Source organism: Chryseobacterium shigense (assembly GCF_900156575.1).
GTDB lineage: Bacteria > Bacteroidota > Bacteroidia > Flavobacteriales > Weeksellaceae > Chryseobacterium > Chryseobacterium shigense.
Map to the genome: position 1 here is coordinate 1,095,759 of NZ_FTNY01000001.1, position 57,671 is coordinate 1,153,429.

General features: G+C 37.6%; 55 protein-coding genes (2 of these 55 cut by a window edge). 30 read left to right on the plus strand and 25 right to left on the minus strand.

Annotated elements, in window-relative coordinates:
* Window positions 1–182, minus strand: partial view of a hypothetical protein gene (locus tag BW964_RS04860; RefSeq protein WP_076505144.1) — the start only. 325 nt of this gene lie to the left of the window's left edge; 182 of the gene's 507 nt are visible here — the first part of the coding sequence; its start codon is at window positions 180–182; its stop codon lies beyond the left edge, outside the window.
* A 142-nt stretch (window positions 183–324) separates the two neighbouring features.
* Here BW964_RS04860 and pruA point away from each other — a divergent pair, with 142 nt between their 5' ends.
* From pruA to BW964_RS04880, 3 genes are all read left to right on the plus strand, one after another.
* A complete protein-coding gene (gene pruA, locus BW964_RS04865) occupies window positions 325–1,950 on the plus strand; it encodes an L-glutamate gamma-semialdehyde dehydrogenase (RefSeq protein WP_076505145.1) in 1,626 nt (541 codons plus the stop codon).
* A 284-nt stretch (window positions 1,951–2,234) separates the two neighbouring features.
* Window positions 2,235–2,444: a hypothetical protein gene (locus tag BW964_RS04870; RefSeq protein WP_076505147.1), complete on the plus strand. Its 210-nt coding sequence runs from the start codon at window positions 2,235–2,237 to the stop codon at window positions 2,442–2,444.
* Between the two features lie 237 nt (window positions 2,445–2,681).
* Window positions 2,682–2,891 carry a hypothetical protein gene (locus BW964_RS04880; protein ID WP_076505150.1) on the plus strand — a complete coding sequence of 70 codons (210 nt, stop codon included), beginning with the start codon at window positions 2,682–2,684 and terminating at the stop codon, window positions 2,889–2,891.
* Window positions 2,892–2,996: 105 nt separating this feature from the next.
* On the opposite strand, the gene BW964_RS04885 is transcribed toward BW964_RS04880, so the two are convergent.
* Both BW964_RS04885 and BW964_RS04890 read right to left on the minus strand, forming a co-directional pair.
* Window positions 2,997–3,890 carry a hypothetical protein gene (locus tag BW964_RS04885; RefSeq protein ID WP_076505152.1) on the minus strand — a complete coding sequence of 298 codons (894 nt, stop codon included), beginning with the start codon at window positions 3,888–3,890 and terminating at the stop codon, window positions 2,997–2,999.
* A gap of 264 nt (window positions 3,891–4,154) precedes the next feature.
* Window positions 4,155–5,783 carry a helix-turn-helix domain-containing protein gene (locus BW964_RS04890; protein WP_084175623.1) on the minus strand — a complete coding sequence of 543 codons (1,629 nt, stop codon included), beginning with the start codon at window positions 5,781–5,783 and terminating at the stop codon, window positions 4,155–4,157.
* Between the two features lie 290 nt (window positions 5,784–6,073).
* On the opposite strand from BW964_RS04890, the gene BW964_RS04895 reads away from it, so the two are divergent.
* Entirely contained in the window at window positions 6,074–7,234 is a 1,161-nt protein-coding gene (locus tag BW964_RS04895) for a thioredoxin family protein (protein ID WP_076505156.1), read from the plus strand.
* Between the two features lie 75 nt (window positions 7,235–7,309).
* On the opposite strand, the gene BW964_RS04900 is transcribed toward BW964_RS04895, so the two are convergent.
* From BW964_RS04900 to BW964_RS04915, 4 genes are all read right to left on the minus strand, one after another.
* On the minus strand, window positions 7,310–8,047 hold the full coding sequence (locus tag BW964_RS04900) for a hypothetical protein (RefSeq protein WP_123912028.1): 738 nt from the start codon (window positions 8,045–8,047) through the stop codon (window positions 7,310–7,312).
* 104 nt (window positions 8,048–8,151) lie between these two features.
* Window positions 8,152–8,886 carry a hypothetical protein gene (locus BW964_RS04905; RefSeq protein ID WP_123912027.1) on the minus strand — a complete coding sequence of 245 codons (735 nt, stop codon included), beginning with the start codon at window positions 8,884–8,886 and terminating at the stop codon, window positions 8,152–8,154.
* A gap of 105 nt (window positions 8,887–8,991) precedes the next feature.
* On the minus strand, window positions 8,992–9,732 hold the full coding sequence (locus tag BW964_RS04910; RefSeq protein ID WP_123912026.1) for a hypothetical protein: 741 nt from the start codon (window positions 9,730–9,732) through the stop codon (window positions 8,992–8,994).
* Between the two features lie 413 nt (window positions 9,733–10,145).
* Window positions 10,146–11,168, minus strand: coding sequence for a 3-oxoacyl-ACP synthase III family protein (locus tag BW964_RS04915; protein ID WP_076505167.1), 1,023 nt, complete (start codon window positions 11,166–11,168; stop codon window positions 10,146–10,148).
* A 73-nt stretch (window positions 11,169–11,241) separates the two neighbouring features.
* Here BW964_RS04915 and BW964_RS04920 point away from each other — a divergent pair, with 73 nt between their 5' ends.
* Together BW964_RS04920 and BW964_RS04925 are read left to right on the plus strand one after the other, a co-directional pair.
* The gene (locus BW964_RS04920; protein WP_076505169.1) at window positions 11,242–12,141 is read left to right on the plus strand and encodes a magnesium transporter CorA family protein; all 900 of its coding nucleotides are present in this window, start codon (window positions 11,242–11,244) and stop codon (window positions 12,139–12,141) included.
* Between the two features lie 170 nt (window positions 12,142–12,311).
* Window positions 12,312–13,898 (plus strand): patatin-like phospholipase family protein, encoded by a 1,587-nt coding sequence (locus BW964_RS04925; RefSeq protein WP_076505171.1) that lies wholly within the window; start codon window positions 12,312–12,314, stop codon window positions 13,896–13,898.
* 161 nt (window positions 13,899–14,059) lie between these two features.
* Here BW964_RS04925 and BW964_RS04930 read toward each other — a convergent pair whose 3' ends face one another.
* Window positions 14,060–14,590 carry an NAD(P)H-dependent oxidoreductase gene (locus BW964_RS04930; RefSeq protein ID WP_076505173.1) on the minus strand — a complete coding sequence of 177 codons (531 nt, stop codon included), beginning with the start codon at window positions 14,588–14,590 and terminating at the stop codon, window positions 14,060–14,062.
* A gap of 93 nt (window positions 14,591–14,683) precedes the next feature.
* On the opposite strand from BW964_RS04930, the gene BW964_RS04935 reads away from it, so the two are divergent.
* From BW964_RS04935 to BW964_RS04945, 3 genes are all read left to right on the plus strand, one after another.
* On the plus strand, window positions 14,684–15,076 hold the full coding sequence (locus tag BW964_RS04935; RefSeq protein ID WP_076505175.1) for a winged helix-turn-helix transcriptional regulator: 393 nt from the start codon (window positions 14,684–14,686) through the stop codon (window positions 15,074–15,076).
* Between the two features lie 172 nt (window positions 15,077–15,248).
* Window positions 15,249–15,695 (plus strand): hypothetical protein, encoded by a 447-nt coding sequence (locus tag BW964_RS04940; RefSeq protein ID WP_076505176.1) that lies wholly within the window; start codon window positions 15,249–15,251, stop codon window positions 15,693–15,695.
* A 43-nt stretch (window positions 15,696–15,738) separates the two neighbouring features.
* A complete protein-coding gene (locus BW964_RS04945) occupies window positions 15,739–16,248 on the plus strand; it encodes a hypothetical protein (protein ID WP_076505178.1) in 510 nt (169 codons plus the stop codon).
* 45 nt (window positions 16,249–16,293) lie between these two features.
* Here the strand turns inward: BW964_RS04945 and BW964_RS04950 are convergent, their stop codons facing one another.
* Entirely contained in the window at window positions 16,294–16,845 is a 552-nt protein-coding gene (locus BW964_RS04950) for a DNA-3-methyladenine glycosylase I (protein WP_076505179.1), read from the minus strand.
* The gene (locus BW964_RS04955; protein ID WP_076505181.1) at window positions 16,842–17,162 is read right to left on the minus strand and encodes a nucleoside triphosphate pyrophosphohydrolase family protein; all 321 of its coding nucleotides are present in this window, start codon (window positions 17,160–17,162) and stop codon (window positions 16,842–16,844) included. The genes BW964_RS04950 and BW964_RS04955 overlap by 4 nt, the downstream gene beginning before the upstream one ends.
* 151 nt (window positions 17,163–17,313) lie before the next feature.
* Between BW964_RS04955 and BW964_RS04960 the strand changes: the two genes are divergently transcribed.
* Genes BW964_RS04960 through BW964_RS04970 form a run of 3 tightly spaced genes read left to right on the plus strand, consistent with a single transcriptional unit; the run spans window position 17,314 to window position 19,699 of the window.
* Window positions 17,314–18,228: an alpha/beta fold hydrolase gene (locus tag BW964_RS04960; RefSeq protein WP_076505182.1), complete on the plus strand. Its 915-nt coding sequence runs from the start codon at window positions 17,314–17,316 to the stop codon at window positions 18,226–18,228.
* Window positions 18,229–18,245: 17 nt separating this feature from the next.
* Window positions 18,246–18,632 (plus strand): hypothetical protein, encoded by a 387-nt coding sequence (locus tag BW964_RS04965; RefSeq protein ID WP_076505184.1) that lies wholly within the window; start codon window positions 18,246–18,248, stop codon window positions 18,630–18,632.
* A 53-nt stretch (window positions 18,633–18,685) separates the two neighbouring features.
* Complete coding sequence (locus tag BW964_RS04970; RefSeq protein ID WP_076505185.1) at window positions 18,686–19,699, plus strand: TQO small subunit DoxD; 1,014 nt, start codon at window positions 18,686–18,688, stop codon at window positions 19,697–19,699.
* 232 nt (window positions 19,700–19,931) lie between these two features.
* Here the strand turns inward: BW964_RS04970 and BW964_RS04975 are convergent, their stop codons facing one another.
* The 5 genes from BW964_RS04975 to BW964_RS04995 all read right to left on the minus strand — a co-directional run bounded on the left by BW964_RS04975 (window position 19,932) and on the right by BW964_RS04995 (window position 26,246).
* On the minus strand, window positions 19,932–21,506 hold the full coding sequence (locus BW964_RS04975) for a DHA2 family efflux MFS transporter permease subunit (protein WP_076505187.1): 1,575 nt from the start codon (window positions 21,504–21,506) through the stop codon (window positions 19,932–19,934).
* 134 nt (window positions 21,507–21,640) lie between these two features.
* Window positions 21,641–22,744, minus strand: a complete 1,104-nt coding sequence (locus BW964_RS04980; RefSeq protein ID WP_076505189.1) for an HlyD family secretion protein — start codon at window positions 22,742–22,744, stop codon at window positions 21,641–21,643.
* A gap of 14 nt (window positions 22,745–22,758) precedes the next feature.
* A complete protein-coding gene (locus tag BW964_RS04985) occupies window positions 22,759–24,078 on the minus strand; it encodes a TolC family protein (RefSeq protein WP_076505191.1) in 1,320 nt (439 codons plus the stop codon).
* Window positions 24,062–24,688 carry a TetR/AcrR family transcriptional regulator gene (locus BW964_RS04990; RefSeq protein WP_076505193.1) on the minus strand — a complete coding sequence of 209 codons (627 nt, stop codon included), beginning with the start codon at window positions 24,686–24,688 and terminating at the stop codon, window positions 24,062–24,064. The genes BW964_RS04985 and BW964_RS04990 overlap by 17 nt, the downstream gene beginning before the upstream one ends.
* 439 nt (window positions 24,689–25,127) lie before the next feature.
* The gene (locus BW964_RS04995) at window positions 25,128–26,246 is read right to left on the minus strand and encodes a DNA polymerase III subunit (RefSeq protein WP_076505195.1); all 1,119 of its coding nucleotides are present in this window, start codon (window positions 26,244–26,246) and stop codon (window positions 25,128–25,130) included.
* Between the two features lie 432 nt (window positions 26,247–26,678).
* On the opposite strand from BW964_RS04995, the gene BW964_RS05000 reads away from it, so the two are divergent.
* Genes BW964_RS05000 through BW964_RS05010 form a run of 3 tightly spaced genes read left to right on the plus strand, consistent with a single transcriptional unit; the run spans window position 26,679 to window position 29,647 of the window.
* The gene (locus tag BW964_RS05000; protein ID WP_076505197.1) at window positions 26,679–28,004 is read left to right on the plus strand and encodes a hypothetical protein; all 1,326 of its coding nucleotides are present in this window, start codon (window positions 26,679–26,681) and stop codon (window positions 28,002–28,004) included.
* Window position 28,005: 1 nt separating this feature from the next.
* Entirely contained in the window at window positions 28,006–28,602 is a 597-nt protein-coding gene (lptC, locus tag BW964_RS05005) for an LPS export ABC transporter periplasmic protein LptC (protein WP_076505198.1), read from the plus strand.
* A 1-nt stretch (window position 28,603) separates the two neighbouring features.
* Window positions 28,604–29,647 carry an anhydro-N-acetylmuramic acid kinase gene (locus tag BW964_RS05010; protein ID WP_076505200.1) on the plus strand — a complete coding sequence of 348 codons (1,044 nt, stop codon included), beginning with the start codon at window positions 28,604–28,606 and terminating at the stop codon, window positions 29,645–29,647.
* Window positions 29,648–29,676: 29 nt separating this feature from the next.
* On the opposite strand, the gene BW964_RS05015 is transcribed toward BW964_RS05010, so the two are convergent.
* On the minus strand, window positions 29,677–30,066 hold the full coding sequence (locus BW964_RS05015; RefSeq protein WP_076505201.1) for an orotate phosphoribosyltransferase: 390 nt from the start codon (window positions 30,064–30,066) through the stop codon (window positions 29,677–29,679).
* Between the two features lie 36 nt (window positions 30,067–30,102).
* On the opposite strand from BW964_RS05015, the gene BW964_RS05020 reads away from it, so the two are divergent.
* The gene (locus BW964_RS05020) at window positions 30,103–30,714 is read left to right on the plus strand and encodes an NUDIX hydrolase (protein ID WP_076505203.1); all 612 of its coding nucleotides are present in this window, start codon (window positions 30,103–30,105) and stop codon (window positions 30,712–30,714) included.
* Here the strand turns inward: BW964_RS05020 and BW964_RS05025 are convergent.
* Window positions 30,707–31,978 carry a UDP-N-acetylmuramoyl-tripeptide--D-alanyl-D-alanine ligase gene (locus BW964_RS05025; protein ID WP_076505205.1) on the minus strand — a complete coding sequence of 424 codons (1,272 nt, stop codon included), beginning with the start codon at window positions 31,976–31,978 and terminating at the stop codon, window positions 30,707–30,709. The genes BW964_RS05020 and BW964_RS05025 overlap by 8 nt on opposite strands.
* Window positions 31,979–32,039: 61 nt before the next feature.
* Complete coding sequence (gene gldJ / locus BW964_RS05030) at window positions 32,040–33,641, minus strand: gliding motility lipoprotein GldJ (protein WP_076505206.1); 1,602 nt, start codon at window positions 33,639–33,641, stop codon at window positions 32,040–32,042.
* A 164-nt stretch (window positions 33,642–33,805) separates the two neighbouring features.
* On the opposite strand from gldJ, the gene porU reads away from it, so the two are divergent.
* From porU to BW964_RS05045, 3 genes are all read left to right on the plus strand, one after another.
* Entirely contained in the window at window positions 33,806–37,705 is a 3,900-nt protein-coding gene (gene porU / locus BW964_RS05035) for a type IX secretion system sortase PorU (RefSeq protein ID WP_076505207.1), read from the plus strand.
* Between the two features lie 60 nt (window positions 37,706–37,765).
* The gene (gene porV, locus BW964_RS05040; RefSeq protein WP_073332910.1) at window positions 37,766–38,929 is read left to right on the plus strand and encodes a type IX secretion system outer membrane channel protein PorV; all 1,164 of its coding nucleotides are present in this window, start codon (window positions 37,766–37,768) and stop codon (window positions 38,927–38,929) included.
* Between the two features lie 322 nt (window positions 38,930–39,251).
* Window positions 39,252–41,516 carry an FUSC family protein gene (locus BW964_RS05045; protein ID WP_076505209.1) on the plus strand — a complete coding sequence of 755 codons (2,265 nt, stop codon included), beginning with the start codon at window positions 39,252–39,254 and terminating at the stop codon, window positions 41,514–41,516.
* Here the strand turns inward: BW964_RS05045 and BW964_RS05050 are convergent.
* Window positions 41,497–42,111: a 4'-phosphopantetheinyl transferase family protein gene (locus BW964_RS05050; protein ID WP_076505210.1), complete on the minus strand. Its 615-nt coding sequence runs from the start codon at window positions 42,109–42,111 to the stop codon at window positions 41,497–41,499. The two genes, BW964_RS05045 and BW964_RS05050, sit on opposite strands and share 20 nt — an antisense overlap.
* A 188-nt stretch (window positions 42,112–42,299) precedes the next feature.
* Window positions 42,300–42,830, minus strand: a complete 531-nt coding sequence (locus BW964_RS05055) for a HugZ family pyridoxamine 5'-phosphate oxidase (RefSeq protein ID WP_076505212.1) — start codon at window positions 42,828–42,830, stop codon at window positions 42,300–42,302.
* 167 nt (window positions 42,831–42,997) lie between these two features.
* On the opposite strand from BW964_RS05055, the gene ahcY reads away from it, so the two are divergent.
* Entirely contained in the window at window positions 42,998–44,311 is a 1,314-nt protein-coding gene (gene ahcY / locus BW964_RS05060) for an adenosylhomocysteinase (RefSeq protein WP_076505214.1), read from the plus strand.
* A gap of 363 nt (window positions 44,312–44,674) precedes the next feature.
* Window positions 44,675–45,067: an inner membrane protein YiaA gene (gene yiaA, locus BW964_RS05065; RefSeq protein ID WP_034728978.1), complete on the plus strand. Its 393-nt coding sequence runs from the start codon at window positions 44,675–44,677 to the stop codon at window positions 45,065–45,067.
* Window positions 45,068–45,147: 80 nt separating this feature from the next.
* Here yiaA and purE read toward each other — a convergent pair whose 3' ends face one another.
* Window positions 45,148–45,651: a 5-(carboxyamino)imidazole ribonucleotide mutase gene (gene purE, locus BW964_RS05070; RefSeq protein ID WP_076505215.1), complete on the minus strand. Its 504-nt coding sequence runs from the start codon at window positions 45,649–45,651 to the stop codon at window positions 45,148–45,150.
* 610 nt (window positions 45,652–46,261) lie between these two features.
* Here purE and BW964_RS05075 point away from each other — a divergent pair.
* Window positions 46,262–47,416 (plus strand): hypothetical protein, encoded by a 1,155-nt coding sequence (locus BW964_RS05075; protein ID WP_076505217.1) that lies wholly within the window; start codon window positions 46,262–46,264, stop codon window positions 47,414–47,416.
* Window positions 47,417–47,530: 114 nt separating this feature from the next.
* Here BW964_RS05075 and BW964_RS22475 read toward each other — a convergent pair whose 3' ends face one another.
* Window positions 47,531–48,088 carry a helix-turn-helix domain-containing protein gene (locus tag BW964_RS22475; protein WP_165789220.1) on the minus strand — a complete coding sequence of 186 codons (558 nt, stop codon included), beginning with the start codon at window positions 48,086–48,088 and terminating at the stop codon, window positions 47,531–47,533.
* A 669-nt stretch (window positions 48,089–48,757) separates the two neighbouring features.
* Window positions 48,758–48,880, minus strand: a complete 123-nt coding sequence (locus BW964_RS22810; protein WP_262484534.1) for a hypothetical protein — start codon at window positions 48,878–48,880, stop codon at window positions 48,758–48,760.
* A gap of 50 nt (window positions 48,881–48,930) precedes the next feature.
* Between BW964_RS22810 and BW964_RS05085 the strand changes: the two genes are divergently transcribed.
* From BW964_RS05085 to BW964_RS05115, 7 genes are all read left to right on the plus strand, one after another.
* Window positions 48,931–49,836: a DMT family transporter gene (locus tag BW964_RS05085; protein WP_076505219.1), complete on the plus strand. Its 906-nt coding sequence runs from the start codon at window positions 48,931–48,933 to the stop codon at window positions 49,834–49,836.
* 507 nt (window positions 49,837–50,343) lie between these two features.
* Entirely contained in the window at window positions 50,344–51,045 is a 702-nt protein-coding gene (locus BW964_RS05090; RefSeq protein WP_076505221.1) for a hypothetical protein, read from the plus strand.
* A 92-nt stretch (window positions 51,046–51,137) separates the two neighbouring features.
* Entirely contained in the window at window positions 51,138–51,704 is a 567-nt protein-coding gene (locus tag BW964_RS05095) for a hypothetical protein (protein ID WP_076505222.1), read from the plus strand.
* A 7-nt stretch (window positions 51,705–51,711) separates the two neighbouring features.
* Window positions 51,712–53,835: a cation:proton antiporter gene (locus tag BW964_RS05100; RefSeq protein WP_076505223.1), complete on the plus strand. Its 2,124-nt coding sequence runs from the start codon at window positions 51,712–51,714 to the stop codon at window positions 53,833–53,835.
* A 51-nt stretch (window positions 53,836–53,886) separates the two neighbouring features.
* On the plus strand, window positions 53,887–54,579 hold the full coding sequence (locus tag BW964_RS05105; protein ID WP_076505225.1) for an SH3 domain-containing protein: 693 nt from the start codon (window positions 53,887–53,889) through the stop codon (window positions 54,577–54,579).
* Window positions 54,580–54,603: 24 nt separating this feature from the next.
* A complete protein-coding gene (locus tag BW964_RS05110; RefSeq protein WP_076505226.1) occupies window positions 54,604–55,239 on the plus strand; it encodes a hypothetical protein in 636 nt (211 codons plus the stop codon).
* Between the two features lie 14 nt (window positions 55,240–55,253).
* Window positions 55,254–55,613 carry a hypothetical protein gene (locus BW964_RS05115; RefSeq protein WP_076505227.1) on the plus strand — a complete coding sequence of 120 codons (360 nt, stop codon included), beginning with the start codon at window positions 55,254–55,256 and terminating at the stop codon, window positions 55,611–55,613.
* A 244-nt stretch (window positions 55,614–55,857) separates the two neighbouring features.
* Here the strand turns inward: BW964_RS05115 and BW964_RS05120 are convergent, their stop codons facing one another.
* Both BW964_RS05120 and BW964_RS05125 read right to left on the minus strand, forming a co-directional pair.
* On the minus strand, window positions 55,858–56,970 hold the full coding sequence (locus tag BW964_RS05120; RefSeq protein ID WP_076505229.1) for a 5-(carboxyamino)imidazole ribonucleotide synthase: 1,113 nt from the start codon (window positions 56,968–56,970) through the stop codon (window positions 55,858–55,860).
* Window positions 56,971–57,011: 41 nt separating this feature from the next.
* On the minus strand, window positions 57,012–57,563 hold the full coding sequence (locus BW964_RS05125) for a DUF1543 domain-containing protein (protein ID WP_076505487.1): 552 nt from the start codon (window positions 57,561–57,563) through the stop codon (window positions 57,012–57,014).
* Window positions 57,564–57,648: 85 nt separating this feature from the next.
* Between BW964_RS05125 and BW964_RS05130 the strand changes: the two genes are divergently transcribed.
* On the plus strand, window positions 57,649–57,671 hold the 5' portion of the coding sequence (locus BW964_RS05130; protein ID WP_076505230.1) for a sulfite exporter TauE/SafE family protein. Its footprint extends 808 nt past the window's final position; only the first 23 of its 831 coding nucleotides appear in the window; its start codon is at window positions 57,649–57,651; its stop codon lies beyond the right edge, outside the window.

Below are 57,671 nucleotides of genomic sequence, written 5' to 3' on the forward strand. Positions count from 1 at the left end.
TGGTCATAATTTTTAAGATCAAAATACCATTGAGATCCTTTCAGTTCATCATTTAAAAGTTCTTCTTTAGTCAATGAATATTCAAACTGCTTTTCCGGAGGAACTGGCGGTGGATTTTTCTTTTTATGTTGGGCAAGTACAGCCTGAGAAAAGCACAAAAAGAGGAACACTGTTTTTTTCATATGTAAAGTTTTTAATAAGCGATCTAATATACCAATTTATGTTAAATAATAGGATGAAATATTTGAATGAATTGTTCCTTTCAAAATGAAAACGTAAATTTGTATACCAACCTATTTATAATTTAAAATAATAGAACATAATATGTCAAAAGCAATTTCGCAAGTACCATTTGCAGTCAACGAACCGGTAAATTCTTATGTACCGGGATCTCCGGAAGTTAAAAGCCTTATCGCTACGTATAAAAAGATGTGGGCTGAGAAGATCGAAGTTCCTATGTTTATCAACGGAAAGGAAGTGAAAACTGATGAAAAAGTTCAGCTTCAGTCTCCTCAGGATCATGCTCATGATTTCGGGTTTTACTATAAAGGTACGATGCAGCATGTAGATGACGCCATCAACGCGGCATTGGCAGCTAAAAAAGCGTGGAACGAGCTGGGCTGGGAACACCGTGCAGCTATTTTCTTAAAGGCGGCTGATCTTTTGGCTGGACCTTATAGAGACGTGATCAACGCAGCTACGATGATCGGACAGTCTAAGAACGTGCACCAGGCTGAGATAGATGCAGCGTGTGAGTTTATCGATTTCTTGAGATTCAACGTAGAATTCATGACTGAAATGTACTCTGAGCAACCAGTTTCTGATGCTGGAATCTGGAACCGTGTAGAGTACAGACCATTGGAAGGTTTCTGTTTTGCAGTAACTCCATTTAACTTTACAGCGATTTCCGGAAACTTGCCAACTTGTATGGCTATGCTAGGTAATGTTGTAGTTTGGAAGCCTTCTGATAAGCAGGTTTATTCTGCGAAAGTAATCATGGATGTATTAATCGAAGCGGGTCTTCCTGCAGGGGTAATCAACATGGTGTTCACAGATGGAAAAGAAACTGCGGAGAAAGTATTGGCACATCCTGATTTTGCAGGTCTTCACTTCACAGGGTCTACGAAAGTATTCCAGGGAATGTGGAAAATGATCGGTGATAATATCCACAACTACAGAACATATCCGAGAATTGTTGGGGAAACAGGAGGAAAAGATTTCGTTATTGCTCACCCTTCTTCTAACGTGGAAGCAGTAGCTACTGCTTTGGTAAGAGGTTCTTTTGAATATCAGGGACAAAAATGTTCTGCGGCGTCAAGAGCTTATGTTCCTAAATCTCTTTGGGCTGATGTGAAAAAAGTAATGGAAACCCAGATCAATTCTATTAAAGTAGGTTCTCCGGAAGATCCATCTAACTTCGTGAATGCAGTAATTGATAAAAACTCTTTCGAAAAGTGTAAAGGGTATATCGACAGAGCGACTGCTTCCGGTGAGGCTGAAATCGCTATCGGTGGAAAAGTTGACGATTCTAAAGGATGGTTTGTACATCCAACAGTTATTGAAACGACCAATCCTCATTACGAAAGTATGGTAGAAGAGATTTTCGGACCTATCCTATCTGTTTATGTATATGAAGATCAGGATTGGAAAGAAACTTTACAATTAGTAGATTCTACGTCTCCGTATTCATTGACGGGTTCTGTATTCGCACAAGACCGTTACGCCATCAATGAAGCTTTCAAAGCTTTGGAAAATGCTTCAGGAAACTTCTACATCAATGACAAACCAACGGGTGCCGTTGTTGGGCAGCAGCCTTTTGGTGGTGGTAGAGCTTCCGGAACGAATGACAAAGCTGGTTCTAAAATGAACCTATTGAGATGGACGTCTGTAAGAAGTATCAAAGAAACGTTTGTTTCTCCAAAAGACTACAAATACCCATACCTGGGATAAGAATAATACGATATGAATTGTTCGTGATTAATAATGAGTCATCATCAGTAACGGACATTGAATAATCACAGGGCTTCGGAATTTTTATTCCGGAGCCCTTTTTATAAATCACTCCCAATAAACATTGAATAAGGATGACTATTATTTTAAACTGCAACCTCCTACCTACCATCTGCCACCTCCTCTAACACCTTTTAACAAACTTTACCTATGTTTTAATACTTCACACTACTATTTAGGAATAGTTATTGAACATTGACTCATAACACTAAAAATAAAATATTATGAAAAAGTTATTGTTAGCAGCCGTAGGTTTAGGGATAGTCGTTGTGAGCTGTGGAACTAAAGAATCTTCGATGTCATCGGGTAATACAGATTCTACGGCAGCAGTTAATGCCAAAACTGTAGCACCTGTAACGACAGACTCATCAAAGATGGTAGTAACAGATAGTGTGAGAGTGGATTCAGTTGCTGCTCCACGTCCGGCTAAATAATATAAACAGCTTATAATCTAAAAAATGGAAAATCTGCAGATGAAAGTTCTGCAGATTTTTTTTTATGGTCATCCAAAGAAAAAGTTTGACTTTCACAAGTTTCATTTAAAAAATGATGATTTCATTTTCTTTAGTATTGCATTAAAAATAAATTCTTCTTATAATATAGAGAGTACTTTCATAAAACTGTTAATATTTCTTTATATTTGATTGTATTAAACATTAAAATTAATTATTATGAAAAAATTGTGGATAGGAGTTGTTCTTGGGGTTATGGTTTTAGGAAGCTGTGCGCAGAACAAAGAGAAAAGAGAAGAATTCAAAAATGAACATGATAAAGATTCTCTGAGAAATCATATGGGAGATTCTGCTGTGGCCAATTCTGAACCTGCTCCAGCTTCTCATGATACTGTAAAAGTAAAATCAGACAGTCTCAAGACTAAATAAATAACAAATCCGCAGCTATCGCTGCGGATTTGCACTTAAAAAAACTTGACTGAAAAAAACCGGGCAATCAACCCCGATTGTATTATAAAACACTTCATTTCAGGGCTATTCTCCCAGATAGATAAAGGTATTGACGACCATATAGGCGGATCTGTTATCCATTGTGGCTCCCAAACCTCCCGTAGGAATGGTGGCAATTCCTGACAAGGAATGGATGTGCGCTCCGGAAGTAGCCGTATTCCCCATCATTCCAACTCCTCCCCATGAGGATGAGTCACTATTTCCCTGATAATGACCGGAGCCATTATTACCTACATTGGTACCCCCGAGAAGAAAACCTCCCTCATCTGAAGTATGGGTATGTGCTCCTGCGCTTTCCGCCGTTCCGCTTACCACCCCAATCAGATTAATATCCGGAAGATTCGAACGGGTAATTGTCATGTTGTTATTCCCGCCCTGACTTCCCAGTAGTTCGGCACCATTTCGTGTTTTCAGAACCCTATCTGCTGCATCCGGAAGACTTGTGGTGAAGCCTAAGCCAGCTGCAGAAGTCTGCGCAGATGATGGAAGAGAGGAAACGGATCTTCCATTAAGCAAATACCATCCATTATGATCTGAAGGCTGCATAGAATTTTTAATATCTCCTGCTGACTGGGGATTCAGTTTTCTGGGATCCCCCGGTAACATTCTCTGCCACATTTTCCCATCATAATAATAGAGTCCTGCGGCGGTAATATTGGCCGTTTTACTGCTGGGTACTCTTACCGCTGCCGAAGCATAAACAATAGTTCCCGCATGATTCTCTGTGTACTGGGAATCACCTGCCTTGATCTCTTCCCCTGAAAGCCTTGGGGGTAATACCCCTTCCGCTGTTGATCCGTCGGTTCTTTTCGCGACGATGTCCAGACTCGCAATTGGCATTGGGGTATTGATTCCTATCTGCGCTAAAGCAGCATTGGATAATACGGATGCCAACACGACTGTTAAAGTTGTCTTCATGTGTTTAATTTACTAGTTTAAAGTTTTCATGGTTTGTGTAAAATAATTGGCAGACATTTTACACCGTCTAGTAATTTTTAGTTTTAGTTTTGATCGCTGCTCTGCCTGATCAGGAATAAAGATTAAAAAAGTGAGTGACAAACTGCAGTGGGCTTATTCCTGTAAAGCTGCGCAAAGATATCGATGTGAATGTCTTACGTAAAACAATAGGTTATCAGTTTTCATGAAAATGAAAAGACAGAATACATTAAAACGATCCTGTTCCTAATTGTTTTCAGTAAAATGAACATTTTTATCTGATTGATTTTCAGCATCTAGGTATTTAATATATGCTGAGGGAGAAAAATCTGTCACCGCTTTAAAGACAGAAGCGAATTTACTGTGAGAAGAAAAACCGCATTCGTCTGCAAGGATGCTGATCTTGTACTGTCTGTACTTTTCGTCTTTGATCAGTTTATCAATGATATAGTTGATCCTTAAACGATTGACATAAGTTTTAACATCAGCACTTTTATGCTGATTGATTACATAAGAGAGATATTTTGTATTGGTATTAAGCTCTGCCGCAAGAAAAGACAATGACATATTCTTGTTATTATAAAGATCTCCCTTTTCGAATTCCTCAAGAAGTTCGAGTAATTTCGACTCTGTTTCAGAGGTCATGAGGGATTCATTTCTTTTTTTGTCGGGTCCTCCTGCTCTGTCATCTACTTCTTCTACAGAAATGTTTGAAAAATCGTCCTCCTCGGTTTTTACAGGTAAAGATTCACTGTGGGAACTGATCATTTGCAGCTGCGTTCTTATAATATTCCTGAATTTAGAGCGCTGTTTTTTCTGTTTTACTTTAAAAAAAGCAACAATTCCAAAGAGGGAAATCAGCAGTACAATGATAGCGGTATTTTTTACAATACTGATCTGTGTATTTTTTTTATTAGGTTTTGCTAAATTTTCAGGAGCTATGATTGCAAATTCGCGATTCCTGGCGGTAAGGCTGTCGTAAGCTTTTACATATTTTACGGCATACAGGGCGGCTTTAAAATTATCTCCCGTTCCTTCATAATAATCATTGATATTGGAATATACTGCTTTTTTCAGCTTAAGACTTCGGGAGCTGTCTGCCATATTCTCTGCTTTTTTAAGATAGATTTCGGCATCTTCCCAGTTTTTTTGTTTCAGACGGATGCCCCCCAGACCATTATAAACCAGACCAAGAACACAGCATTTTTCTTTAAGCATGGATTCTGCTTTCCGGTAATAATTTTCTGAAACAGCATAATCTTTAAGTCTAAAATAAATATCTCCAAGGATCTGGTAAGAAGCAGCTACAGCTCTGTCGTTCTCCTCTATCGTATCATCTTTACCAAAAGAGTTCAATGAAATTTTTATATACTTCACGGCATCCATATAACTTCCCTGCTCCATTTCGTAATAGGCCATTTCCTGATTCAGCAGTCCCAACATTTCAGCTTTTGTATGAGAATCAGTGATGTGTTTTGAAGCTTCTATCCCCTGTAATGTATATTTTTTTGACCTTTCATGAAGTCCCACCAGCCTATATTCTTTAGCCAGAAACTCATTGACCCGGGAAAACCATTCTGCATTGTCAATCTGATTGAGTAATGAGTGAGCATTCTCTGCGTAACAAATAGATTTTTTGAATTCGCCTGCAGCATGATAGAGATCCGCAGAAAGTAAGAGACTTTTGACTTTATCAAGGGGTATTTGTGCAGACCCATACAAAGAATCTGCTGTTTTCAGAGCTTTGGGAATATCTTTTGGAACCGACTGAATGGATGTTCTTTCACAGATCTGATCGAAACCATATTTTTTCTGAGCCCAGATGGGGACAGCAGTAATGAACAAAAACAAAAGTTTTAGCATACTTCTAGACATAAAAAAATAAATTATTATTTTTGATTTTATAATAATTCATCATTTTCACGGGGTGTCTTTTTGTTTTTTACAAAGTTACTACTATTTTATATTTTATTAAAATATTCTACTATCATTTAATTTTTTTAACTAAAAAAGCAATTATTATTTATTTTAATAATACAAAATCCCTAATTTTCACATTAAATAGATTTATTATCTATCGAAAATAAAATATCCGTAACTATTTTCTATTTGCCCCGACCTATATGCTTACATAATTATTACATTTGTAATCAATAAAAAGTTTTATGAAAAAATTAACCCTATTTTCTTCTTTATTTATAGGAGCTCTTGCTTTCGCACAGGGAATTAAATTTGAAGATAGCAATTTCGCAACCATACTCGCGAAAGCAAAAAAAGAGAATAAACTTGTATTTGTAGACGCTTATGCATCATGGTGCGGACCTTGTAAGCTGATGGTAAAAAATATTTTCCCACTGCAGACCGTTGGAGATTTTTACAATTCCCATTTCGTGAATGCCAAGATAGATATGGAAAAAGGAGAAGGAGTAGGACTTGCAAAGAAATACAATGTAAAAGCATTCCCTACCTACCTTTTTATCAATGGTGACGGAGAAGAAGTACACCGAACGTTAGGCTACGTAGAGGAAAAAGATTTTATTCAGTTTGCTAAAGATGCCGAAGATCCCAATAAAAGACTGACTGCCTTAAAGCAAAAATTTGAAAATGGAGAAAAAGACCCTGAATTTTTAAAAACTCTTGCAGGCCTTACCATTTATAATGATTCGGAGTTTGCAGGAAAAGTATTAGACCGGTATTTCCAGCAGAAGACAACTCTTGACCAGGAAGATGTAGAAATGCTTCTTTCGGGAACTCAGAGCACGGAAAGTCCTCTGTATAAAATATTTCAGGCAAAAAAAGCAGAGATCATCAAAATTTTCCCGGAAGATAAGTATGCAAAATTCGACAAGAATATCAAACTGAATACCGTTCTTAAAAAGGCTTACAACGCAGACACAAAAACCTGGAATGAGAATTATTTCCTTACAGAAAGTCAAAAATTCTTAACCAAAGAAGAATCTGAAAAGATTTTGAAAAGAGCAAAAGCCAACAGAGCTTTAAAGAATAAAGATATTCCTACTTATGAGAAGCTAACCCTGGAATTGTATGAAGATTATTCTGCCATGAGTTCTGAAGAATTAAACTCTTTAGCATGGAATTTTTTTGAAAACGTAAGCAGCAAAACGTCTCTTGAAAAAGCGGTAGCATGGGCTCAGGAATCTGTAAAGAAAAATGAAAATTATGCCAATACAGATACTTTAGCCAATCTTTACAGCAAGATAGGAGATAAAAAGAATGCGAAGATGTGGGCTGAAAAGTCTATTCAGCTTGCTAAAAGCAAAGGAGAAGATTCAACCGATACAGAGAAATTATTGAAGAGCCTTTAACGTAACGCTTCAATACCATAAAAAAGACCGCAGATGATTTCTGCGGTCTTTTCTATGAAAATATCTGTTAAATAATTATTTTAACCGTTTCACAGACATCTGGGTAACCGGTCCGGATCCTGTAGATCCACTGCTGAGATATCTGATCGTTGTACCAGCTCCGTCTGGCGCCACTCTGAATGAATATCGACCGGAAGCGAGCATAGGAATAGAGGTAATCAGTGTATAAGTCTGAAAATGTCCGGTTGGAGCAGTAAAATAATCATTGACCATCGCCACCCAGCTATTCGTAGTACTATCCCATATTCCTATAACAGGGCTTTTGCCATTATCCGTAGATAACTGTACATTCATGATCACCTCATAAATACCATCTGCTTTTACAGTAAACAAATTGGTTCTGGCACTTGAAAAATAGTTATTTTGATTGTCGATAATGACATTGGTCAAATTTTCTATAGTATACGTTCTATCCACTGAAGCTGATAATACATAGTCAGCAGTCATCTGTACTACAATTTCCTGAGCCACGATAAATTGTCCGTTCACAGCAATCACGGTACCTGTATCATTAGGAACACCAGCCAGGTTTTCCCAGGTAGGCACTGCGCCTGGCCCGTTGGATTTTAAAACCTGTCCTGCTCTTCCTGCAGAACCTGTCCTTATAGCATCCCCCCCTAAGTTCAATTCATTGGTAATCTGAAGTGAGCCATTGACATGGAGATTCTTTTGAGGTGTGGGAGTACTAATTCCCACTTGTGAGTATGTTAGTAAAGGAAGTAATAAGATTCCTAAAATTAAATTCTTTTTCATCATTGTGTTTTTAATTAATGTGCCCCCTAAAGCTCTGTATTTTGTAAAGATTACCAAAAAAAGAACAGCAGTGCATCTGAATTCTATGAAAATCTCTTTGACCATTATTTCAAACGTTTCAAAGATATTTGAGTAATCGGCCCGGCCCCTGTAATTCCGGTACTGACATACTTTACTACGGTACTAACTGTATTAGCCAACCTAAATGAATAGGTACTGGAAGCGGTCATAGGAATAGAGGTAATCAGTGTATAGGTTTGTAACCCTCCGGTCGGAGTGCTAAAATAATCATTGACACAAGCTACCCATCGGTTTGCTGTATCGTCCCATATCCCTATCACCGGAACCGACCCGTTATCAGTAGACAATTGTGCATTCATTTTAATCTGAAAAACACCATCTGCCGGTATCGTAAATGAGTTGCCTATAGAAGTTCCGGAATAACGGTTTTCATTGTCTATAATTTCATTTGTCAGGTTTCCAATAAAAAGGCCTGCATTACCGGCTGGAGGTACAGTATAATCAGCAGTGAGCTGTACGACAATTTCCTGGGCAATGATAAATTCTCCGTTCAATGCAATTACAGTTCCCGTAGCATTAGGAACGCCGGCCACATTTTGCCAGGTTGGAGCTAAGCCGGGGCCATTGGATTTTAAAACCTGTCCTGGTGTTCCGGCAGAACCTGCTGTTCTGGCATCACCCCCTACGTTCAACTCATTGGTAATCTGGAGTGAGCCATTGACATGTAAATTTTTCCGAGGTGTCCGTGTATTAATTCCCACTTGTGAATAGGCTAATACAGGAAGCAATACTACTCCTAAAATTAAATTCTTTTTCATCATTGTGTTTTTTAATCATTTGATCTTTACAGATCTGTATTTTGTAAACGCTTTTGAACAATAATCGTCAAAAGCTTTTTCCATTGGTTACAATCTTACTAAGAGTTATCTTAACCGTTTAACAGATATCTGAGTAATTGGTCCGGAACCCGTAGCTCCACTGCTGAGATATTTAATTGTAGTATTAGCAGCCTGACGGTTAGCTATTCTAAAAGAATAGGTATGGGAAGCCAGCATTGGAATAGAAGTAAGCAGCGTGTATGTTTGCAAATTTCCGCTGGGGGCCGTAAAATCGTCATTGACACGGGCCACCCATTTATTTTCGGAATCGTCCCAGATTCCGATGACCGGTCTATTTCCATTATTTGTTGTTAACTGCATATTCATATCCACCTGATAGACTCCATCAGCAGATATTGTAAATGAGTTGGTGATATCGTTTCCCGAATAACGGTTTTCGTTGTCTACAATTTCTTGAGTCAGATTTCCAATAAAATATGTTGAATTTCCGGTATTAGGTATTGAAAAATCAGCAGTGAGCTGTACAACAATTTCCTGAGCAACGATAAATTGTCCATTGACGACAATCACTGTTCCGGTAGCATTGGGAACACCAGCAAGATTTTCCCAGGTTGGTGCTGTACCAGGACCGCCAGATTTTAAGACCTGACCTGTTGTTCCCGCACTGCCTGCTGTTTTAGCGTCCCCTCCGACATTTAATTCATTGGTGATCTGGAGTGAACCATTGACATGTAAACTCTTTTGTGGTGTTGGTGTATTAATTCCTACTTGAGAATAGGCGAATACAGGAAGTACTAATACTCCTAAAATTAAATTCTTTTTCATCATTGTGTTTTTGATTTATCTATAATCTCTTCCATCGGATTAAGATTTGCAGATTTTTTCAAAAAAAATACCAAACCGTATAGATTTTTTTCTATAAAAAATACAACAAACTCATTTATAGAATTATAGTCAATAAAATAAATATATTATCAATTCTCCATTTTTTCAACCTGCGGCTGTACCGTTTATAGTGGTGATAAGTTGTTAAATTCAGATTAAAATCTTCTCAGAAAGATGGGTTATAGTAAGATTTTATCATTTATGCAGTACAAAAGTACTAAAATTTAATCATCCCTAACTGTACACAAAAAAACTTAAAAATAATTCTCTTATTATTGAATAATTTATAATATTTACAAAAAAAAGGAGCTGCCTCAATTTGAGGCAGCTCCTTTCTTATTTCTGTTCAGAAATTAATATTGAAACAATACACTTCCCCAGGTAAATCCGCTTCCAAAAGCTGAAAGAAGCACCAAATCTCCTCTCTTTATTTTCCCTTCTTCAATGGCTTCGCTTAAAGCGATAGGAATAGAGGCAGCGGTTGTATTTCCGTATCTCTGAATATTGTTGTGAATCTTCTCATCCGGAAGTCCGAATTTCTGCTGTACAAACTGGGCAATTCTAAGATTAGCCTGATGAGGAATGAACATATCCAGATCTTCGATGGTTTTTCCGGCTTTATCCAAGGCTTCCTGCATCGTTTCCGGGAATCTTGTCACCGCATGTTTGAATACAAAGTTTCCATTCATGATCGGATACACCTCTTTATTGGTCACATTCTCCGGTTCTTTTCTCATTCTGTCGCTCCATCCGAATTTAGAACCCGGGAATTGCGTACATAGCTCATCTGCATATTTCCCTTCGGAATGCATATTGACAGATAAAATGTCTCCTGCATTTTCATCTTCCGTCGCAGACAGGATGATGGCTCCTGCCCCATCTCCAAAAATCACAGAAACCCCTCTTCCTTCATCAGAAAAATCAAGTCCGAAAGAATGAATCTCCGCTCCTACCACAAGAATATTTTTATAGGTTCCTGATTTGATAAAAGCATTGGCAACGCTCATGGCATAAACAAATCCAGAACACTGATTTCGTACATCCAAAGCACCAATAGTATCACACCCCAGCATATCCTGAAGCAAAACACCACAACCCGGAAAATAGTAGTCCGGAGAAAGGGTGGCGAATACAATATAATCTATATCTTTAGCGGTGAGTCCCGCTTTTTCGAGCGCTTTTTCAGAGGCTTTAAATGCCAGGTAAGCCGTCGTTTCCTGAGAATCGTTTCTGTTTTGTCTGTGTCTCCTTTCTTTGATGCCCGTTCTTTCCGTAATCCATTCATCATTGGTGGTCATCAGCTTCGCTAAATCATCATTCGTAACAACATGATCCGGAACATAAAATCCTATTCCTTTTATTGTACTTTTAATCATATAGTTTTTTTAATTTTGGCAAAGATAAAATTATTTAACCCATAGTTTTTTAAAATAGTAGTATTTTTATCATATGCCAATCGATACGATATACAGAGACTCCCTATGTGAATGGGTAGATGTAGAGGCTCCCACAGCGGAGGACCTGAAATTTCTTCACGAAAGATATGAGATCAACAACCTTCTTCTGGAAGATACCATGGATCCGAATCACCTTCCTAAATACGAAGAGGACGGCAACGTAAAGTTTTTCCTGCTCCGAGAAAGTACAGAACTGGAACGAAAAAACCTCAACACCATAAGCGATATCAGCACGAAGATCGGAATTTTCCTGCTGGATAATACCATCATCACAATCCACAGAATGAAAACGAAAAGCATTCTGGAGACCAAGAAACAGATTTCTGCCATGAAAACAGAAGTTTCTTCGTCAAAAATTGCTTTAATGATGGCACTCCTGATTATGAGAAGTTTTGATGATGAATCATTAAGCCTTTTGGAAACAATGGATAATATTGAAAACGAAATTTTCCTTAAAAATACCAACCATACTAACCAGATCAGAAGGTTATATAAATTAAAAAGAAAATCAGGCCTCAATTCACGGGTATTGACGATTTCAACGGACGCGGTAGATAAGTTTAAACTTTTGAATCTTCAGGATTCAGAGATCGTGGATTTAAAAGATAAACATAAAGATGTTGTTGCGGATTTTGATCATTTAAATATTCAGATTACCAACCTTATTTCCATGTTCCTGGCGCTTTCAGACCAAAAAGCTAACCAGGTTATGAAAGTTTTGGCTATCTATTCGGTGTATTTCCTCCCGATTACTTTTATTGCCGGGCTTTACGGAATGAATTTCGACAATATGCCTGAACTGCATCACAAATACGGATATTTTATAACAGTAGGGGTTATGGCTGTGGTGGTGATCTGCACTTTTATTTATGCAAGACGTAAGCAGTGGTAACGGTCTGTTAAAAAGGGGCAAATACTTAAGTTATTATAAAAGATTTGTTGCTAACTTTAAATCGAATTTGGGATTCATTCTCAAGGTTCGTAGTGAGTTTAGCAATAAATTAATAATTAAAAAACTTGGTACCCTTTCGTTTGACTAAAAGCACCAACACCCAACTGCCCATGAAAACTGACATTCTAAACAAAATTCTTGAGGAAAATGTGCTTTCCCGTGAGTCCAAAGAGAAACTCAGTGCTTTGCATGAAAATATTTCGTCCAGGGAGTTTTCTGATTTGCTGGATGCGCAGGGAAATCAATATGTAGAGTTTGTTCAGGAAGGAGGCGGTGTCTGGGGAAGTGCTTTGGTAGGGTATCTTTATGGTCTGGAAGTATTCGGAGTTCGTTTTCTTAAAGTGGCAGGAACGAGTGCCGGCGCTATTAATACAATGTTGATTGCAGCCTGTAAAACCAAAGAGGAAGCTAAAAGTGAAGTGATCAAGGATATCCTTTTCAGCTGGAATTTCGCCGATTTCATGGATGGAAAAACTTATGTGAAAACTACGATTCATGCGATTCTGAACAATAAGGATTTTTTTAAAATCAATGCTATTATTTTAGCGGTCATCATGGTGATTCTGGTCATTATCCCTTTCGTAGCAAAGCCGGAAACTACGCTTAATGCTAAACTTCTTTTCCTGATTCCTTTAATTCCTGTCATTATTGCCTTTTTCTGTATTAAAAAGTTTTATAATGATTTTAAAAAACAGAACAGCGGATTCAATCCGGGAAATGCTTTTTTAGAGACCATGCAAAGTGTTTTAGATGGTTTCGGGATCAAAACGGTGGCTCAGCTTAATGAAAAATTTATTCAGAAGGAACATGACCTTCATCTCAATTATCGCTACGGGAATACGGGAGAATATTATACCATTGCGCTAAAAAGTATTGAAGCGATCAAAGCTAAAAACCTGGAACATATTGACCAGACCCGCTACAGGATCTTCTATGAAAGTGCGGTGAACAATGACTATTATAAAAACAATCCGTTTTACCAGCTTCGTTCGGAATACATCGTCATTACGACCGATATTAATGCTAAAATCAAAGTAGAACTGCCTACGATGGCTAATCTGTACTGGTCTGAAGAAGAACTGAAACATGCCAGTCCAGCCGAATTTGTAAGAGCGTCGATGTCTGTCCCGTTCTTTTTTGAACCTTTCCGGAAAATGATCAATAAGGATGACAGCTCGGTAAAATATGCCTGGAAATTCTGGATGAACACCAAACCCGAAGACATTTATCCTTCCGGACTTTTCATTGACGGTGGAAGTATTTCTAACTTTCCGATCGATATTTTTCATGCCAGCGACGTATTTTATCCCAGAATGCCTCTTTTTGGAGTGCAGCTCACCAGCGACTCTGATATTCTGTCTGAAAAAGGAAAAACCAGTGAAGAGATTCTTAAAACTCCTTTTTCTTATGCGGGAAATATCATCAGTACTTTAAAAGGTTTTAATGACAAATCATTTTTAACGAAACATAGCTTTTACCGTCTTTACAGTATTCAGAGTGTTAATTGCGGAACGAGCAGCTGGTTGAATTTCTTTATGAAAAGAGATGAAAAAGAGGATCTCTTCAACAGGGGATTCCAGGCCGCCCTGGATTTCCTGAATCAATTCGACTGGGAAAAATACAAATATGAACGGATGATGCTTTCGATGAAGGAGAAAAAGATCCTGAAAGAAGCAGATACGCCTACGGTGGGATAAGGAATTTTAAGTATTTTAGATTTAAAGTGAGAATCTTTATAAAAGAGATAAACCGAAGATTAAAAATGCAGATTACAAGAAATAACGAGCGTCGAAATGGATAGACTAAAAAAATCTTAAAAGTTAGAACGGCCATATCTATAGACATGACCGTTATCTGTCTACAATGAATCCAAAAACTCAAGGTACATCGGAACACTTCTTTCAATCCATTCTTCGGAAGGATCATTTTCTATTCCGTAATAAACAAAAGGTTCTTTGTACTCTGCTTTGATATAGTCAAAAGTCAGTTCATAAGGGCGAAAAAGCTCATTCATGGTATATTTGTATTTTCCTGATGCACGGTATCCCTCTTCATCAATTCCGGCAGTGACCGCCAGTGACATTTTCTTCCCTCCTGCTTTGTATCCGCTCTTACTTCCATAAGCCCAACCGTAAAGAAGGACCTCATCAAACCATTTTTTCAAAAGTGGCGGACTGCTGAACCAGTAGAACGGGAACTGAAAGACAATGCTGTCATAAGATTCTATTAACTGCTGCTCTTTTGCAATGTCTATTTTTTCATCCGGATAGGCTTCGTATAAGTTATGAACCTTATATTTTTCAGGATATTTATTTAATTCTTCGATCCATCTTTTATTGATCACCGATTTTTCGATATCAGGGTGGATGATTATGATTAATGTTTTCATTTTCCGTTTATATTTCTTCAGCAAAAATAATAGATGTAACTTACATTTCAGATGTTAGTACCCAATTGTATGGTACTATAAAAAATGTAAGTAATGACTAAAATAAAGGAAACATCAACCAATTTTGCCAATAAGAAAGCACTTTCCGACGAATGTCCTGAGATCTACGCATCCAACACGATCGGTGGACAATGGGCACTCGCCATCTGCTGTTACCTGATCGATGGAAAGCTACGATTTGGAGAGCTTAGGAAAAAGCTGAACAACATCACAGAACGGATGCTCACCCTACAACTTCGAAGGCTGGAAAAAGACCGGATCATTACCAGAAAGGTCTATGCCGAAGTGCCTCCCCGTGTAGAATATGAATTGACAGAAATAGGCTATAAACTTAAACCCATCATTCTGGAATTTGAAAAATGGGGAATAGAGCATAAGGCCATGATGACTCAAAAACAGGAGGTTGATGGACTAAAAAAATCATAAAAATTTCACCCCAATAATTCTCTGAAATCCCCTGTATTCAATAGAATATCGTTATTTCAACCGCAATTCCCCTCCCACGGAGGGGTGGCAGATCAGAGATCTTACGGGGTGGTCAGCAATGAACAAACGCGTGAAATTTTCACCAAACTAATAAACATAAAACCAATTATTCATGGTCACACTAGATTTTCTGAAAACTATTTTATTTTCCCATGCTTCGAGAAATAATCCCCGTGCCAATTATTTTTATGAATTTGATATCGTGGTCTTTGATCATTCAACAGATGCATCAGATTTCATGAGAGCCTATTTTGCTTTAAAAGACAATAAAGAATTGACTGTAAGATCAATAACCGAATCTGAATTCAGGGAAATCATCTACACCTGGTTCTTTGGCCGCGAACGTTCAAAGAACAGCAATCGGGATCCTTCAGAAAACTTAGAAGAAGTGAACAGCTTTTATCATTCTTTGAAAGAATTGACTAAAGAAAAGAAGATTTTTCATTTTCAAAATGTTAATAAGGGCCGTTATGAATATCAGTTGGGCATAGCTTTTGATTATTTCTACGTTGAAGGCGAGGAAAATAATTTCCTTATTTATTTTAATGCTCAGGGCTAATATTTAGTAAATTTAATCTGTCTTAACCATCAAAAACTACTTTATGAAAAACTTAGCGTTTTTATTCAGTTTGTCCATATTCCTTTTCTTCGGAGTTAACGCCAACGCACAAAAAATTTCTGACGGCCAAACCGTTGAAGTCAATGGGATGAGTGTTACTTTTAATATTTTAAACAAGGAAAGCATTGAAGCAGGCGGAAAGCCTTATGACCGCTATAAAGTGTCAGCCTCTGTAAAAAATACCTCAGACAAAGCCTATAACATCAGATTGTCTTCTTACCCGCAGATCGTGAGTAATATCGGACTTGTAGAACTGGACTGCATCAATGCAACCGGCGCCAAGCTGACTTCCAAAAAGATTGAACTCAAAATGAAAGTCCAGATGATCAACGTGACGTACTCAGCCTATGACAAATCAGGAAAATTTGTTTCCAGTACTATTCCTGTAACAGGAAGCTATTATTTTGATTCTGGAGACACCATCAGCGACCATGCTATTTTTATCGTTCCGCAAGGGCAGGCTCCTGATGTCACCGTGAGAAGTTTAAAATAATCCAAAACTATAAAATTGAAATAAAAACCTCCAAAATTGGAGGTTTTATACTTTTTCCCACATGGGTTTATGTTTCAAAACTTCTTTATAGACCGGGCAGTTTTCATCATGGCATCCCTTTAAAAATCCAATGCTCATCAGAAATTCATTGACAATTTCTCCCCCTGTGAATTTGAATGTTTTTTTGAATATCTTCATCCATTCCTGTAATGTTTTCGGATGATGATGTTCCAGCCATTTTTCAAATGAACCGAATTCTCTTTGGAGTTCGATAATGGTTTTTGCGTTTTCTATCGCGGCGTTTACTTTTAATTTATTTCTGATTATTCCGGGATCACCCAAAAGTCGTTCACGGTCTTCTTCTGTGTAAGCTGCTACTCTTTGAATATTAAAGTTGTCATAGGCTTTTCTGAAACTTTCTTCTTTCTTTAAAATCGTTTCCCAGCTCAGACCTGCCTGGTTGATCTCCATAATCAATCTTCCGAACAATTCATCATCATCATGAATCGGAAATCCGTAATGATGATCGTGATAATTTTTGTGAAGTTCTTTTCTGCTTTCCGGTTGCATTCCTGCTATGGCTGAACAATAACTCATTTTAGTATATTTTCTGTTTTGGTTAAAAATTTTCCTAAGGCATCTTTGATATCAATCCCGGTCCGGTCTGCTAAGATCATCAGCCACCAGATATTTTCGCCTAATTTATGTTCAAGTTCTTCTCCGGAGTTTGATTTTGTCCATGTTTTTTCATGTGACATTATATTTCGTCCCAGCAAACCTGCATCCGTAAGATAAGCTAATGCGTCCTGTTCTAAAGTCCACTCTTTACCATTCTGCTGAATTTCCAGCTGATGATACTTTTCTCTGATCTCCAGAGAACGTCTGATAATTTCATCCAGGTGATTTTGATCCATTATTTTTGTTGTTTTAATTGTCGAAGTGAATACTTCAAACGATAAAGATAATACAGGATTGTGACAACTGTTCGTCAGTAGCGTTTAATTTTTAAATTTTATAATCTGTAGTTTTCCTAAATAGTGTAATTTAGGGGTCTTAAAATAATCTATGAAACCTTTTCTATCGTTCTGTTTTGTCCTGATGTTTATTTCCTTTAATGCCCAGAAGATCTATTCAAAAGCGTACGGTAATCCAAAAGATGCTCCTTTGATTTTCATTCATGGCGGACCCAGCGGAAATGCTACATTATTTGAAGGGACTACAGCCCAAAAACTTGCGGATAAAGGATTTTATGTTATTGTCTACGACAGACGCGGAGAAGGAAGATCTAAAGATGAAAATGCTTCCATGACTTTTAAAGAAAGTTTTAATGACCTCAACCAAATCTATGCAGCGTATGGAATTAAGAAGGCCAATATTCTGGCCCACAGTTTTGGAGGAATTATCGGAACTTTATTTACCAGACAATTTCCTGAAAAGGTAAGTTCACTAACCCTGGCAGGCGCTTTATTTACCCAGCAGGAAACCTATGACCACATTTTAAAACAGGCTAAAGAGAAATTCAGAAACGATGCTTCGAAACTTAATGAGATTCATGAGATCGAAAAATTAAGCAAGAACTCTGCTGCTTACCGAAAAAGGAGCTATGAAACAGCCAGCGAAATGAGTTTCTTTTCGATGCCCTCCCCGACTCCTGAAAGCAAGCAATTGAGAAAAGAATATGAAGACAGTGAATTTTATACCACGAACTTCAGAAATGCAGAATCACCACTGAAATTTTATAAAAACGAACCTCAAAACAATCTTGACAATACTTCTGTATTAAAAGAAATAAAAAAAAGAGGAATCCCGATTTTTGCGGTCTATGGAAAAGACGATGGAATATTCTCCACAAAACAGCTGAATGATATGAAGAATATAGCCGGAAAAAATCATTTTAAACTTATCGACAATTGTTCTCACTACCTTTTTGTTGACCAGCAGGATGAATTTTTGCAATTCATCAGTTTAAATCTAAAATAAAATGTAGTTTTGTAAAAATGCCAGCACCAGAAATCCATATCAGACATTTCAAAGCAATCATATTGATGCTTGTCCTGGCGTTTTCATTATCACCATGTTCTCTGAAAAGAGATCTTCTTGATATTTTTGACATTCAATATGTCAGTGCCTTAAATAAAGTAAAGACAACAACTTCGGTTCAAACCTATACTTGTGATAGTGTAACTGAAAGCTCTTCAAACACAAGTTCTGTGTCAAAGAGTATCTTAAAATTCAAGGATAAAAGATTATTCACTTCTTTAAATGCTGGAGCATATCCACGGGAAACGAATATCATTTCTCAGAATAATTATTCCGGACATTCTACCGAAAACAGTCCTCCGAAATACATCTTGTTTAAAAGATTAAAATTACATTTGGTTTAGGTTTTATCTGAATCGACTGTAATACAAACTATCTTTTAATACCAATTATTTCAATGAAAAATACATTAGACAGCCGGTCTTACGATCTGGCCGGACTCTATACATTATCGCTCCGTCTTGTGATCGGGTGGACCTACTTTTCAGCTTTCTGGCGAAGGCTTGTTCTGGAAAATAAATTAACTCCTGACGAAGCCGGCTATATCGGTGAAAAATTCAATCATTTCCTGCCCAATGCTCTCGGAATAAAACCGATTATTGAGTACCTGGTCACTCACCCCGATGCCTTGGAAACTTCAATGATTACCTTTACCATCATTGAGGCTATTGTAGGACTCTTCATTATACTGGGGCTTTTTACCCGACTGATGAGCGTAGGAATTTTTGGTCTTGCAATGGGAATTCTACTGGGTTCCGGCTGGATCGGAACAACATGTCTTGATGAATGGCAAATCGGTGTTTTAGGAATTGCCGGTGGATTTGTTTTGTTCCTTACCGGCAGCGGAAATTTTTCTCTGGATCATTATTTTATTAAGACCAATAAAAAATTCTCTCAAAAAAAGTGGTTTCTATGGCTGGGATCGGGTGTCCTTCCTTTGCCCAATCCAAAAATCCTTGTACTGGCAGGTTCTGTGTTTATTTTCGGAATTACACTGTATACCAACCAATATTTCCATGGTGGAGTATGGGGAACGCTGCACAATAAATCTGTAAAACCTAAGATTGAAATTTCCAATGTTTTGCTTACCCAATCGGATGTGACATTTGAAGTCTACAGGACACAGGGTGCGGATGTGTATGGTTCTTTCCTTATCGGTATTGATCTTCTGGACAAGAACGGAACTATTTTAAAAGCATTGGATTTAAAGGATCTTTCAAAATTTCCGAAAGAAAATATCCGGAATCATTATGTGGCTAAAGTACAACCTGGAAAACACAGTTTGATTATTCCTCTTGGAGCAAAAGCCGATCTGACCGTCAATCTCAATGATATTCTTATAAAGGGAGAAGTTCATACGATCAGACTTACTGACATCAGTGGGATTGAATGGACGGCAGAAATACAATAAAAACTTAAACCATTAAGAATAATTAATTGGTTAAGAATAGTAAGCTTTTAGATGCTTCAACTTCTATCAGCATGAGATTGCTTATTCTAACATTAAATTTTAATTGTAAAGATCATACAATGAAAGCTTAAAAAGATCTTAGCTTAATGAAAAGATCTGGCTTTATAGGCAAGTACTGGTCACAAAAAAACCTCCGGAAATTCCGGAGGTTTTGTATTGATTTAAATAAAATTTAGTGTACACCACTTAAATCTATTTTTTCTTTGCTTTTTCGTTCTTTTACCAATAAGATAAACGGAATACAAATTAAGAAGGCAATTCCTAAATAAAGGAAAACATCCATATAAGATAATACTGTTGCCTGCTTGGTAACGGTAAGATCCATCATTTTATAAGCTGCATTCATGGCTGCATCGGGAGTCATCCCTTTCGCCATAAAGCTTGCTTTCAGCCCATTCAGTCTCTGCTGAACATCAAAATCATTGGAATCTAAATGAGATATCAAATTGACTCTGTATTTCTGGCTTGCATTGGCTATAAATGTGGTGATGGCTGCGATCCCGAAAGATCCTCCCAACTGTCTCATCATTCCTGTAAATGCTGCTCCCTGGCCAATTTCCTGACCTTTCAAGGTGCTTAATGATAATGAAGTAATAGGAATAAATAACAATCCCAATCCGGCTCCTCTTACCATCAGCATCCAGAAGAATGCTTCTTTACCGGTATCCGGAGTTAGAATTTTATATCCCCAGAAACTATAAACGAAGAAGGTAAATAATCCTAAAGATACCAGGATCTGTTGTTTTACTCCTTTTGAAAGCAACTTCCCAATGATCGGCATCATGAAAGCAGTCGTTAATGCTGCGGGAATCATTAATGCTCCGGATTCTAAGGCCGTCCACCCTAAAATACTCTGGGTATACAACGGAACGATAAATGTAGAACCATATAAACCAAATCCTAATACAAAGGACATGACGGTTCCAATCCTTAAATTACTGTTTTTCAAAACTCTTAGCTCCACAATCGGATACTTGAAAGTAAGTTCTCTCCAGAGGAATAATATAAATCCTAAAACGGCTGATACCGTAAACAGGACAATCCAGCCACTGGCAAACCAATCTTCTTCATGTCCTCTTTCTAAGATATACTGTAATGAACCTACAGTAACTGCCAACAGAGCGATTCCTAACCAGTCTACATCTGAAGCTTTTCGTTTCTCGGCATATTTCGGACTCTTGATAAACTGTAATGTCATTAAAGTGGCCGCAATCCCGATAGGAATATTGATATAGAAAATATAAGGCCAGCTGAAATTATCTACAATATATCCTCCTAACGGCGGACCCAAAGTAGGACCAATAATTACTCCCAAACCATAAATAGCCTGAGCCATACTTCTTTTTTCAACAGGATAGGATTCCGTGATGATGGTTTGCGAGGTTACCAGTAAGGCTCCCCCACCAATTCCCTGACACAGTCTGAAAAATACCAGCTCCCAGATATTATCTGCATTACCGCATAAAAAAGAAAATACGGTAAAAATGATAATAGAAGCTGCAAAGTAATTTCTTCGTCCAAACTGTTGGGAAAGCCAGCTTGTCATGGGTACAATAATGACGTTACCAATGGCATATGCGGTGATCACCCATCCCACTTCAGAAAGTGTGGAACCCAGGTTACCTTTCATCTCGTTCAGGGCAACGTTCACAATCGTGGAATCCACAATTTCCAGCAAAGCACAAAGAATAGCTGTGATCGTAATGATCACTCTTCGGGCTCCATATTCTACTAATGAATCTTGCATAGTTTTTTACGATGTAAAAAGGTGAATTGTCAATGGTTAATCAACTTCATTTGTCAATTTTCAATCTCATGTAATCTTCAGCAATTGACTTGCATCAGCAAAATTGACAATTCACTTATTTCACAGTTTTAATATTATTTAAGCGAAACTTCAGCTTTCACATTCATTCCTGTTCTCAGTTTTTTAGCAACGTTCGGATCCAGTTTTACAAAGTCTATTTTAACAGGAAGTCTTTGTACTACTTTTACGAAGTTACCACTCGCGTTGTCCGGAGGAAGGATAGAGAATGTAGATCCTGTAGCCGGAGAGAATGAACTTACCACTCCGTCAAATTCTCTATCAGGGAAAGCATCAATCTCGATTTTCACTTTCTGACCTTCTACCATTTTATCAACCTGAGTTTCTTTAAAGTTGGCGATCACCCATTTCTGGTCGTTCTTCACTAAACTGAACAGCTGAGATCCTGCCTGTAAGTATTGTCCTGCCTGGATAGGAACTTTTCCAACAAATCCATCTTCAGGAGCCAGGATAATGGTATAAGAAAGATTAAGTCTTGCATTTTCCACATCCACTTCTCTCTGTTTAGCAACGGAACCGGCAACGCTGATCTGCTGAGAACTTGCAGCAGTCTGAGAAGAGGCTACATTCGTTTGCTGAGCAATCTGATTTCTCTGATCAACTAAAACCTGTAATTGTCTGTCTGCAGATTGTTTCGCAGCCAAAGCCTGCTCATATTGTTGTTCTGTAATAGAGTGATCTTTTACCAGAATAGAATATCTTTTCAGATCCTGATTGGTCTTCCAAACGTTTACTTTTGCTGCTTCTATTTGTGCATTGGCCGTTGTCACCGCTGCTTCTGAAGTATTGATACTCTTAGAAGTTGCTGTTGTACTTGCCTGCGCGTTTGAAATATTGCTTTTTGCTGTAGCTAAGGCCGCTTCTGCCTGTACCAAAGCCATTTTTTGATCTCTGTTATCCAGAATAACCAGAGTATCCCCTTTCTTTACAAACTGATTATCTTTTACTTTAATCTGGGTTACATATCCTGAAACTCTGGAGATGACAGGACTCATGTTGGAAGCTATCTGAGCATCATCCGTTTCTTCATGAATCTGTCCGTAAGAATATGTTCTGTAACCGTAAATTCCTCCTACCACAATGACAACCGCTAAAATGATTGGGAACACTAAACTTTTTTTCTTTTTAGGTTCAATTGCTGGTGTATTATTATTTTCCATTTTGGGTCTTAATCTTATTTAATTGTTAAAGTTCCTGTAGTTTGTAATAGTTTTCTGTAAGCCAATGCTGCATCTGCTTTTGCGTTGATCACTCCTACATTAGAGGAAATCTGAGCTGCATCTGCATCTAAAAGTTCGGTCATGGTAGCCAAACCGTTATCGTATTTATTTTTTGTAATTCTGTAATTTTCATTAGCTTGTTCAGCCGCTTTTTCATACACTGCGATTCTCTTTTTTGAGTAATCTGTGTTCTGGTATTCTCTGTTGACATCAAGCTTAATGTTATCATTCAGTAATTCATCAGTTGCTGCCAGTTGCTTTTCTCTGGCCTGAGACTGCTTCAATGAAGAATTTTCTTTCCAGATATTGGATAAGTTATAAGAAACTCCCACTCCAACGTTCACCGCATTGTAAAGGGTAAGGAATTTAGGAATGTCTGCCGCTACATAACCTCCCGTGAAGGCAATAGAGGGAAGATTTTCCGCTTTTGCCGATTTCGATCCCAATTCAGCTGCTTTTCTTTGCTGAGCTAATGCCTGTAAGTCTTTACGGTTTTCTTTGGCTTCATTAACGTAATAATCTACTGCCTTCACTTCAGAACCTTCCTCAATATAATTCTGATCTACTTCAATTTCGGTCGTTTCAGGAATACCTAATAAAAGATCCATATTGATGTTGGCAATATTGTAGTTGTTTTTGGCCTCCAATAATTGCAATTCGATATTGGACGTCTGAAGATTGGCCTTTAAACGGTCATTTCTCGCAATAACTCCGTTGTTTTCCAGTTTAAGAAAAGTCTCGTCCCTTTTTTGGGAAGCAGTAAGGTTTTCTTCTAAAACTTTGATAGATTGGTTTGCCTTAAATAAATTATTATAAGCCTGAGCAACGTTATAGGCAATTGCTATCTTATCATTTTCCGTGCTTAATTTGGATGCTTCCACCAAATATTTGGCAGACTGAATACCATATTTGATTCTTCCACCACTGTAAATAGGAACACTAAGATTCACGGATCCATACGCAACCTGATGCACTTCCGGACTTCCCGCTCCTGCTCCCGAACCGCCGGAAAGCTTTAGATCAATCGTAGGTTTAATAGGAAGATACATATAACTTCCTGAAACTTTCAATTCCGGAAGCTGTCTGTTTTTAGCTTCCAAAAGATCTGCCGTAGCTTCTTCAATCTTAGCGGCATCGATCTTAAGGTTTTTACTGTTCTGGATTCCCAGCTGCACGGCTTCGTCGAGAGTGAGCTGTTTTTTCTCCTGAGCATTTAGGGCTGCTACTCCCATAAAAAGGGATAATGCCAACACCGAGTTATTTATTCTCTTCATAACCTAAAAGGTCTTTTAGTAAGTATTTTATATGTTTATTAAGTTCTGTGTAATATTTTTCTTCAAAAACTTCATCGTCTTCCGTATCGTTTAGAAACTCTTTGTACATTTCTTTGGCATTGGATGCATAAAATAAGGTTCCGCTTACCGTAGCATGAAGCAAATAGATCGGAGGATTTTTGGTGAAAATTCCTTTTTTCAAACCGCTTTCAAGAACCTGAGAATACATGGAAATAAAGCCCATCTTCGTTTGCTTTAGAAATTCCACAATCTGCGTATTTTCCGTGTAAAGCTGTTCCCGCTGCATGATCCTGTAAAAGCATTTGTGATGTCTTACTCTTCCCGAAAACTGATCAACGATTTTTTCAATCTTCTGCCATTCATCGATATCTGTTCTTTCAAGGATATCTTTGGCAAAGAACTGACCTTCACTCATTCTGTATTCTACCAATTTTTCGTAGAGCTTCTCTTTAGATCCGAAATAGTACGAAATCATAGAGATATTTACATTCGCTGCCTTGGAAATCTCTCTTGTGGAAGTTCCTTCAAAACCTTTTTCAGCAAAAAGCTTCTCGGCGGCAAATAATATATTTTCTTCTTTTGAAACCATAGTATTCTATTTTTCAGAGCGCAAATGTACATAAGATTTTTAAAAAATCAAACGATTGATTGGTTTTTTAATGAAGATTTAATATTCGCTAATATAAATAGCTGAAATTTATGAAGTTGTAAATCAAATTGAATATGATTTCATTTAATATAACACCTGATTTTCATAAATAACAAAGCTATTTACATTAATATTCATTGTTTTTTTACACAAAAGATCAATGAAAAGGTAAAAAGATCCGTTATCCTGTACTGTCTTTGTTTACTAACTAAACAAAATTCCTGGCGATACTCCTTAAAATAATAAATGTAATATGATTCAAATACATAGTGAAATCAAGTGGGCGAAAAAAGAGATTGTCTACCAATAGTAAAGTCTGGAAAATATCCAGACTTTATGTAATATTATTAAAAATTTGCCACGGTGTACGCTGGCTGAATTATGTACTTTTATGAATATATCGTGATAATTTTATACCAAGATCGGTCCATACAATTTTAGGATTTCCATTTCGCGTCAAGTGCAGATCTGCAGTATTGATTTCTTCCAAAATACTTTCAATATTGGCACCGCTTATAAATTTTGAAAACCCGGCCCAGTTGAATCCATCGGCATTAATTTTTTTATACACCAGATTTTCAGACTGGTAATTCTGAAGCAGAGCAAGTCTGAAGATTTCAGAGCAGTAGTTCAGGAAATTTTTCTGTTTTTCTCTGTTCCATCCCGCAATTTCTCTGGCCCAGAAGATGATACTTTTCAAGAATTGAGGTTTCTTTTTAACCATAAATGCATCACGCACCCATTGTACAAAAAGCTTTTCAAACTCATCACTTTTATGTCCGGAATTTAAAATCTTAAGTGCTTCATTAAGATCTCCCTGTGCTTCATGAACGATTTCCCTGATCTTTTCATCAGCCATTGAAAAGTTCGTCTTAAGATGATTTTCCAAGTCTTCATCATGGATTCTGGGAACTTCCACGATTTGTGTTCTGGAAAGAATGGTGGGAAGAATATCGTTGGCTGTTTCAGCGGTAAGAAGAATCAGTGTTTTTGCCGGCGGTTCTTCCAAAAATTTTAAAAATTTGTTGGCTGCCGCCACATTCATTTTATCCGCTCTCCAAACGATCAGGATTTTAGTTCCGCCTTCAAAACTTTTCAATGCAAACTTCTGATTCTGATCATCAATTTCATCTGCGGAAATAAAAAGCTGCTTGTTTTCAGATTCCAGAAAAGCGGTCCAGTCGTCATAGCTTGCATAGGGAGAAGCCATGATCATTTCCCTGAACTCTTCAAATTTATTTTTGCTTAAAGAATTTTTGTTATCGGTAAAAACCGGAAAACTGAAATGCAGATCCAAATGATTCAGATGCTCTACTTTCGAAGCAGCATGCTCATTTTCCCGTCGAAATACTTCTTTGGCATAAGCCATTACCATAGGAAACGTTCCATACCCTTCTTTTCCTAAAAAAAGCTGGGCATGACTCACTCTGTTTTCAGCAATGCTTTCCCGAAGAAGTTTTTTCAGATTTTCCTGTCCGGCAATGTTCTCCCAATTCATGTTCCAAAGATAAAAAAAACTGGATAAGAATCTGAAGTTAAATTTTGGGAATAAGGATCAGTGATAGATTTTCTGACGGGATAAGAGTTTTGGGTCGGAATGACGGGGTCTCAGGATATGGTTTACCAGTGGCTGATTAAAATTAAAAATACGATTATCGGGGTTTTGATGTTCAATATCCGCTTGGATCGATTCCAAAAAAAATCAATTTTTTATAGTAGCTATCCGATCATTGATATAGTATTGCTTGCCACTTGAATTCAGGCTCCTGAACTCCTTAACCCAATTCACCATTCATTATTCACTTCTGGTGTTTCATTAATAAATCCTCAAAAAACCCCATCAGTTCACGCCTTAACAAACTTTAACCACATATAATTTTTACAATTCATTAATATTTAAGATATTTGCGCATTGTTTTAAAAATAAAGAATGAAAAAAATCTTTGCGGTATCATTCATATCAGTTGGATACTTCCTAAATGCACAGAGTATAAGCAACTCTCCGTATGCAACTTATGGAATTGGAGATGTAAAATATGATAATACTATTGAAACTGCCTCTATGGGTGGTATTTCTACTGCTTATATCAGTGATTTCACGAGCAGCTTCAATTTCGCAAACCCTGCGAATAACTCTAATTTCGAGCTTACAAGCATAAGACTGGAAGCTACGAACGAAAACAATTACTTCAAAACAAATTATAACGATACGAAGTCTACCAAGCACTCTACGTATCTTTCTAATATCTCGTTAGCTTTTCCTTTGTCTCCAAAAGTGAAGATGGGACTATCCTATCAACCTTACAGCTCAAAAAGTTATGACATTGTAAATACTGTTGAAAAATACGAAACAATCGATAATATCCAGACCTTAACCGGATATTTTACGAATCGTTTTAAAGGAAGTGGAACTTTGAATACTGCTCAGGCAGCTGTGTCTTATAAAATCGACCAGAATTTTGCTGTAGGTTTAAGAGCGAACCTTTACTTTGGAAATCTTTACGATCTGAATGAGCTCAAGTCTTATGATAAAGACGGAGTTTCCAATGCTGAATACATCAACGGTTATGAAACCAAAAACAGCATCAAAAACTTCAATTTCACTCTTGGTGGAAGCTATCAGAGCCTGAATAGCCGTACAGATAAAAAATTAACGATTGGTGCTACTGCTACTTTCGGGAATACCAGCAAAATGATTACGGACTATACCAACAGTACTTATCTCTATGCGGATGCTGCCAATTCTGTAAAGACCTCAGAAACTATTATAGATCAGAAAAGTACGAGTAATAAAAACCTTCTTCCTTTACAAGCATCTTTAGGGGTAGGTTACGGAAGTGAAAATCATTGGTTTGTATCCGGACAGCTTGATTACAAAAAAGGGGAAGATATTTCCTATTTCGGGAAAACTTTTGATTTCCAGGATACCTACAGAATATCTGCCGGAGGATGGTATCTACCCAACTACAACAACTTCAGAAACTACTTCTCAAGGGTAGTCTACAGATATGGAGCTTTCTATGAAAGAGGAAATCTTAAAATAGACGGTAACAGCATCAATAAGTTCGGAATTTCAGGAGGCGTATTGCTTCCATTCAAAACAAGCAGCATCACAAGAATGAGCGGTCTTGAATTAGGGATAGAAGTAGGAAAAAGAGGAACTCTTAAAAATAACCTGATCAATCAGAATTTCATTAATCTGAAAGTCGGCTTCAACTTTGCTGACCGATGGTTCAGAAAGAATCTGTACAACTAAAATGAATTTTTCAAATAAAATATCATATAAAAATATAGCATGCCTTTTTAGTTGTGCTATATTTTTTATATTGACATCCTGCGAAGAAGACCTTACCAAAGCCAACGGAAGTAAAAGCAAGAACTTCCCGTCGCAGATCATTAATAATGCCAATATCATCCAGCGAGATTCAGGCTTTATATCTTTAAAGGCTAAAGCTCCCATTATTGAAAAATATGAATTGATCGACAGCCCTTATGTGGTAGCAAGAAAAGGAATTAATATAGAATTTTTCGATAAAAAGAAACCTAAAGTTCCGGGTAAAATTACCGCTAAATATGCCCGTATTTTTGAATATAAAAAATTCTACGAGGCCAAAGGTGATGTGAGAATTACTACGAATGAAGGACAGCGCTTCGCGATGCAGAGCGTTTACTGGGATCAGAAAAAAAACAGAATTTACACCAAAGATACGGTATACGTTACCATGGAAGATGGCTCTACTCTGGTGGGCGCCAATGGGATGACAGCTAAGGATGATTTCTCTGAATATACTTTCTTCAATAATTCGGGAGACTTCAGCACAAAAAGACTCGAAGAAAAAAAAACACCACAGTAACATGAAATTTCAGGCTCTTGGACTCATGTCCGGAACCAGTCTGGATGGTCTGGATATTTGCTTTGCCGCTTTTGAAAAAGAAAATGACTGGAATTTTCAGATCTTAAAGGCTGAAACCCTCCCCTATCCTAAAAACTGGGAAAATAAGCTCAGACATTCTATCCATTTATCTTCAGAAGAATTATTGGAACTTCATTCAGAGTATGGTTTTTATCTGGCCGGGAAGGTGAATGAATTTATTCAAAAAAACCATCTTGAAAATATCAATGTGATCGCGTCTCATGGTCACACGGTTTTTCATCAGCCTCAAAAGAAATTTACCCTGCAAATCGGGGACGGCAGAGCCATCAAAATAAAAACGGGAATTCCTGTTATTTATGATTTCAGGAGCCAAGATGTCCTTATGGGAGGAAACGGCGCTCCATTAGTGCCTATCGGTGATGAATTACTCTTTTCTGAATACGACGCCTGCCTGAACCTTGGAGGCTTCTCCAATATCTCTTTAAAACAGGATAATAAAAGAATAGCATTCGATATTGCCCCAGTTAACATTGTTTTGAACAGACTTGCCCAGAAATTCAATAAAAATTTTGATGAAAATGGTGATCTGTCGAGGAGGGGTCAAATCAATACAGATATTGTATCCCAGCTTAATGCCTTAGATTTCTACAGCCTGCCGCACCCCAAATCCTTAGGTATTGAATGGTGTCATGAGTCTATTTTTCCACTATTGGAAAATATAGAAACAGCTGATGCGATGGCCTCGTTTACTGAACATGTGGCTCAGCAAATATCAACTGTCATTAATAAAAACAGTTTAAAAAATGTTCTCTGCACCGGCGGAGGCACTTACAATACTTTCCTTATTGAAAAGATCAAAGAAAAAGCTGGCTCCGTAATCATTATTCCCGACAAAGAAACGATCGATTACAAAGAAGCACTCATCTTTGCTTTCATGGGGGTTTTAAAGATGAATAATGAGATCAATGTCCTTTCTTCCGCAACCGGTAGCATAGCAGACCACAGTTCAGGAATTGTGGCATAAAAAAACCTCCATTACTGAAGGTTTAAATATTATTTGTAAGCTTCGATCTTATCCGTCAATGTATTGATAAAGTTCTGAAGCGGTTTTTCCACCATCATTTTGATAAAAGGATTGAATTTTCCTTCAAAAAGCATCTGAACTTCAGTTTGATTTTCGCTGATAGGATTTAAAGTGGCTGTTAATGTAAAGTCAAGACTTGAGCTTGCTGACTTCAAAACAGCTTTCTGCTCATCTACTTCATCTATTTTCAGAGCAATTTCAGGCATTCCCTGAAGGCCGAATTTGAAGCCGTTATCTCTGGTTTCAAACTTCTGAAGACCGTCCGGCATAAAATCTTTATAGTTTTCAGGTGATTTCAACAATTCAGACAATTCTTTAGATGATTTATTGACAATAATTTTTCGTCCTTCTAAATTCATTTTTTATTTTTGTATTTAAATTCTTAATTCTTACAAATGTATAAAGTTTTTGTGAACGAAAAAAAATTATTAATGTCTAAGCATCCGGAGAATCTTGAAAAAGATCTCAGGTTCGAAAGTTTCACAACTTTAGAGATTGCCTTAGATCTTTTAGAAAACACTTCAGTGAAAGAGCTGAATGTTTTTGGTGAGAATATTGAAGAGATCTGGAAAGAGTTCCAACAGCTTTTCAGAATTATAGAAGCCGCAGGAGGTTTAGTCACCAATCCTCAGGGAGAGCTTCTCTTTATTAAAAGATTGGGCAAGTGGGATCTTCCAAAAGGCAAGATGGAAAAAGGTGAATCCAGAGAAGAATCTGCTATAAGAGAAATTGAAGAAGAAACCGGACTGAAGGATGTAGAACTGGGAAGATTCATCAACACGACTTATCACATCTACATTGAAAGAAACGGTGAAAAGATTCTGAAATGTACCCATTGGTTTGAAATGAGCTTTGATGGTGAAGATACGTCAAAACCACAGATCGAAGAAGGAATTACGGAAGTAGCATGGAAAAACACCCCCCAGATCGAGGAGGAAGTTTTCCCAAGTACTTTCCAAAATATTAAGCTTATCGTAAATGATTTCTGGAATTTACAACTTAAATAAATTCTATTGATTTTTCAAGGGCAATTCCTCTTGAACCTTTTAAAAGGATATTTTCAGAATGAATTGTATTCTGCTTAAGATATTCTATCAGTTCTGCAGTATTGTCAAATGACAATGCTGAAGGATTGACCGATTTAAAATACTTTCCTACCGTAATGATCTGATCAAAAGCTAGTTCCAGGGCAAGTTTTAAGATACTCTGATGTTCTTTCTCACTTTCTTCTCCCAATTCAAGCATATCTCCGATAATGATGGTTTTACGGCCTTCAAACGTGGCAAAATTATGCAGAGAAGCTGTCATAGAACTTGGATTAGCATTGTAGGTATCTAAGACTAATGTTCTCTCCTCTTTCTTCACAACTTGTGAACGCATATTGGTTGGAGTATAGTTTTCAACAGCATGCTTTATTTTTTCAAAGCTGATTCCAAAATGCAGTCCAAGGCTGGCTGCAGCACATAGATTGGTAAAATTGTATGCTCCGGTCAGTTTTGAAACAGCCTTAGTCCCCTGATACTCCATTCCTACAAAATGATCTTCCGAAAGCAATCCAAACTGATAATCTGAATTCTCCTTTCCAAAACTAATTTTGGGGGTATAATTTTTTGTTTTTTCTGTCTGAACAGAATCATTATCATTGACTACAATGGTGTGATGATGGCTTTTCAAATAATCATAAAGTTCAGATTTCCCTTTGATAACACCTTCAAATCCACCAAATCCCTCCAGATGAGCTTTTCCAAAATTGGTAATATATCCAAAATCAGGCTGTGAAATCGTACATAAAAGTTCGATTTCTTTCTGATGATTCGCCCCCATCTCTATCACAGCCATCTCATGCTCTGCCTTAATAGAGAGAATGGTTAATGGAACACCGATATGGTTATTTAAATTTCCATACGTATACTGCACATTAAATTGCTCTGAAAGAACGGCATGAATGATCTCTTTTGTCGTTGTTTTCCCGTTGCTTCCCGTAAGTCCGATCACAGGAATCTTAAGCTGATTTCTGTGATGAATGGCAAGCTGCTGAAGAAATTCCAGGGTAGATGGAAAATAGAAAATGTTTTTATCCTTATTTTCAAATTCCTTTTGCTCTACAATCACAGCCAAAGCTCCGTCATCTGCAGCTTTTTCTGCAAAGATTGCGGCATTGAAGTTATCACCTGAAAAGGCAAAGAAAATATCATTCTTCCCGACTTTTCTGCTGTCGATCGTCACTTTATCTGATTTTAAAAATAACGGATAAAACTGTTCTATATTCATGGGTCAAAAATAAAAAACCTTCCGGAAATCCGGAAGGTTTTTTATAAGTATTTTGATAATATTATCTTCTAGTTCTGCCCTTATCATTAGCTCTGGCATCCTGTGCAACACGGAAACCAATCCATCCATAAGCTTTACCTTGGTTTTTGTATCTTCTTTGTCCCGGATCCAGCCAATATGCTGTATCCTGCCAAGAACCACCTTTTACAACTCTTACGTCGTTAGACATTGCTGATGTTCTGTCTTTGGTATCTTTCTGAAGTTTAACTCTTCCTCCTGCATCTACTATAAATCTCTTTTGAGGAGAATTATACATATCGTATGCAGCAGCTGAGTCTGAAGTTCTGTAGTACTCTAAAGAAGACTGTCTGTCCCCATCTCTGTAGTTTCTGTAGTCTGCGATAGTTTCTCTTTCAAACTGTCCAGGAAGTCCTCTGTACACTAATCTTCCGTCGGCTAACGTATCATACTTGATAGTTCCTTCGTCGATCATTTTGTAAGTTCCGTCTCCGTTTCTTACAACAGCCTGAGGCATATTTCCTCTATAGTAATTGAAGTCGCTGAAATCTTCATCAATGATAGGTCTGTATACGTCAGCCGTCCATTCTGAAACGTTTCCGTACATCCCATAAATCCCAAGATCATTAGATGGATATTGTCTTACGTCTGCAGTTTGTGCTGCTCCGTCATTTTTCCATCCTGCGATACCTGAATAATCCCCTGTACCCATTTTGAAGTTTTCAAGGAACATTCCTTTATCTTTTCCTTTGGTTCCTCTTAATCTTTCGATTTCAGGTTTTTTACCAAGGTATTGATTGTATTCTCTGTTCTTAGCCATACCAAGAGCTGCATATTCCCATTCTACTTCGGTAGGAAGTCTGAACTTCTGAACCATTGAAGAGTTTGGTGCTCTGTTTGCAGAAAGTAATCTCTGGTTGGTAGTCTTCATCCCAGATTTTTGCTGCATTCTTTTCTCGTTGATATATCCTTGCATTTCCGGATCATTCGATTTGAATTTATCCATATTAAATGCTGTTCCTCCCTGGTTATTGGATTCGTTGATGTACAAATCTTTAGCAATAACTCCTGCCTGCATCAAAGCTTTTTCATTAGCTCTGTCTGTAAGCCATTCACAATATCTGTTGGCCTGAGTCCAGGAAACTCCTACTACCGGGTAGTAATCGAATTCTGGCGAACGCAGATAAGTTTCATTATAATCGTTTCTAGCAAGTTTATTATCCCAAAGCAGAGTATCTGGCAAGGCGCCGTTATAGATCTCTTTAAAGCTAGGGTCACTTGGAGGGAATACATACTTCAACCATGTAAGGTATTCGCGGTATTCGTAGTTAGTAATTTCTGTTTCTCCGATAAAGAATGAACTTACCTGCATTCTGCGAGGTGTATTATTCCAATCATGCATAACATCATCTTTCACTAATCCCATTGTAAAAGTTCCACCTTCTACATATACCATTCCTGGCCACCCCTTCTGCTTTTGTTGCTTTCCTGCAAAAAACCAACCTTGTTTTTCGTTTGGTTTCCAACCCGTCTTGCTGACAAACTTTTTAGTACCGCCTCCTTTGCTGGTACCTGATCCGCCACAGCTGGTTAATGCAAGTGTAGAACTTAATGCTATTAATGAAAACAACTTTAGTTTTTTCATAGTCGATATAAATATTTTCAAAGTACAAAGAAAAAATAAATTATTCAATAAATCAAGTAAACATTTGATTTTTTTGAAAAACGTTAACAAATTAATTTTATTGTATCACAATTTAATTCTAAAATTTTCATTTTATTTGTAATTCAGAAATTTTAATAATAAACATGAAACAAAAAATCACCTTTTTATTACTATTCTCTTTTGTATCAGCACTTTGGGCCCAAAGAAAAGCCATAGAATGGGAAGGCTCTAAAATTCAGGATTTCGGTGACACAAAATTAAATCTTCCAAATTTCAAAAATGAGGGTTTTTCGTTCAGCCAAAATAATGTTTTTATCATCACCAAGCAAAAAATAGGAGAAAAGCAACTGAAAGTTTCGGACCTTGCCTGGGAAAGTGTTTCCAATAGAGATCTCTATGACCTGGATAAGGGAAGGCTGCCCGATTATGACGTTGCAGATATTGCCTATTATACTATAGAAGGAGAAAGGTATGCAAGCATCAGTGTCTCTTTATTTAAAAATGTAAAGGGACGTGTGCAAAGACTTTCCTCATTTAATATTTCTGAAACCTCAGCACCCAACAATTTCAGATCCGGAAATGCCAATAAAGTGGGAAGTACAGCAAACCCTCTTTCTGCCGGCGGATTTTATAAAATTAAAGTAGACCGGTCCGGAGTATTTAAAATTACAACACAGTTTTTAAAAGATAACGGGATTAATCCGGCTTCTGTAAATCCGAAAAATTTCAGAATTTATGGAAACGGAGGGGTCATGCTTCCTGAGCACAATCAGGATACCAGATACAGTGCTCTTCAGGAAAATGCCATCCAGGTGGTCGGTGAAGAAGATGGGGTATGGAATGACGGAGACTATGCCCTGTTCTATGCTCAGGGACCCAACGGATATAATCTTTATGATAAATCTAATGGAAGTGGTTTTAAAAGAATAGACACAAGAACCGACCAAAGCAACAATCTCAAAAATATCTACGAAGATTTTTCATACTATTTTATCAATTTCGACAAAGGAGCCGGTAAAAGAGTACAGCCTGTGGATGCCAATCTTCCGGCAGGCAATTTAATTACCCGGTATGATAATTATCAGGTGATCAACAACGACCAGAAGAATCTTTTAAAAGTAGGGCGAATCTGGGTAGAAGACGCACCGTTTACAACAGACAAGACGGTTACTTTTACAACCAACTCCCCTATACAGTCTGGTGATGTCATCAAATACAGAACTCAGGTAATTGGCTACCGGTCTCAGAAAAACACGGTTGAATTCAAGATTAATAATCTAAATCCTGTGGTAAGGGATGTTCCAGCCAATACTGCAACGTATGCCTACGATTTTTACCAGCTGAAGTATGATGGTACCATATCCAATCTGAATGGAAATCAGATCACCTTTAATTATGCTCCCAATATTTCTTTAAATCCAAACGGAGCTTTCCATATGGATTATGTGGAGGTACAGTATAAAGAAAATCTCACCTTCAACGGCTCACAAATGAGTTTCAGAGATTTCTCGCTTACCAGCGGATCCAATACCAATTATGGCTTTGGAATATCTAATGCGACCAATCTTGAACAGGTGTGGGATGTAACGGATATTACGAATGCCAACAGAAGGGTGAATAAAGCAGGAGCAGGCAATTTCAATTTCGGCTACCTTACCTCTGATCCCAATTTTAATAATGAATTCGTTGCTTTCCGCGCTGATGCTGCCTTCAATCCGCAGTTTGTGGAAAGAATTGCCAACCAGAATCTTTCTGCATTGCAGAATGTAGATTATCTGATTATTACTGTTCCTGAAATGATGGGACAAGCGCAAAGACTGGCCAGCTATCACCAGACGAAAAATAACTATACAGTAGAAATCGTAGATGCCACTAAAATTTATAACGAATTTGGAAGCGGAAGCAGAGACCTTACTGCCATCAGAGATTTTGTAACAAAACTGAACAACAGTTCGAGGCTTAAATATGTATTTATTTTGGGAGATGCCTCCTATGATTATAAAAACAGAATCTCCGGCAATTCCAATATTGTGACCAGTTATCAGGGAGAGAATTCTGCAGATTTTGTAGGATCTTTCGTAACGGATGACTATATTGTAATGACCCAGCCACAGACCACAGAGTTCATTGAAAACAACCTGCCTGATGTACCTGTCGGAAGAATTCCGGCGGCTACTGTAACAGAAGCGGGAGATATGATGAACAAGACACTCGCGTATTACAATGCTTTACCGGGACAGTCTACTCCTTTCGGAGAATGGCGTATGAAGGTTGACTTTGTAGTGGATGATGATAAAGATGGCGGAAGTCCTTTCCATGAAGTAATGAATAATACGCTGTCAAGTATTTTTGAACAACCTGGACAGGTGGATCTGAAAGAATATAATGTAAGAAAACTATACCTGGATGCTTTCCCTGCACAAAGTACGGCAGCGGGACAAAGATTCCCTCAGGTCACTCAGGCCATCTCAAATGATATCGGAAACAGTCTTTATTTATTCTATTTCGGACATGGAGGTATTAACGGATGGGCTCAGGAAAGAGTATTAACGAGTACGGAGATCCAGAATTCCAATAACTTCTCGAATGTTTACAGCAGATTTCCATTTGTATCTACCATTACGTGTGAATTTACATTATGGGATGAGCCGGGTACTTCTTCAGCAGGAGAACAATTCATTAAATTGAAGCAAGGAGGCGCTGCTGCGATGATTACTTCAAGCCGTGCTATCGGGGTAGATTACGGTCGCCTTTTTACCGATACTTATACCAAGAATATCTTTAAGCTTGTCAATGATGACTTTGAAACTTTAGGGTACGCCCATTTAAATGCTAAAAAACAAAAAGGCGCCAACATTGACCACCTGAAGGTTAATTTCCTTGGAGATCCCGCTATGAAACTTAGCAGACCTCAGAGACAGCTTGTCATCGATGGGATCGACTCACCGGTTCCGGGATTGATCAGAGGTTTGGATTTCATTAAAGTAAAAGGACACATTAACAATCCTAACGGAACGCTTAACACAACGTTTAACGGAAGGGTTTCTATCAATATTTTTGATAAGAGATTAAACAAAAAGACCCTGAATAACGACGGAGTATTATCTCCAGTTATGGAATACACAGAAGAAGGAAGTGCGATCGTTAAAGCTTCAGGAACTGCTGTAAACGGAGTATTCAATGTAGAATTCTATGTTCCGAAGGATATTAACTATGCCGTAGGACAAGGAAGAATATTAGGATACGCTGACAATAAAGGAACAGATGTATTTAACAATCAGGCTGTACAGGTAGGAGATATTAATCCTAACGGAATTAATGATAATGAGCCTCCAAAAGTAAGATTGTATATGAATAATACAAATTTTGCTGATGGTGGAATTACAAATCAGAATCCGATGCTTTTAGCGTGTGTCACTGACGATACGGGAATCAACTCTACCGGATCCGGTATTGGTCACGATATTACGGTTTATCTTGATGGCCAGATCATCAATACGGTAGTGCTGAATGATTTCTTTGCTTCCGGCGAAGGAAACGGATGTTTAAGCCCTAGTCTTGCCGACTACCAGAAGGGGAATGTAACCTATCCTTTCAGGAACCTTGCGATAGGACAACACCAGCTGACATTTAAAGTTTGGGACATAAACAATAATTCGACAACTGCTACGTTAAACTTTGAAGTTAAGGATGAAGCTGATCAGCATCTGATCATCAACAGACCGCTGAACTGGCCGAATCCATTTACCAATAAAACGTACGTCCAGTTTGAGCATAACTGCGATGATATTCTGGATGTGAATGTTCAAATTTATACGATAACAGGAAAATTAGTAAGAACATTATCTCAGCCGGTAGTCGCAGAACCCTTTCTACAGGGCTTTAGAACGCCGCGTCAGGCAATAGAATGGGACGGAAGAGACGATTTTGGGGCAACTGTTGCAAAAGGTACGTATATTTTTAAGATATTTGCAAAAAGTCAAAACCAAGAAAAATGCAAAGGAAGTGCCACAGCTGTAGAAAAAATGGTACTTTTGAAATAAATTAAATAATACATAGATAACAATATTTATAAAAAACTGATAATATATAAAAGACAACATATGAATTTAACTACTAAACTGCTTTTGGGATTTGGTTTAAGTGCTGGTTTTTTAGGCTATTCGCAAGATTTAAGTAAAATAAATCCAGTATTGACCGGAGCTCCGTTTTTAAGAATTGCACCCGATGCAAGAGCTGGAGGTATGGGAGACCAGGGGGTAGTAACCTCTCCGGATGCATTTTCACAATTCTGGAATGCGGCTAAATATCCTTTTAGCAGAACAAGTTCTTCCATAGGTCTTAACTATACACCTTATATGGGAAAACTTACCAATGATGTATTTTTACTATACGGTGCGTTCCATAAATTCTTAGGACAGGAAGAAAGATCTACCATCTCTGCGAGTATCTATTATTTCAACATGGGTGAAGTAGACCTTACTCAGTTAGTAGGTTCAGAGGTAACATCGATGGGTACATCGAAACCTAATGAATTCTCCATCGACGTTGCGTACGGTCTGAAACTTTCTGATTCTTACTCAATGGCCGTTACCGGTAGATTCATTCGTTCTGATTTGGCCGGAGGTTTCAACACAGATACTACTCTTAAAGCTGCGAACTCTTTTGCAGTAGACGTTTCAGGATACTATACTTCTCCTAGATTTTCAAGTTTCGGAGGGTATGACGGAAAAGTGAACGCTGGTTTCGCAGTTCAGAACCTGGGTCCGAAATTAGACTATACAGGAAATGAAGAATCAAGATCTTATCTGCCTACAATGGCAAGATTAGGACTTGGATATGATATGTATTTAGATGATATGAACAAGATCGGACTAAGTGTAGAAGGTTCAAAAATCTTGGTTCCGGGATCAGAATACGTAGGAATAGATCCTAATACAAGACAGCCTAGATATGAGATTCCTAATGTGGGACCTATCGCTGGTATTGGAAAATCTTTCAAAAATAAAAACAGTATCATGTACAGTGGTGCTTTAGAATATTCTTATGACAATGCATTTGCAGTAAGAACAGGTTACTTCCACGAAAGCGAAGAGCAGGGAGCAAGACAGTTCGCTACAGCAGGTATCGGATTGAAATACCGTTCTTTCGGACTTGATATTTCTTACCTGATCAATATGTCAAAAATCAATACTGCTTTGGATAACACCCTTCGTTTCGGTCTTACCTGGAACATTGGTGAAGAAACATCTAATGTAGATTATTAAGATATTTATACTCTGAATCAAAAGCCTCATTTTTATGGGGCTTTTTTTGTGAATGGTGACGAGTGAATGGTGAATAAGCTTCGCGGTCAATTGGCTTCGCCGTGAATTTTATAACCGCTTGACAAAGATTGACTATTCACCTGCAAAGCAAAATTCACCGTTTATTCTCAACCTAAAACAGGACAACCTTCCTACTCAATTCGTCACAAGACAACTCTCCCAATTGACAATTGGCAAATTATTACGGAAATATAATATTTAAGTTTGCAAAAGTCTTGTTTTTATAAGGCTTTTCTTGTTTTCAATAATTAATTTTGTAGTTATGAACTATTCAGCAGAACTCAAAAAATTTGTGACCAGTCAGTATGTATATTCTGCCATCAGAATTACGCTGGCCACTGTTCTGCCCTGCTTAGTCCTTGCCCACTTTGGAATCCTGAAAGAATACTTTCTCTTTCCTCTCGGAACCAGCTTTGTAGCCTTATGTGACCAGCCCGGACCTTTTATCAGAAGGAGAAATGCACTGACCTTTGCTATTTTTTGCTTTGTCTTCGTAGCGTTGATTGCCAGCCTTGTGATGAATTTTAAAATTCTGGTCCTGCTCGAGATCATTGCTTTCGGAATGTTTTTCTCCCTGATCGGAGTGTACGGACAGAGACTTGCTGCCGTGGGCTCATTATCTCTTGTTGTATTGGCCATCTTTATCGATGGGCATCTTACGGGAGGGAACATCCTTAAAAGTTTGCTGATCTTTGCATCCGGATGCATCTGGTTCCTGCTGATATTCCTTGTGGTTACGACCATCCAGCCTTATAAACTGGCGGGACAGATGATTGGCGAAAATTATCTCCAGCTCGCAGAATTCTTAAAAATAAAAGCGAATTATTACCAGAAAAACCCAGACTTTGACAGGCTGACGATCCAGGTGATAGCCAAACAGGTCGGAATCAAAAACCTTCAGGAAGAAACCCGCGAAACCGTTTTCAAGACGAGGACCATCGTTAATGAATCTACCACAACCAGCCGGCTGCTCATGTTGATGTTCCTGAATTCGATGGACCTTCATGAAAAGCTGATGACCTCTGAAAGCGACTATCAGAAATTGCAACAGAGTTTTGAAGACAGCATGATCCTGGTTAATATCCATGATTACCTCAATCTCCTTGCGGAAGAAATTACCAATATCGGAATCTCGCTTCAGATTGGAACGAGAGCCAAACCTCTATTTGATCTGGAGCTTGAACTGAAAAATCTGAATTCTCATTATTTCGAACTCCGCAATAAACAGATGAATCCGGATAATCTTGAAAATTTCATGGTTCTTCGTCAGATTTTAATGCGTATCAATGAGATCACAAAGGAGATTAATGAGATCTATAAAGTATTTTCCCAAAACGTAAAACTGGCGAAAAGTCTTTCTACAGGCCTGGATTTAAAAAAATTCATGCCTAATGAAGAGAAGCTTAACATCAAAGTTTTAAAGAACAACATTTCACTTTCATCATCTCAATTCAGACATGCCATTAGAATCACGACGGCCTTACTGGTGGGATATATCTTTTCCATGTTTGATCTTCTGGGCCTTGGTCATACCTACTGGATTCTGATCACCATTACGGCGATATTGAAACCGGCCTACTCTATTACCAAAAAGAGAAACCTTCTCCGTTTATACGGAACCATTGCAGGAGCAGTTATAGCCTACACTATTCTGCATTTTATCCATATCAATGCCATATTGTTTACCATTCTTCTCTTGAGCATGATCATGTGCTTCAGTTTTCTAAAAGGGCGCTACTTTTGGGCTGTTCTTTTTATGACGATTTATGTATTTCTGAGTTTTAATTTTTTAAATCCCGGAAATGTAGATGTGATTTTCAAAGACAGAATCCTCGATACATTGATTGCCGGAGTGATTGCCTCTACCGTCTCTTATCTTGTGCTGCCTGTATGGGAGCATACTCAAAATCTGGATCTGATGCAAAAGTCTGCGGCAGACAACCTCATCTATTTTGAGAGTGTCATTTCAAAATTCCTGGAAGGCGACTTTGACATTGAAGACTATAAAATGAAACGGAAAAATGCGATTATTTCGCTGGCTAACCTTTCGGATAATTTCCAAAGAATGATCTCCGAACCCAAAAATCAGCAGAAAAAACTGGAGGTGGTTCATCAGTTTGTGGCGACTTCACACCTGATCACTGCCTATACCGCTTCTCTTTCCCAATACTCCAAAAACGACGAAAAGTATCCTGAAATAGATGCTGAAAGCTGGAGCAGAAAAATCGGAGCAGAAATGCAGCAAACCTCTGTCCTGTTACACGGAGACGAGATCAATGAGGCTTTAAAAATGGAAAGCCGTCTGGAACCTGAAGATTCTTCCATAGAGGATATGCTTCTGAAAAGAAAGAACGAGATCGGGGAAAGTGATCTTGTCGACCGGAGAGATCCAGATAAAATTTCATATTTAACGGAACTTAAAAATATCCATGATATTCTGGAGCTGATCTATGATGTGGCCAAAGAACAGAAAAAAGTGATAGAAAAATACAGAAGTGAAGAGCATCCTATTCCTCCACAATCGTAAAGCAATATTCATCGAAAAATTCTACTCTCGCCTTGAACTCGTCTGAAAACTGTTCATCATAAACCCTGCAGCTTATCTTATGAAGATGTTTAAGCTCAAAGGGCTTCACTTCATAATTTTTTTTCAGAGACCAGTATTTTGAATGATGAATTTTGTACATGCTTTCCTTTACACTCCAAATAATAGTATAGAAAGCAGCCGCGTTATCTTCAGGAATGAATCCTCTTTCATTTTCGTAGGTAAATTTATCGATCACCCTTAAAATTTTGGGATTGAATTTCTCAATATCGATTCCTATTTTGTTTTTAGAGACGGCTATGGCGGCAAAAGGAAATGAATGGGTAATAGAGATTTCTGCATCTTTAGGAGACAGAAAAGGTTCTCTTTCTTTATATAGAATTTTAGAATGAGGTTTCAGAGTCTTTAGAAGCTTACGGACCATCAATACTTCCTGAAGTTTTTTGGGATGATAGTCTTTTACTTTTTCGGCATTTTCAGGTTCCAGAAGTTCGTTGATATCCAGTTCTTCGCTTTCATCATATTTCCATACAAGGATGGTGGCATGGTCATCTGAAAAATCTCGGTAAAGGGGCATTGTTTTTTTATTCGATAAAAGTAGTAAAAAGATGTGGAAGTTGGAAGCGAGAAGATGGAAGTTACTGTCCGTTCATAAAAAAGCTTTTAATTTATGATTAAAAAGAAGCTTAGGTGAAAAAATACTATTTTCTTTACCTCAACCCTGTCAACATTTATCTCCCGCTCCACTTTTCTGTCCAACGTGATCTATTTCGGCTGATGATTCACATCATTTCTATGCTCAAGAATATCAAGATTTTGATCAACAAAATAAGCACTTCCAAATCCGTTCACATAAGAACCTTTTACAGGTTGTAAAGCAATAAGGATGAAATCCTGCATTTCAGCGATGACATCCACTACTTTTCCATGGTTTTCTTTTAGCTTGGTAATGACGGTATTCCAGATTTCGGAATCTCTTTCAACCTGAGAAGCTGCTGCCTCAATGGTTAAACGTTCACGGGCGTAGATCTGTTTTGTAGCAGATTCATCCTCAATGAACATCACAGACGTTTTTCTTCCGTCGGCAAGGTTCTTTGTATGTTTTGCCATAAAAGAGACCAATATATATAAGGTAGTATTCACCTGTACAAAAGGAGCATAACTTGAGTTGGGAATTCCCTCTGCATCTACAGTAGCCAAAATCACACTTTTGGTGCGGTCTATCAGTTCTTTTACTTTTGGGGCAACAGGTTTTGCTTTTCTGCCGGCCTCATCCTGAGCATTGGTATGATTCATAGTGTAAAAATTTTATCTTAACAAAAGTAGTTATTTAGATTAAGACTAAATAATTTTAAGTAATGTATAATCTCATAAAACTGACCGGATCTGCCGTTTTTTTATCTAAATTATTAATTGTAATTTTGCATTTCGTTATCAACTGAATTTAAACTTATTCATTACATATGAGTACTACAACACAATACGTTCCTTACAAAGTGAAGGACATCTCCCTAGCAGAATGGGGAAGAAAAGAAATTACCCTTGCTGAAGCAGAAATGCCAGGTTTGATGTCTATCCGTGAAGAATACGGACCATCTCAGCCATTGAAAGGGGCAAGAATCGCCGGATGTCTTCACATGACCATCCAAACGGCTGTGCTTATCGAGACATTGGTGGCTTTAGGAGCTGAAGTTACCTGGTCTTCTTGTAATATTTTCTCTACACAGGATCATGCTGCTGCTGCTATTGCTGCTGCAGGAATTCCGGTTTACGCCTGGAAAGGCCTGAACGAAGAAGATTTTGACTGGTGTATTGAGCAGACTTTATTCTTCGGTGAAGACAGAAAACCATTAAACATGATTTTGGATGATGGTGGAGATTTAACGAACATGGTTTTCGATAAATATCCTGAATTCACAAAAGATATCAAAGGTCTTTCTGAAGAAACCACGACAGGAGTACACAGACTGTACGAAAGAATGAAAAACGGAACTTTAGTAATGCCTGCTATCAATGTCAATGATTCAGTGACTAAATCTAAATTCGACAACAAATATGGATGTAAAGAATCTGCAGTAGATGCTGTAAGAAGAGCGACAGATGTTATGTTGGCTGGAAAAAGAGTGGTCGTTTGCGGATACGGAGACGTAGGTAAAGGTACTGCAGCTTCTTTCAGAGGAGCGGGTTCTATCGTTACCGTTACTGAGATTGATCCGATCTGTGCGCTTCAGGCTGCAATGGACGGTTACGAAGTAAAAAGATTGGATACTGTGGTAGACAACGCAGATATCGTAATCACGACTACCGGTAACTTCAATATTGTAAGAGGAGAGCATTTCCTTAAAATGAAAGATAAAGCCATCGTTTGTAACATCGGTCACTTCGATAATGAAATCGATATGGCTTGGTTAAACAAAAACTACGGTCAGACGAAATCTGAAGTGAAGCCTCAAGTAGATATCTATACCATAGAAGGTAAAGAAGTAATCATCCTTGCTGAAGGTAGACTTGTTAACCTGGGTTGTGCAACAGGACACCCAAGTTTTGTAATGTCTAACTCTTTCTCTAACCAAACTTTGGCTCAGATCGAATTGTGGAACAACTCTGCAGCGTACGGAAACGAAGTGTATATGCTTCCAAAGCATTTAGATGAAAAAGTAGCTGCTTTACACCTTAAAAAATTAAGCGTTGAACTGGAAACTCTTTCTCCGGAACAAGCTGAATATATTGGTGTAGACGCAAAAGGACCATTCAAGCCTGAGTACTACAGATACTAAGATTTATTTCAATCTATATACAATCCCATTATGTTGAATAATGGGATTTTTTTTGTTCCAATATTTCTACACTCAATAAGTCATTCTTACTTTTGAAGATCAAAGAATAATGATTAAAAAGTATTTCCTTGTGGGTTTGATGGGCTCAGCTCCCATTTTTACAAGCTATAGCAGTGGTGACGATAGCCTGGTTAAAGTAGCACCCCCGCTGAATCTACCGCATGCTGTGGATTAACCATTGCTATCGGGGCTAGTGAATTCTCCCTTACCCTTTTCTCCGTATTTTACCCATATTTTTCTACTATGACCACTAAGTCTGGAAAAAATGAATATATTTAGCCCCTCAAATAAAACATATAATTAATGAAAAAGCAAAGAGTATCGAATGCATTCGTAGCCGCGTCTTGGGTAGCATTGGGAGCAGGAATGATAGGCTTCATCGTAGGTCTCGCAAGGGCTGAAATGCTGTTGAACGAAAAAGGATATTACTTTACCATCCTTCTTTATGGCCTTTTTGCCGTAGTTTCTCTGCAAAAAGCTGTCCGTGACCGTTTGGAAAATATTCCGGTAACGGATATTTATTATGGGATCTGCTGGTTTGCCACGCTTTCTTCCATTGTTCTTCTGGCTATCGGACTATGGAATGCCACCATCCTTCCAAGTGAAAAAGGATTTTATGCATTTGCCTTTCTTCTCGCCCTTTTCGGAGCGATCTCCGTTCAGAAAAATACACGGGACAATATGGCCCAGGAATAAAACAACAACGCTTCACTATTGGAGCGTTTTTTATTATAAAATACCCCGTTACGGGTAACGGGGCAATGTATGATTGATTTTTACTGATCGTATCGATTGGGATGTTGAGCTTTAATATCATCCACTGTTCCCAGGACTTTATCTTTCAAAGCATCCTGATATATCTGAAGGTCCTCAGCAATCTTCTGATCTCCGGTTCCCAAAATTTTAGCGGCCAGAATTCCTGCATTCAAAGCTCCGTTTAAAGCTACCGTTGCCACCGGAATTCCCCCCGGCATCTGAAGGATAGACAATACAGAATCCCAACCGTCAATAGAATTGCTTGACAAAATAGGAACCCCGATAACAGGCAACGTGGTACAGCTGGCTACCATTCCCGGAAGGTGTGCAGCACCACCAGCACCGGCGATGATCACTTTAAGGCCTCTTTCCTTTGCTGTTTTAGCATAATCGAACATTCTTTCCGGTGTTCTGTGCGCCGAAACTACTGTCAGTTCGTATGGAATATCGAGGCTTTTCAAAAAATTCGCAGCCTGTTCCATGATCGGCAGATCGCTCTGGCTGCCCATAATAATTCCTACCATCTTCAATTTTTATTAGATCTTCAAAGATAAAGAATAAAAGTCTTTTTTTAAAATGACTGCTCAATTGATTCCTGAATATAGAAAACGTCATTCCTTCTTTGTTTTTTGAAAACCGTTTCATATGGCTTTTATCTTTACTCCCCGAATCCGCTAACCTTATTCCTTATTATAGATAGTTTTCAATAAGACCTATCTTATATTGTCTGCAGATTATTTAAAGTTTCTCTTGTATTATTTTAAAATAACAGCGAACAATATTTTAAAAATCCCAAATGTATGACTGATATTTTTACCCGCCAGTATTTTAAAATCATCAAAATTTCTTCATCAGATAAAACATTTTCAATAATCTGTTCACGATTGCTAAATCTTAATCCAAAGAGCGTAAGGCTTTTCGTTTTATTTTCAAAAAACAACTCACATAACTGTCTAATTATCAAATTATTGAAAAACAATAAATAATGTTAGTAATATGATTTATTGTTTTATCCTTTTTCAGTTATTTCTTTAATAAACCCAATAATTTTACACTGTTCATTAAAGTTATCTGATTTATTAATGATAATCTATTAGATCCTATTGAAAGTAATAATATAAAAATACATGAATTATGAAAATTAAATTTCAATTTTTTGCATTGTTTTTGTCATGCAACATTTTCGCCCAGGTTGGCATAAACACATCGAATCCGGATCCCTCTTCAATTCTTGATATTGTATCTACCAATAAGGGAGTCCTCGCCCCAAGAATAAATCTTACGAGTACTACTTTGCAGCTCGGAACCGCAGTAAACGCTGTTGGCTTACTTATTTATAACAATGGCGTGATACTACCGGCAGGATATTATTTTTGGAACGGATCAGAATGGAGGAATATTGACAATTCGACTGCTGTAGCTCCGGGAGTTACTTCGTTAAATTGCAGTGCAGCAAACTTATCGCCATCAAACTATACTGCCGGTGTTCCCTACAATGGATATTTGAAAATACCCTATACAGGAGGAAATGGCGGAAAATATCAACCCGGCAGTTCGGTAACCGTGAATGGATTAACCTTTATATTAAGAGCAGATAAGCTTGAATATGGAGACGGGGAACTGGTGTTTGCCGTAAGTGGAACCCCTACAGTCTCCTCTCCTGCTATTACAAGTGTAAATATCAACAGTAGTTTGGTCCCGTTTATCACATCTGCACAAAACTGTACAGCTACGGTGGGCGGTGAAGATCGGGCTGATATAAAAGAAATAGCAGTATTGGGACCTTTAAAGCTTAATACAGAAGGAGGTTATGCCAACTATCAACAGTATTTAACAACACCCGACGGAGAGTTTTCAATCAGAGTTAGAACACCGCAAGGTTCAACCTTTGGAGCGGCTGATATTGAAATAAGATCAAACAACGGGCCTAAAACGATCATGTGGAACTATCATACGGAGTGGAGGGATGATGAATATAACGGAGCTGGAAACAGCTTTGCTTTATCCGCTGGAAATACCTGGTATGGAAATGGTGGTTCTGCTACCGGTGGAGCAGTGAGTACTGGTCCTCTTTCAGCGTGGGGTGATCCTGATGTTTACTATTTTGCTCCGGAACATCGTCGATATACCTGGACAACAACAAATAATGCGGATAAAACCATGTATGAGGCTGTCATTATGATGGGAGCACCTAGTTACAGCATTGACGCAGATGTCACTACCTGTCCTGCCGGAACGTGTACCAGTGCCAAAGCATACATCATTATAAAACAAGTAAAGGCGCTTTAAATTAGATTCTAAAACATATTACATGATGAATTCAATGAAGGTGGTCAATAATTGATCATCTTCATTTTATATTGTCGTTCTATTGTAAAAGGTTTGAGCTGCATTGGTTTCCAATTACATTCTATTTAATCTGTTAATATATTCTGATGGGGTGATCCCTTCAACCTTTTTGAAAACTCTATTAAAAGTAGCCTGGTTAGAAAAACCGCATTCTGTATAGATATACATTAATGTTACTTTACTAAGATCATTTTCTACAATAAGTTTTTTTACTTTATTGATTCTATAAGAATTTGTAAAATGATTAAAGCTGATATAGCCGTTTTGTTTAATCGCTGTAGAAATATATAAACTATTAGTCTTTAGAGCAAAAGCCAATTCCGAAATAGAAAAATTGACATCTTTATAAGGCTTTTCTTTTTCAATATACTCAATGATTTTTTGAAATAACAGATTATATTTTTCAATATCTTTTGGGCTAAACTCTTTTACTTCAGATTGTAATTCTGATCTTCCTTCTTTGAGATCAAAATGTTCGGTAACTACATTGTTTAAGGCTATATCATCTTCACTGATATCATTTACCTGTTCATCAGTATTTTCTTTTATTAAATGAAGTGGATTCTTGATACTCTGATCATCTTCTGGTATAAAATGACTTTCCTTCTCCATTTTAGTTATTTTTTCATGACAGTATAATAAAAGCATGAATGTAATAATATTAGAAATGACTACAAATGAATCTGAAATGACCAAATATTTTTCTTCCGAGAATTTAAAAAATTCCAATTCAAGATCTTTGTATAATAGGTTTACAGACAAAATAATCAATGTAATATACCCACAATATAAATAGGTATATTTTCTTTCCAAAAAAACATAGGCAGCAAATGGCACCGGAAGCAGCCATATGGAGGAAGAAACAGAATATTTCCAAAAATTAAGCATAACAATAGAAACAAATAATGATCCGGTAATAAGGTGTAGATGCACCATGCTTTTTACGGGATAATATTTTTTCATAATAGACCAGCTATAAAAAAAAACAACACAATAAAATAATAGAAAATAAGAATAATATTTATATTCAAGAAATAAGTAAAATAGAATAGCATAGGCCATCAGGACCAATAATAAAAAGTAAACATAAAGGGATATTAGTTTTCTTTTCAGAAGGTCAATACGATGTATTTTGGGGGTTGCTGTTATCAATAAACTCATTATTTCTCTAAATTAACTTATATAAGTCATAGAATAACAAAAGTATAAAAAATATGCGATTAGAAAACCTGAGCTATTATTAAAGAAATATAGCTAATGAATTCGTTGTTTTATTCCTGTTTACGCAAAAAGAAGTACGACCTTATAACTCATCATACTTCTTCCCTCCGGCATCCCGCTTCCTATCAGCCAGATCATCAACTCTGAATCTGTATCAGCTAAAATCACAGCAACTGTATCCATACCATTCATTTCAGAACAGGTATATTTGTCTGTTAGACCTTATATTCATCTTGAAAGATTATAAACTTCTTTTTGCCGTTCTCACGGTTGCTATTGTCTGGGGAACTACCTTTTTAGCCATTCGCGTTGCTGTGGAAACTATTCCTGCGTGGTTTGTAGCCGGGATCCGTCAGTTTCTGGCATCAGTCATTATGCTGACGGTGCTTATTTCAAGAAAAGAATTCAAATGGATCGGATGGAAAAACATGGGTTATCAGGCTATTTTTGCTTCACTCATGCTGATTGTTGCCAATGGCATGACGACAGTGGCAGAGGAAACGGTATCCAGCAGCCTGGCTTCACTGATCAGCGCCTGCTCTCCTATTCTGGTCTTCCTGGGAAGTCTGGCGGTTGGTTTGCAGAAATTCAGCTTCCGGGCTTTAGTGGGTGTTTTGCTTTGTTTTAGCGGAATCCTCTTTATTTTCTGGGATGGGCTTCAGGACCTTGCCAACCCCGAATACAGGATGGGAATGATTTTCCTTTTCTGTGCAATTGCAGGATGGGCTTCCGGAACTATATTTACCAAAAAACTGAATATCCAGAGTGGTAATATCACACTCAATCTGTTTTACCAGTTTCTGTTTGCCGGAGTGGTACAGATTATTTTCGCCTTTCTGTTTTCAGAAAATTACAACTTCGGAAACTGGTCTCTGAAAAGTATTTCAGCAATGCTTTATCTGGCGGTCTTCGGTTCCGTTGCTGCATTTTTCGCCTTTCACTACGCCCTCACCAAAATCTCTCCGGTACAGGTTTCCATACTTGCCTACGTGAATACCATCATTGCTATATTTTTAGGCTGGCTGATCATGGATGAAAAAATTTCCGTTAAATTTATCTTTGCAGCGGTGATGATTATCTGTGGTGTTTTTATCATTAATTATAAACCGGAAATGTTTCGGAAACAGAAGACTTTATAAGGAAACTAAAAAGATAAAATGACGAGAGGTGAAAAATTATTTTTAACCACAAAGTCAACAAAGCTTTTCAACACTTCAGTTTTTTTTAAGTTTCCAACTTATAGATATGAAGTGCACTCAATTTTTTCGAAAATCTTTGATTTTCTTCTTAAGTGTCCTCACCTTATGAATTATCATTTTAGACTTTCTAAAGTGAACTAAAGTGTTTTTTAATGATATAATATTCATTAAACAAAGAGCTTTTCAACACTTTAGTTTTTTTAAGTTTCCAGCTTTATGGATATGAAGTACACTTAAGTTTTTCAAAAATCTTTGATTTTCTTCTTAAGTGTCCTCACCTTATGAATTATCATTTTAGACTTTCTAAAGTGAACTAAAGTGCTTTAAATGATATAATGTTCATTAAACAAAGAGCCTTTAAACACTTCAGTTTTTTTAAGTTTCCAACTGTATGGATATTCCCGGTTACTTTATATTTCTTATCTTGGTTTCTCCAACACCGATCACATGCTTAAACACCAATTATTTAGCTTTTCGTTATTACTGACCCCTCTTGTCTATTTTGCCCAGCAGACTGAACTCAGAGAAAATATAAAACTTAAAAGTTTTAATTACGATATTTATCTTCAGAACAAAAAAGATCAATCAGCAGCCAAAGAATTGTACGTGATTCCTAATAAAGGCGATACCATTAAAGGAAATGCATTGGTGAAAAATGCTTCCAGTGAAGAGATTCACAGAGGATTTTACAGAATTAATGATTCGGAAATCCATTTTATAGATATTGACCTTACCTCCAATAAAATCAGCCAAAGAATATACAGCCCCAATAAAAAAGGCAGTCTCAAACTAATCAGAGAAAATCTTAATCTGAGCGCTTATCCGAATGATCTTCCTCCCAAATTTAAAGACAACAAGCCACCACATCCTAAGTTTGAAGGGTCAGAAGCCGCATTATATCAATGGATTGAAAAAAACATAAATCCTGTTTTGGATCAGATATATAAAAAGAAAGATAATGGAAATGCTGTTCTGGTCTTAGATATAGATTCTAAAGGCTCTGCTTCTTTTGTAGAAATCAGAAACCTCAGCATTGCAGACAATATAAAAACCAAACTTATAGAAGTCGTTAAAAAATCACCTGCATGGAAAAGCCATGTGAATGGTTTCGATGTTTCAGGCGCTGTTTTTATCCCTATTGAATACTGAGTGTAAATTTTTCTTTATTCTAAACAACACGACCTGGAAAATTTTATATATTCCCTATTTTTCACTATATTGTTTACACCAACATTGACAATATGCTAAAAAACACATTTTTCATCCTTTTTGCTGGTTTTTTTTTACTGATCAGCTGTGATTATAAAGAAAAAGAAAAAAATCTTACCGAAAGAGAAAAACAATTACTCGAAAAAGAAAAAACATTTGCCCAAAAAGAATCTGAATACCAATCTCTCTTAAAAATGAGAGACAGTATTTTTTCAAAAAAAGATTCAGTCAGGATAGCCTTGTGGCCAGAAGAAATATCGGGTGCATGGAACGGGAAAGTTATCTGTACGGAATCCAATTGCAGTGATTATGCGGTGGGCGATCAGCGAACGGATATCTGGGAATTTGACAGTGATTCTATCCATCTTTCCACTAAGATCATCAACAACAATAATCTGGTGAGGCTGTATTCCGGTAAATTTGAGAATAATGAAATTAAACTCAATTTCAGGACAGATTCCACTTCCCAGAAAAAAGTAGAGATGAATGTTCTGCTTAATGATATTTCCGATAACAAAATTAAAGGCACAAGAACCATTATAGCGGATAACGGCTGTACAGCAAGGTTTTCTGTTGAGTTAGTACGTTCCACCAAATAAAACACCTATGATTTTACTGAGTATACATAATCTGAGTTTTCCTATAGAAGATCCGGTATTAAAATTCCTGTTGGTACTGGTGATCATCCTCGCCGCTCCTCTTCTTTTAAACAAAATTAAAGTTCCCCACCTTCTGGGGCTCATCATTGCCGGTGCTGTCATAGGTCCCAATGGTTTTAATGTTCTTGCCAGAGACAGCAGCATTGTAGTTACCGGAACTACAGGCCTTCTTTATATCATGTTCCTTGCCGGATTAGAGATCGATATGGGCGATTTCAAAAAGAACAAATGGAAAAGTCTGACGTTTGGAATTTATACCTTTGTTGTTCCTTTTGTTTTAGGCTATCTCGGAGGTCATTATCTTCTTCACTTTTCTATATTGACATCGATCCTTTTTGCGAGTCTTTTTTCCTCGCATACACTAATCGCTTATCCTTTGGTGAGTAAATTAGGAATTGCAAAAAATAAAGCCGTCAACATTACCGTGGGCGGAACCATGATCACTGATATTCTGGCCCTTTTGGTGCTTGCTGTGATCGTAGGAATGTCACAGGGAGATGTAGGAACAGAATTTTGGGTTAAACTGTCGGTTTCTTTTATCGTATTCGCGCTGATTGTTCTGATTTTATTCCCGATGATAGGGCGCTGGTTTTTCAAAAAGGTAGATGATAAAATTTCCCAGTATATTTTTGTACTGGTGATGATTTATCTGGCAGCTATGCTTGCTGAACTTGCCGGAGTAGAAGCCATTATCGGAGCATTCTTTGCCGGATTAGCCTTAAACAGATTAATTCCTCACACGTCATCCCTGATGAACAGAGTGGAATTTGTAGGAAATGCCATCTTCATTCCGTTCTTCCTGATCAGTGTGGGAATGCTTATTGATTTTAAGGTTTTCTTTAAAAGCTGGGAAACATTGGAAGTTGCCGCCATCATGCTCGTTGCCTCCATTGGAGGGAAATATATTTCGGCGGTGATGACCCAAAAGACATTCAGGCTGTCCAAAGAGGAAGGAAAACTGATTTTCGGACTGAGTTCCGCTTCTGCAGCGGCTACTTTGGCCTCCGTAATGGTAGGATACAACATCATCCTTTCTGAAACAGAAACGGGTGAGCCGGTAAGATTACTGAATGAGCACGTGCTGAACGGGAGTATCCTTCTGATCCTTATTTCCTGTACGATCTCCTCATTCATTTCAATGGCAAGTGCTCAAAAGATTGCGGAAAGTGACAATGAAGATACGGTTTCCGGCAACAGCCACGAAGAGGAAAACATCCTGCTGGCCATCAACCACGAGGAAACGGTAGAGAGAATGGTGAATCTGGGTATCCTGATCAAAGCCCATTCAAATACGGAAAATCTTTTTGCGCTTAATGTAATTAATGAAGATAAAAATGAATCTTCAGTGAAAAATGCTGAAAAACTTCTTCATCAAGCCGCTGATGCGGCTGCGGCCGCCGATGTTAAGATACAGGCTCTGAAAAGGTATGACAATGATGTCATCAACGGAGTCAAAAATGTGATTAAAGAACAGAAGATTACTGACCTGATCATCGGACTGGAAGATGAGAAAGGCTTCTCCCCTTCTTTTGTATATAATCTGTATAACGGATATCTTCAGAATGATGACGTAAATGTACTGGTCTATCATGCCGCACAACCCCTTTCGACCATTAAAAAATATGCCGTGATGATTCCGGAAAGAGCCCACAAAGAAGCAGGGTTTTTCCACGCGCTTCTAAGGGTATGGAATGTCGCCAGAAATTCCGGTGCAACAGTCGTTTTCTATGCTCCTGAAAACATCCTTGATATTCTTCAGAAAATCGTTAAAAAAGCGAATATCGAGGCCGAGTTTATCATTATGAGCACATGGCAGGACGGAGAAAAAACGGCTGCAAAATTGAAAGAAGATGAAGCATTGATCGTTTTAATGGCTAAACGGGGCATGCAGTCTTATATTCCAAGAATGCGGCTTATTCCCGAATTGCTAAACAGGCACTTAAGTGATAATAATTATCTGCTGATCTTTCCGTTTTCAGAATTTGATGAAAACAGCCCTGAAATACGTGCTGTAGGAAATCATGGTGATTTTATGGAAATCGGAAATGTCATCCAGAAGATTTTTAAATAATAAAAATGGGTCTCAACTATTAATAGAACATTGAAAACAAATAAAATAATCATGCTGGCAGCGGCATTAAGCTTCCAGTGCTCTTTTGCTCAATTTGCCAAGATCGCAGACAAAGACGGCTACGTGAATATGAGGAAAGAAGCGGATGTAAAAAGCAACATCGTCGGAAAGATCAATTCGCATGAGATCATTTATGTTTTCACTCTCGAGGACCACAGTAAGAATTGGCTGAATGCTGATTATACCGATAAAAACGGAGAAACCTGGTCAGGGTATATTCATAGTTCAAGAATTAAGTATATAGAATCTTACGAATCGGTCCCACGAGCTTCTGCTATTGAAAATAAGGCTGTTTTTAATTCAAAAAATATTACCGTCACTATTGAATCAGAACCTTTTAATTATAAGGAAAACAAACCCCATTTTTCAAGCACCAGCTACAACGGTTATAAAGTTGAGGATAAGTTTAAAGGCCAGCAAATATGGGGTACAGACGGAACAATTCCACAGACTCACTATAAATCAATCTCTGTAAAAATGAACGGAAAGACTCTTGAGATTTCCCCAAAAGAGATTGAAAATCTGTTCAATATTAATAATGAATCTGCCGAATGTTATTTTGATGCGGAGCATGAAACTTTGTACATCAGTATGGTCAATTCAGACGGTGCAGGTGGATATGCCGTTCTTTTTAAAATACAGAAAGGGGTGTACAAAGGAAAAACACTCATCATGCCTTTCTAAAAATATATTTCAAAAAACAAATACATGAAAATCAGCCTCTTACTAATATCTTTGGTTTTTGCATTCTTTTCATGCAAAGATAAAAAAGAACCTGTCAAAGATCAGGAGCCAAAACCAGTTACAATTGATACTTCGAGAGCAACTCCACCAAAAGAAATAAAAACGGATACGGAAGCTGTTATCAAAGAGTCAGAAAATACAACCCGTGAAGAATCTGAAACCGGTACTGCTGCAATCTCTGACGATTTTGATTTCAAAAAATTCCCTTCAAAAAACTATAAATTCATCAAAAAAGCAAAACTTGATTTCTCCAGCAACGAAGGCGCTTACAATTTCAGGACGAGAATTAAGAAAGCTTATGCATCAGGTACTCCTGATTTTGCAAGTTACTATATCACGGTTACTTTCGGATGCGGCGCTAGTTGTATTATGGGATTAATGATGGATGTTCGCGACGGAAAAATCTATGGACTTCCTTTGGGAGAAGAGACTTCCTGTCTGTTTGCGGAAGACCGGGCAATTTTTGATCCGAAGAGCAGACTTTTTATCGCCAGTATCTGTAAAGAATCTCCTGAAGACAAAAGTGTTTATTATCATGCTTTTGTGTGGAATGAGGAAAGGAAGATTTTTGAAAAAATAGAGGAAAAAGATCGTAAGTAATACCATTTAATTTTATGAAAAAAACTGCAATAGTCGTAGTTTCCATACTCCTTCTGATCATTGTATCGTTAGCGATCTACTGGAATCTTCCGATAGACGTCACCAGACGTGCTGATATACAATACGGAAACAGTCTTATCCGGAATATTGAGATCTATAAGAAAGCCTACCATCAGCTGCCTGAAAATAACGACTGGGAAACACTCCAAAAATTAGGTTTCAAAAAAGAAAATCTTGGAGCACAACCTGACTACAGGAAAAACGGCAACGGCTCTTATGAATTAATTTATCTCGATGAATTTGACGGCCCTTTTTTGATCTGGAACTCCAATGAAAAGAAATGGAGCATTGATTTTCCTAAAATTCAAAAGTAGAACATGGATAAAATAGAATGAATTCAAGCTTCATAACATTTACAAAAATCTGCTCAATCCATCCAATCCGGGTAAGAATTTTTCATGCAAAGCTTTAAGATCTTACTATTGATTTGAGGAAAGCAAAGAACAGCATCAACAAGCTGACCTGATGAAGCGGATGACTATATCACATAAATAAAACCACAAAAAAAGAGCTGTAATCATCATTACAGCTCCTTTATCTTGATTCTAAGTATAAGTTTTATTCAGCAATCACTCTCACCATACTTTTCACCATCACCAATTTCTCCATCAGCTCTTCTCTGGAATCAGCCAGTACGTTGATGTGACCCATTTTTCGTCCCGGTTTGGTTTCTGTTTTCCCGTATAAATGAATGTAGGTTTCAGGTAATTTAAGCACCTCTTCCATTCCCTCATAGAGTACTTTTCCGGCATATCCTTCTGCCCCTACCAAATTCAGCATTCCACTGTAGGTAATTGCATCTGTATCGGCTAACGGTAGATTTTTCACGACACGATACATTTGCTCAAACTGTGAATTCGTATTCCCTTCCTGGCTCTGGTGACCCGAATTGTGTAATCTGGGTGCAGTTTCATTCACCCAAACTTTTCCTTCTTTATCCAAAAATAATTCAATAGCAAAAAGTCCAGGAGAATTGACAGCATTCAGGAATTTCTCTGTAATTGAGTCAATTTGCTGTTGAGTATCTTCAGTAAGAAGAACGGGACAAACATTGAAGTCCAAAAGATTGAGTTTTGGGTCAGCCACCATTTCTGTCACTGGAAAAATATTTGTTTCACCGTTTTCATTTCTGGCCACGATGACAGAAAGTTCTTTATCGATATCCACCAGGCTTTCAATAACTGAAGCTTCTTTCCACAGGTGCTGATAATCCTCTTCTGTTTTGATCACCTGAACGCCTTTTCCATCGTAACCTCCTGTATTCATCTTCTGTACAAACGGCAATGGCATCATGATCTTTTCATTACTATCCCACACCACCTGAAATTCAGGGCTTGGAATATCATGGGTTTTATAAAATTCTTTCTGAAGGATTTTTTGCTGAATCGTTTTAATGATGGCGGCATTCGGAACTACTTTTATCCCTTGTTTTTCAAGCTCGGCCAAAGCATTCGCATTCACGTGTTCTATTTCGATCGTTACCACATCTTTATCTTTCCCAAAATTCAGAACGGTTTCATAATCGTTGAAGTTTCCCTGTGTAAAGTGGGAGATATTGTTGCACGGTGCATCAGAAGCCGGATCCAGCGTATAAAATTGGTCGTCATATTTCAGTGCGCTTTGGATCAGCATCCTTCCCAGCTGCCCGCCTCCTAAAATTCCTATTTTCATTCTTACTTTTATTTTTTTTCTATTAGATTTTTGATGAAGTCTTATTGAATCTTATCAATCTTTAAATATCCTAATCCCATTGGGTTTTCCTGATCTTCTGCATCAGATTTTGTCAGGACAATCGAATATTTTTCTTTCATTTTTTCGGGCAGAATATCATTTACGTTGAAAATATCATCAATATCAACACCGTGTTTATCATCGACGTGGCTTACAGCCCCTTCAAACCCCATGGTTGCATAAAACTCCGTTGCTTTTGCTCTTTTAATAATTTCTCCCATCGATTTTCCTACCATCAGATGCTGTTCGTGAAATTCTTCAAAAAAACCTCTTTTATATCCCCCTAAATTAAGGAAATACAAATGATTTTCATAGGTCTGAGCTGTTTTTTCAACGATCTTCACTTGATATCCGTCTGCAAATTTCACTTCCTGATAGCAGTCTAAGTGGATCTTTCCTTCGGCTTCTTTCCAGAAATCCTTCATATCGGGAACGAGATCTTTAAGATTTTCTGCGATCCCGAAAAAAACGTCGTGCTGCTCGATATTCCTGCCCTTGGGCGTTGCACCGAGAATGATATAAAATAATTTCATTTCACTTTTCATGCCTGCAAAAATACGTCAAATTTATCTTTTTTAAACGTTTGGCAGACTAAGGCAATAGTTTTATATTTGTAGCATGTCAGAAATCATTATTCTGTT

Coding starts and splice junctions, on each gene's coding strand:
- pruA (WP_076505145.1), top strand. CDS start 325: ATGTCAAAAGCAATTTCGCAAGTACCATTTGCAGTCAACGAACCGGTA.
- BW964_RS04975 (WP_076505187.1), bottom strand. CDS start 21,506: ATGCAAGATTCATTAGTAGAATATGGAGCCCGAAGAGTGATCATTACG.
- BW964_RS04945 (WP_076505178.1), top strand. CDS start 15,739: ATGAAAAACTTAGCGTTTTTATTCAGTTTGTCCATATTCCTTTTCTTC.
- BW964_RS04905 (WP_123912027.1), bottom strand. CDS start 8,886: ATGAAAAAGAATTTAATTTTAGGAGTAGTATTGCTTCCTGTATTAGCC.
- BW964_RS05075 (WP_076505217.1), top strand. CDS start 46,262: ATGAAAATTAAATTTCAATTTTTTGCATTGTTTTTGTCATGCAACATT.
- porV (WP_073332910.1), top strand. CDS start 37,766: ATGAATTTAACTACTAAACTGCTTTTGGGATTTGGTTTAAGTGCTGGT.
- BW964_RS05000 (WP_076505197.1), top strand. CDS start 26,679: ATGAAAAAAATCTTTGCGGTATCATTCATATCAGTTGGATACTTCCTA.
- BW964_RS04890 (WP_084175623.1), bottom strand. CDS start 5,783: ATGTCTAGAAGTATGCTAAAACTTTTGTTTTTGTTCATTACTGCTGTC.
- BW964_RS04885 (WP_076505152.1), bottom strand. CDS start 3,890: ATGAAGACAACTTTAACAGTCGTGTTGGCATCCGTATTATCCAATGCT.
- BW964_RS04985 (WP_076505191.1), bottom strand. CDS start 24,078: ATGAAGAGAATAAATAACTCGGTGTTGGCATTATCCCTTTTTATGGGA.
- BW964_RS04980 (WP_076505189.1), bottom strand. CDS start 22,744: ATGGAAAATAATAATACACCAGCAATTGAACCTAAAAAGAAAAAAAGT.
- BW964_RS05015 (WP_076505201.1), bottom strand. CDS start 30,066: ATGAATTTAGAAGGACGAAAAATTATTGTCAATAAATCATCTAAAGAA.
- BW964_RS04990 (WP_076505193.1), bottom strand. CDS start 24,688: ATGGTTTCAAAAGAAGAAAATATATTATTTGCCGCCGAGAAGCTTTTT.
- BW964_RS04900 (WP_123912028.1), bottom strand. CDS start 8,047: ATGAAAAAGAATTTAATTTTAGGAATCTTATTACTTCCTTTACTAACA.
- BW964_RS22810 (WP_262484534.1), bottom strand. CDS start 48,880: ATGGATACAGTTGCTGTGATTTTAGCTGATACAGATTCAGAGTTGATG.
- BW964_RS04895 (WP_076505156.1), top strand. CDS start 6,074: ATGAAAAAATTAACCCTATTTTCTTCTTTATTTATAGGAGCTCTTGCT.
- BW964_RS05020 (WP_076505203.1), top strand. CDS start 30,103: ATGTATAAAGTTTTTGTGAACGAAAAAAAATTATTAATGTCTAAGCAT.
- BW964_RS04880 (WP_076505150.1), top strand. CDS start 2,682: ATGAAAAAATTGTGGATAGGAGTTGTTCTTGGGGTTATGGTTTTAGGA.
- BW964_RS04870 (WP_076505147.1), top strand. CDS start 2,235: ATGAAAAAGTTATTGTTAGCAGCCGTAGGTTTAGGGATAGTCGTTGTG.
- yiaA (WP_034728978.1), top strand. CDS start 44,675: ATGAAAAAGCAAAGAGTATCGAATGCATTCGTAGCCGCGTCTTGGGTA.
- BW964_RS04925 (WP_076505171.1), top strand. CDS start 12,312: ATGAAAACTGACATTCTAAACAAAATTCTTGAGGAAAATGTGCTTTCC.
- porU (WP_076505207.1), top strand. CDS start 33,806: ATGAAACAAAAAATCACCTTTTTATTACTATTCTCTTTTGTATCAGCA.
- BW964_RS05120 (WP_076505229.1), bottom strand. CDS start 56,970: ATGAAAATAGGAATTTTAGGAGGCGGGCAGCTGGGAAGGATGCTGATC.
- BW964_RS04940 (WP_076505176.1), top strand. CDS start 15,249: ATGGTCACACTAGATTTTCTGAAAACTATTTTATTTTCCCATGCTTCG.
- purE (WP_076505215.1), bottom strand. CDS start 45,651: ATGGTAGGAATTATTATGGGCAGCCAGAGCGATCTGCCGATCATGGAA.
- BW964_RS05010 (WP_076505200.1), top strand. CDS start 28,604: ATGAAATTTCAGGCTCTTGGACTCATGTCCGGAACCAGTCTGGATGGT.
- BW964_RS05050 (WP_076505210.1), bottom strand. CDS start 42,111: ATGCCCCTTTACCGAGATTTTTCAGATGACCATGCCACCATCCTTGTA.
- BW964_RS22475 (WP_165789220.1), bottom strand. CDS start 48,088: ATGGAGAAGGAAAGTCATTTTATACCAGAAGATGATCAGAGTATCAAG.
- BW964_RS05025 (WP_076505205.1), bottom strand. CDS start 31,978: ATGAATATAGAACAGTTTTATCCGTTATTTTTAAAATCAGATAAAGTG.
- BW964_RS04965 (WP_076505184.1), top strand. CDS start 18,246: ATGCCAGCACCAGAAATCCATATCAGACATTTCAAAGCAATCATATTG.
- BW964_RS04960 (WP_076505182.1), top strand. CDS start 17,314: ATGAAACCTTTTCTATCGTTCTGTTTTGTCCTGATGTTTATTTCCTTT.
- BW964_RS04955 (WP_076505181.1), bottom strand. CDS start 17,162: ATGGATCAAAATCACCTGGATGAAATTATCAGACGTTCTCTGGAGATC.
- BW964_RS04995 (WP_076505195.1), bottom strand. CDS start 26,246: ATGAATTGGGAGAACATTGCCGGACAGGAAAATCTGAAAAAACTTCTT.
- lptC (WP_076505198.1), top strand. CDS start 28,006: ATGAATTTTTCAAATAAAATATCATATAAAAATATAGCATGCCTTTTT.
- BW964_RS05110 (WP_076505226.1), top strand. CDS start 54,604: ATGAAAATCAGCCTCTTACTAATATCTTTGGTTTTTGCATTCTTTTCA.
- BW964_RS04930 (WP_076505173.1), bottom strand. CDS start 14,590: ATGAAAACATTAATCATAATCATCCACCCTGATATCGAAAAATCGGTG.
- BW964_RS04935 (WP_076505175.1), top strand. CDS start 14,684: ATGACTAAAATAAAGGAAACATCAACCAATTTTGCCAATAAGAAAGCA.
- BW964_RS05125 (WP_076505487.1), bottom strand. CDS start 57,563: ATGAAATTATTTTATATCATTCTCGGTGCAACGCCCAAGGGCAGGAAT.
- BW964_RS05095 (WP_076505222.1), top strand. CDS start 51,138: ATGCTAAAAAACACATTTTTCATCCTTTTTGCTGGTTTTTTTTTACTG.
- BW964_RS05115 (WP_076505227.1), top strand. CDS start 55,254: ATGAAAAAAACTGCAATAGTCGTAGTTTCCATACTCCTTCTGATCATT.
- BW964_RS05045 (WP_076505209.1), top strand. CDS start 39,252: ATGAACTATTCAGCAGAACTCAAAAAATTTGTGACCAGTCAGTATGTA.
- gldJ (WP_076505206.1), bottom strand. CDS start 33,641: ATGAAAAAACTAAAGTTGTTTTCATTAATAGCATTAAGTTCTACACTT.
- BW964_RS04970 (WP_076505185.1), top strand. CDS start 18,686: ATGAAAAATACATTAGACAGCCGGTCTTACGATCTGGCCGGACTCTAT.
- BW964_RS05105 (WP_076505225.1), top strand. CDS start 53,887: ATGCTGGCAGCGGCATTAAGCTTCCAGTGCTCTTTTGCTCAATTTGCC.
- BW964_RS05100 (WP_076505223.1), top strand. CDS start 51,712: ATGATTTTACTGAGTATACATAATCTGAGTTTTCCTATAGAAGATCCG.
- BW964_RS05090 (WP_076505221.1), top strand. CDS start 50,344: ATGCTTAAACACCAATTATTTAGCTTTTCGTTATTACTGACCCCTCTT.
- BW964_RS05055 (WP_076505212.1), bottom strand. CDS start 42,830: ATGAATCATACCAATGCTCAGGATGAGGCCGGCAGAAAAGCAAAACCT.
- BW964_RS04910 (WP_123912026.1), bottom strand. CDS start 9,732: ATGAAAAAGAATTTAATTTTAGGAGTATTAGTACTTCCTGTATTCGCC.
- BW964_RS04920 (WP_076505169.1), top strand. CDS start 11,242: ATGCCAATCGATACGATATACAGAGACTCCCTATGTGAATGGGTAGAT.
- BW964_RS04950 (WP_076505179.1), bottom strand. CDS start 16,845: ATGAGTTATTGTTCAGCCATAGCAGGAATGCAACCGGAAAGCAGAAAA.
- BW964_RS04915 (WP_076505167.1), bottom strand. CDS start 11,168: ATGATTAAAAGTACAATAAAAGGAATAGGATTTTATGTTCCGGATCAT.
- ahcY (WP_076505214.1), top strand. CDS start 42,998: ATGAGTACTACAACACAATACGTTCCTTACAAAGTGAAGGACATCTCC.